The sequence below is a fragment of the Brevibacillus sp. MCWH genome, assembly GCF_013096935.1.
Taxonomy (GTDB): Bacteria; Bacillota; Bacilli; order Brevibacillales; family Brevibacillaceae; genus Brevibacillus; species Brevibacillus aydinogluensis.
The window spans coordinates 1-57671 of record NZ_SDLF01000008.1 but is presented as its reverse complement, the minus strand read 5'-3'; the positions used below and the strand labels follow the sequence as shown (position 1 = coordinate 57671).

At 56.6% G+C, this 57671-nt stretch carries 51 protein-coding genes and 1 pseudogene (1 of these 52 running past the window's edge); 40 read left to right on the top strand and 12 right to left on the bottom strand.

Going from position 1 to position 57671, the window contains the following annotated elements; genetic code table 11:
• The 4 genes from ETC00_RS09500 to ETC00_RS09485 form a co-directional block, all read left to right on the top strand.
• On the top strand, nt 1–397 hold the final stretch of the coding sequence (locus ETC00_RS09500) for an NAD(P)/FAD-dependent oxidoreductase (protein WP_171565758.1). The gene continues 527 nt to the left of window position 1, outside the view; the window shows 397 of its 924 coding nt (coding positions 528–924); the start codon falls outside the window, past its left edge; the stop codon is at nt 395–397.
• A 31-nt stretch (nt 398–428) separates the two neighbouring features.
• On the top strand, nt 429–677 hold the full coding sequence (locus tag ETC00_RS09495) for a glutaredoxin family protein (protein WP_171565757.1): 249 nt from the start codon (nt 429–431) through the stop codon (nt 675–677).
• A gap of 35 nt (nt 678–712) precedes the next feature.
• Nucleotides 713–1276 carry a peroxiredoxin gene (locus ETC00_RS09490; protein WP_171565756.1) on the top strand — a complete coding sequence of 188 codons (564 nt, stop codon included), beginning with the start codon at nt 713–715 and terminating at the stop codon, nt 1274–1276.
• An 88-nt stretch (nt 1277–1364) separates the two neighbouring features.
• On the top strand, nt 1365–1913 hold the full coding sequence (locus ETC00_RS09485) for a hypothetical protein (RefSeq protein WP_171565867.1): 549 nt from the start codon (nt 1365–1367) through the stop codon (nt 1911–1913).
• Between the two features lie 102 nt (nt 1914–2015).
• On the opposite strand, the gene ETC00_RS09480 is transcribed toward ETC00_RS09485, so the two are convergent.
• From ETC00_RS09480 to ETC00_RS09460, 5 genes are all read right to left on the bottom strand, one after another.
• Nucleotides 2016–2780: a hypothetical protein gene (locus ETC00_RS09480; RefSeq protein ID WP_171565755.1), complete on the bottom strand. Its 765-nt coding sequence runs from the start codon at nt 2778–2780 to the stop codon at nt 2016–2018.
• A 160-nt stretch (nt 2781–2940) separates the two neighbouring features.
• Nucleotides 2941–4260 carry a YheC/YheD family endospore coat-associated protein gene (locus tag ETC00_RS09475; RefSeq protein ID WP_171565754.1) on the bottom strand — a complete coding sequence of 440 codons (1320 nt, stop codon included), beginning with the start codon at nt 4258–4260 and terminating at the stop codon, nt 2941–2943.
• 40 nt (nt 4261–4300) lie between these two features.
• Nucleotides 4301–5677 carry a YheC/YheD family endospore coat-associated protein gene (locus ETC00_RS09470; protein WP_171565753.1) on the bottom strand — a complete coding sequence of 459 codons (1377 nt, stop codon included), beginning with the start codon at nt 5675–5677 and terminating at the stop codon, nt 4301–4303.
• 14 nt (nt 5678–5691) lie between these two features.
• Nucleotides 5692–6771, bottom strand: coding sequence for a YheC/YheD family endospore coat-associated protein (locus ETC00_RS09465; RefSeq protein WP_171565752.1), 1080 nt, complete (start codon nt 6769–6771; stop codon nt 5692–5694).
• A 6-nt stretch (nt 6772–6777) separates the two neighbouring features.
• Complete coding sequence (locus ETC00_RS09460) at nt 6778–8187, bottom strand: YheC/YheD family endospore coat-associated protein (protein ID WP_171565751.1); 1410 nt, start codon at nt 8185–8187, stop codon at nt 6778–6780.
• Nucleotides 8188–8281: 94 nt separating this feature from the next.
• Here ETC00_RS09460 and ETC00_RS09455 point away from each other — a divergent pair, with 94 nt between their 5' ends.
• From ETC00_RS09455 to ETC00_RS09445, 3 genes are all read left to right on the top strand, one after another.
• Entirely contained in the window at nt 8282–9439 is a 1158-nt protein-coding gene (locus ETC00_RS09455) for a DUF445 domain-containing protein (protein WP_171565750.1), read from the top strand.
• Between the two features lie 287 nt (nt 9440–9726).
• Nucleotides 9727–11037, top strand: a complete 1311-nt coding sequence (locus tag ETC00_RS09450; RefSeq protein ID WP_171565749.1) for a DRTGG domain-containing protein — start codon at nt 9727–9729, stop codon at nt 11035–11037.
• A 417-nt stretch (nt 11038–11454) separates the two neighbouring features.
• A complete protein-coding gene (locus ETC00_RS09445; RefSeq protein ID WP_171565748.1) occupies nt 11455–12066 on the top strand; it encodes a DUF2087 domain-containing protein in 612 nt (203 codons plus the stop codon).
• A 183-nt stretch (nt 12067–12249) separates the two neighbouring features.
• Here the strand turns inward: ETC00_RS09445 and ETC00_RS09440 are convergent, their stop codons facing one another.
• Nucleotides 12250–12561, bottom strand: coding sequence for a YtpI family protein (locus ETC00_RS09440; RefSeq protein ID WP_171565747.1), 312 nt, complete (start codon nt 12559–12561; stop codon nt 12250–12252).
• 176 nt (nt 12562–12737) lie between these two features.
• On the opposite strand from ETC00_RS09440, the gene ETC00_RS20650 reads away from it, so the two are divergent.
• The 12 genes from ETC00_RS20650 to ETC00_RS09385 all read left to right on the top strand — a co-directional run bounded on the left by ETC00_RS20650 (nt 12738) and on the right by ETC00_RS09385 (nt 27480).
• Nucleotides 12738–12818, top strand: a complete 81-nt coding sequence (locus tag ETC00_RS20650; RefSeq protein WP_256379878.1) for a putative holin-like toxin — start codon at nt 12738–12740, stop codon at nt 12816–12818.
• 275 nt (nt 12819–13093) lie between these two features.
• Entirely contained in the window at nt 13094–16522 is a 3429-nt protein-coding gene (locus ETC00_RS09435; protein WP_171565746.1) for a DNA polymerase III subunit alpha, read from the top strand.
• A gap of 157 nt (nt 16523–16679) precedes the next feature.
• Nucleotides 16680–17924, top strand: coding sequence for an NADP-dependent malic enzyme (gene ystJ, locus ETC00_RS09430; RefSeq protein ID WP_171565745.1), 1245 nt, complete (start codon nt 16680–16682; stop codon nt 17922–17924).
• Between the two features lie 96 nt (nt 17925–18020).
• On the top strand, nt 18021–18692 hold the full coding sequence (locus ETC00_RS09425) for a FadR/GntR family transcriptional regulator (protein WP_171565744.1): 672 nt from the start codon (nt 18021–18023) through the stop codon (nt 18690–18692).
• Nucleotides 18693–18796: 104 nt separating this feature from the next.
• On the top strand, nt 18797–18979 hold the full coding sequence (locus ETC00_RS09420) for a glutamate decarboxylase (protein ID WP_171565743.1): 183 nt from the start codon (nt 18797–18799) through the stop codon (nt 18977–18979).
• Between the two features lie 21 nt (nt 18980–19000).
• Nucleotides 19001–19909, top strand: coding sequence for an acetyl-CoA carboxylase, carboxyltransferase subunit beta (gene accD, locus ETC00_RS09415; RefSeq protein ID WP_171565742.1), 909 nt, complete (start codon nt 19001–19003; stop codon nt 19907–19909).
• A gap of 2 nt (nt 19910–19911) precedes the next feature.
• A complete protein-coding gene (gene accA / locus ETC00_RS09410; RefSeq protein ID WP_171565741.1) occupies nt 19912–20868 on the top strand; it encodes an acetyl-CoA carboxylase carboxyl transferase subunit alpha in 957 nt (318 codons plus the stop codon).
• A 247-nt stretch (nt 20869–21115) separates the two neighbouring features.
• On the top strand, nt 21116–22075 hold the full coding sequence (gene pfkA / locus ETC00_RS09405) for a 6-phosphofructokinase (RefSeq protein ID WP_171565740.1): 960 nt from the start codon (nt 21116–21118) through the stop codon (nt 22073–22075).
• Nucleotides 22076–22117: 42 nt separating this feature from the next.
• The gene (pyk, locus tag ETC00_RS09400; protein WP_171565739.1) at nt 22118–23872 is read left to right on the top strand and encodes a pyruvate kinase; all 1755 of its coding nucleotides are present in this window, start codon (nt 22118–22120) and stop codon (nt 23870–23872) included.
• Nucleotides 23873–24240: 368 nt separating this feature from the next.
• The gene (gene nrdJ / locus ETC00_RS09395) at nt 24241–26496 is read left to right on the top strand and encodes a ribonucleoside-triphosphate reductase, adenosylcobalamin-dependent (RefSeq protein ID WP_171565738.1); all 2256 of its coding nucleotides are present in this window, start codon (nt 24241–24243) and stop codon (nt 26494–26496) included.
• A 152-nt stretch (nt 26497–26648) separates the two neighbouring features.
• Nucleotides 26649–27080: an acyl-CoA thioesterase gene (locus ETC00_RS09390; RefSeq protein WP_171565737.1), complete on the top strand. Its 432-nt coding sequence runs from the start codon at nt 26649–26651 to the stop codon at nt 27078–27080.
• 1 nt (nt 27081) lies between these two features.
• Complete coding sequence (locus tag ETC00_RS09385) at nt 27082–27480, top strand: FxsA family protein (RefSeq protein WP_371808889.1); 399 nt, start codon at nt 27082–27084, stop codon at nt 27478–27480.
• 44 nt (nt 27481–27524) lie between these two features.
• Here the strand turns inward: ETC00_RS09385 and ytvI are convergent, their stop codons facing one another.
• Nucleotides 27525–28649 (bottom strand): sporulation integral membrane protein YtvI, encoded by a 1125-nt coding sequence (ytvI, locus tag ETC00_RS09380; RefSeq protein WP_171565736.1) that lies wholly within the window; start codon nt 28647–28649, stop codon nt 27525–27527.
• A 353-nt stretch (nt 28650–29002) separates the two neighbouring features.
• Between ytvI and citZ the strand changes: the two genes are divergently transcribed.
• From citZ to ETC00_RS09320, 12 genes and pseudogenes are all read left to right on the top strand, one after another.
• Nucleotides 29003–30115 (top strand): citrate synthase, encoded by a 1113-nt coding sequence (citZ, locus tag ETC00_RS09375; RefSeq protein WP_171565735.1) that lies wholly within the window; start codon nt 29003–29005, stop codon nt 30113–30115.
• Nucleotides 30116–30262: 147 nt separating this feature from the next.
• Nucleotides 30263–31546, top strand: a complete 1284-nt coding sequence (gene icd, locus ETC00_RS09370) for an NADP-dependent isocitrate dehydrogenase (protein ID WP_171565734.1) — start codon at nt 30263–30265, stop codon at nt 31544–31546.
• A gap of 71 nt (nt 31547–31617) precedes the next feature.
• Nucleotides 31618–32556, top strand: coding sequence for a malate dehydrogenase (mdh, locus tag ETC00_RS09365; protein ID WP_171565733.1), 939 nt, complete (start codon nt 31618–31620; stop codon nt 32554–32556).
• A gap of 260 nt (nt 32557–32816) precedes the next feature.
• Nucleotides 32817–33512, top strand: a complete 696-nt coding sequence (locus ETC00_RS09360; RefSeq protein WP_171565732.1) for a response regulator transcription factor — start codon at nt 32817–32819, stop codon at nt 33510–33512.
• Nucleotides 33513–33527: 15 nt separating this feature from the next.
• On the top strand, nt 33528–35297 hold the full coding sequence (pnpS, locus tag ETC00_RS09355) for a two-component system histidine kinase PnpS (protein WP_171565731.1): 1770 nt from the start codon (nt 33528–33530) through the stop codon (nt 35295–35297).
• A 145-nt stretch (nt 35298–35442) separates the two neighbouring features.
• A pseudogene (gene phoU, locus ETC00_RS09350) lies at nt 35443–36099 on the top strand (phosphate signaling complex protein PhoU).
• 150 nt (nt 36100–36249) lie between these two features.
• Nucleotides 36250–37341, top strand: coding sequence for a PRK06851 family protein (locus ETC00_RS09345; protein ID WP_171565730.1), 1092 nt, complete (start codon nt 36250–36252; stop codon nt 37339–37341).
• Nucleotides 37342–37413: 72 nt separating this feature from the next.
• Nucleotides 37414–38337, top strand: a complete 924-nt coding sequence (locus ETC00_RS09340; RefSeq protein ID WP_171565729.1) for a VanW family protein — start codon at nt 37414–37416, stop codon at nt 38335–38337.
• A gap of 526 nt (nt 38338–38863) precedes the next feature.
• Nucleotides 38864–39289, top strand: a complete 426-nt coding sequence (locus ETC00_RS09335) for a MarR family winged helix-turn-helix transcriptional regulator (protein WP_171565728.1) — start codon at nt 38864–38866, stop codon at nt 39287–39289.
• A gap of 9 nt (nt 39290–39298) precedes the next feature.
• Nucleotides 39299–39958: an HlyD family secretion protein gene (locus tag ETC00_RS09330; protein ID WP_171565727.1), complete on the top strand. Its 660-nt coding sequence runs from the start codon at nt 39299–39301 to the stop codon at nt 39956–39958.
• Nucleotides 39959–41176, top strand: coding sequence for an efflux RND transporter periplasmic adaptor subunit (locus ETC00_RS09325; RefSeq protein ID WP_171565726.1), 1218 nt, complete (start codon nt 39959–39961; stop codon nt 41174–41176). It abuts the gene before it with no gap.
• Nucleotides 41177–41190: 14 nt separating this feature from the next.
• Entirely contained in the window at nt 41191–42768 is a 1578-nt protein-coding gene (locus tag ETC00_RS09320; protein ID WP_171565725.1) for a DHA2 family efflux MFS transporter permease subunit, read from the top strand.
• 34 nt (nt 42769–42802) lie between these two features.
• On the opposite strand, the gene ETC00_RS09315 is transcribed toward ETC00_RS09320, so the two are convergent.
• The gene (locus tag ETC00_RS09315) at nt 42803–42940 is read right to left on the bottom strand and encodes a hypothetical protein (protein ID WP_171565712.1); all 138 of its coding nucleotides are present in this window, start codon (nt 42938–42940) and stop codon (nt 42803–42805) included.
• Nucleotides 42903–43844: a DMT family transporter gene (locus tag ETC00_RS09310; protein WP_171565724.1), complete on the bottom strand. Its 942-nt coding sequence runs from the start codon at nt 43842–43844 to the stop codon at nt 42903–42905. The genes ETC00_RS09315 and ETC00_RS09310 overlap by 38 nt, the downstream gene beginning before the upstream one ends.
• Before the next feature lie 99 nt (nt 43845–43943).
• On the opposite strand from ETC00_RS09310, the gene ETC00_RS09305 reads away from it, so the two are divergent.
• Nucleotides 43944–44099: a hypothetical protein gene (locus tag ETC00_RS09305; protein WP_171565723.1), complete on the top strand. Its 156-nt coding sequence runs from the start codon at nt 43944–43946 to the stop codon at nt 44097–44099.
• On the opposite strand, the gene ETC00_RS09300 is transcribed toward ETC00_RS09305, so the two are convergent.
• Entirely contained in the window at nt 44089–44874 is a 786-nt protein-coding gene (locus ETC00_RS09300) for a divergent polysaccharide deacetylase family protein (RefSeq protein ID WP_171565722.1), read from the bottom strand. The two genes, ETC00_RS09305 and ETC00_RS09300, sit on opposite strands and share 11 nt — an antisense overlap.
• A 153-nt stretch (nt 44875–45027) precedes the next feature.
• On the opposite strand from ETC00_RS09300, the gene polA reads away from it, so the two are divergent.
• The 4 genes from polA to ETC00_RS09280 are packed head-to-tail and all read left to right on the top strand — an operon-like array spanning nt 45028 to nt 49738.
• The gene (polA, locus tag ETC00_RS09295) at nt 45028–47679 is read left to right on the top strand and encodes a DNA polymerase I (protein ID WP_171565865.1); all 2652 of its coding nucleotides are present in this window, start codon (nt 45028–45030) and stop codon (nt 47677–47679) included.
• 39 nt (nt 47680–47718) lie between these two features.
• Nucleotides 47719–48579: a DNA-formamidopyrimidine glycosylase gene (mutM, locus tag ETC00_RS09290; RefSeq protein WP_171565721.1), complete on the top strand. Its 861-nt coding sequence runs from the start codon at nt 47719–47721 to the stop codon at nt 48577–48579.
• Nucleotides 48576–49178, top strand: a complete 603-nt coding sequence (gene coaE / locus ETC00_RS09285; RefSeq protein WP_171565720.1) for a dephospho-CoA kinase — start codon at nt 48576–48578, stop codon at nt 49176–49178. Before mutM ends, coaE begins: the two co-directional genes overlap by 4 nt.
• Nucleotides 49175–49738 (top strand): lytic transglycosylase domain-containing protein, encoded by a 564-nt coding sequence (locus ETC00_RS09280; RefSeq protein ID WP_171565719.1) that lies wholly within the window; start codon nt 49175–49177, stop codon nt 49736–49738. Before coaE ends, ETC00_RS09280 begins: the two co-directional genes overlap by 4 nt.
• Nucleotides 49739–49779: 41 nt before the next feature.
• Here ETC00_RS09280 and ETC00_RS09275 read toward each other — a convergent pair whose 3' ends face one another.
• Nucleotides 49780–50919 (bottom strand): glycerate kinase, encoded by a 1140-nt coding sequence (locus ETC00_RS09275; RefSeq protein ID WP_171565718.1) that lies wholly within the window; start codon nt 50917–50919, stop codon nt 49780–49782.
• Between the two features lie 153 nt (nt 50920–51072).
• On the opposite strand from ETC00_RS09275, the gene ETC00_RS09270 reads away from it, so the two are divergent.
• Entirely contained in the window at nt 51073–51831 is a 759-nt protein-coding gene (locus ETC00_RS09270) for a GntR family transcriptional regulator (RefSeq protein ID WP_171565717.1), read from the top strand.
• Between the two features lie 81 nt (nt 51832–51912).
• Here the strand turns inward: ETC00_RS09270 and ETC00_RS09265 are convergent, their stop codons facing one another.
• Nucleotides 51913–53010, bottom strand: a complete 1098-nt coding sequence (locus ETC00_RS09265) for a tartrate dehydrogenase (protein ID WP_171565716.1) — start codon at nt 53008–53010, stop codon at nt 51913–51915.
• Nucleotides 53011–53419: 409 nt separating this feature from the next.
• On the opposite strand from ETC00_RS09265, the gene dctA reads away from it, so the two are divergent.
• From dctA to ETC00_RS09250, 3 genes are all read left to right on the top strand, one after another.
• Nucleotides 53420–54691 (top strand): C4-dicarboxylate transporter DctA, encoded by a 1272-nt coding sequence (gene dctA, locus ETC00_RS09260; RefSeq protein WP_171565715.1) that lies wholly within the window; start codon nt 53420–53422, stop codon nt 54689–54691.
• A gap of 529 nt (nt 54692–55220) precedes the next feature.
• Nucleotides 55221–56267 carry a glyceraldehyde-3-phosphate dehydrogenase gene (locus ETC00_RS09255; RefSeq protein WP_171565714.1) on the top strand — a complete coding sequence of 349 codons (1047 nt, stop codon included), beginning with the start codon at nt 55221–55223 and terminating at the stop codon, nt 56265–56267.
• 301 nt (nt 56268–56568) lie between these two features.
• A complete protein-coding gene (locus ETC00_RS09250) occupies nt 56569–57477 on the top strand; it encodes a sigma-E factor regulatory protein RseB domain-containing protein (protein ID WP_171565713.1) in 909 nt (302 codons plus the stop codon).
• The last annotated feature ends 194 nt before the right edge of the window (nt 57478–57671 follow it).

Genomic DNA, 57671 nt, shown 5'->3' with positions numbered 1-57671 from the left:
GCAGGGCGTAGACGAGATGCCGGAGCTGCCCAATACGGAGGTAATGTTCCGCACACGTCCGCTGGAGATCGTCGGCGAACAGAAGGTGGAAGGCATCCGCATCCGACGGCCGGACGGCGCAGAGGAGCTGCTGTCTGTCGACGGCGTGTTCATCTTCCTGTCGGGCAGCAAACCGGGCACCGATTTTCTCGAGGATCAGGTCCCGCTGGATGAAGAAGGGTACATGATTCTCGACGAGTACATGCAGTCTGCCGTACCGGGTGTGTTTGGCGCCGGCGAAGTGCGGAAAACACCGGTCAAGCAGGCGGTCGTTGCAGCCGCTGACGGCGCCATCGCGGCGATGGCTGCCGACAAGTACATCAACAAGCGGTCCAAAATCGTACCACAGTACAAATAAGCATTCCAAAGAGAAGAGGAGCGATCATTTCATGGCACAAGCAATCGTGTATTCCAGCACCAACTGCGGCTTCTGCAAGCAGTTGAAATCCTATCTGGAGGAGCAAAACATCGCGTACGAAGAGCGCAACATTGACGAAAACGAGGCGTATCGCGAGGAGCTGGGACGTCTGGGCGTGATGTCCGTGCCGCTGACGCTGATCGGCGACAAGCAGATTCTCGGATTTAACCCGAACCGCATCAAAAAAGCGCTGGCCAGCCTGGAAGAACAGGCCCAGTAACCCAATACCCATACCCGGAGAGGAGAGACATCATCATGACAACGAACGTGACAGCACCGCAAGTGGAACTGAAAGTAGGCAAACCGGCCCCCGATTTTAACATGCTGACGACGAAAAACCTGGAGACGCTGGAAGAGCGCGTCACCCTGGCCGATTACAAAGGAAAGTGGCTCGTCCTGTTCTTCTGGCCGTTTGACTTTACCTTTGTCTGCCCGACGGAAGTGACCGCGTTCAGCGACCACCTGGACGAATTCCACGACCTGGATTGCGAAGTGTTGGGCGTGTCGACGGACAGCGTCTATACGCACCGCGCCTGGATTCAAACGCCGCGCGACCAAAACGGCATCGGGCCCGTGAAGTTCCCGCTGGCCAGCGACTTTACCAAGGAGACGGCCCGGGCTTACGGCGTGCTTGACGAAGAAACCGGCGCGGCCCATCGCGGTCTGTTCATCATCGACCCGGAAGGTGTGCTGCGCTACCAGGTCGTGACGGACATGAATGTCGGCCGCAGCGTCGACGAAACGCTCCGCGTGCTGCAGGCACTGCAGGCGGGCGGTCTCTGCCCGGCCAACTGGAAGCCCGGCATGAAGACATTGTAAATTGTAATCAGAGGTTTTTGGTGCGCACGATCGCCGGTTCTGCGGTACAATGAAAGCACGAGAAACCACAGGAAGAGGCGACGTGACGATGCGGGATGTCAAACATCGCTACCGGGGACTGCCGCCCCGCACGCCGGAGATGCTGTACAACATCGTGCGCAAGTTTTACCGGGGAGCGGTCAGCCACTACGATCTAATCCAGGAGAAAAAGGCGGACGTCAGGGCAGCCTGGCTGCAAAGAGGGGAGAGCGACAGCGACGCGGCACTGCGGCAGGCGATGACCACGCTGTTTCTGGAGTTTCACTTCTACGTCACCTGCTGGCTGCAAATAGAGATGGCTCTCTATCGGCTGGCGCGGCAGGACGAGCGTCAGGCGGAGGTAATGGAGCGCTTCCGCGATACGTTGGAAAAGCACGTAAAGGTGCGGGAGCTGCTGGATGAGACAGAGGCCTGCGTCCAGGCGCAGTGGCAGCATGACGGCCCTGGTCTGGCGTGCGTCGAGAGGGACGGATACACGTTTGGAGACGTGACGTTTACCGTGGACGAGCAGAGCCTGAAAGACCTGCATGACTTGTATGCGGCGATCATGGCCGCAAGAGAAGCCCAACCCTCCGCTGCGCCGACCGTCTCCGGCTGAGGCAATCTGCCCGGCGCAGGACATGCTTGCAATCAACACGAAAAAACGTGACCGCCCGTTTTGGGACGGTCACGTTTTTCATGTAAGCCGGTTGTGCCGACATCAGAAACTGCTCGGGAAGATGGAGCCAGTTTGCTGCGGAGCGGGCTGGCCTGCATTGAGGGCGCGCACTTCCTGCACATTGGTGCCGGCAAAGCCGGGTTGGAAAATGGCTTGGGCGCCGCCAAACGACGGGCTGATCGACTGTTGCGGCTGAGCCTGCTGCATGTACCCGCCGCCCAGGGATGCGGAATAGCCAACTTGGTTTTGCTGGCGCACTTCCTGCACGTTGGTGCCGGCGAAGCCAGGTTGGAAAATGGCTTGGGCGCCGCCAAACGACGGGCTGATCGACTGCTGCGGCTGAGCCTGCTGCGCGTACCCGCTGCTCAGGGATGCGGAATAGCCGCCTTGGTTCAGTTGGCGCACTTCCTGTACATTGGTGCCGGCAAAGCCGGGTTGAAACACGGCCTGCACACCGCCGCCAAACGACGGGCTGATCGTCTGCTGCGGCTGAGCTTGCTGCGCGTACCCGCCGCCCAGGAATGCGGAATAGCCGCCTTGGTTTTGCTGACGGACTTCCTGTGCGTTAGTCCCGGCGAAACCGGGTTGGAAAATGGCTTGAGCGCTGCCGAACGAATGGCTGATCGGCTGCTGAGGTTGAGCTTGCTGCGCGTACCCGCCGCTCAGGGATGCGGAATAACCGCCTTGGTTCAGTTGGCGCACCTCCTGCACGTTGGTCCCGGCAAAACCAGGTTGAAACATGGCGCTGGCAGGGGCAACGATGGACGGAAACTGCTGATATTGTTGGTTTTGTGTGAAGTGATTCATGTGTGTTTACACCTCCTGCCATTATCATTTCCAAGGATTAGAAGCTCATGCACGCAACGTCAATTCAAGAGAATTCTCATTTGGAAGAAAACGGATGCTCGGTCCTATGCCTACAATTGCACATGGGTAAAAAACATGCCGGCCTCAATCAGCCGGCGATTTAGCTCCTCGATCCCGCCGCCTTTCCCTTGCCGCCGGGAAGGCGGGAGACGTATTGTGCGTAACGGATCAGGTTGGACAGGGAGGAACGGCGGATGGACGGTTCGTCAAACTTTTCCGGCTTGGCATTGGCCTCGAAAAACCAAAGCTGTCCTTCCGCGGTCAGTCCCAGGTCCATCGACATTTCCGCCAAGGCTTTGATCTCTTCGTTCAGGGCGCGGGCGATGGTCAGCGAGGTCTCCTTGATCTTCGTTTCAACAGCCGCAGCATCTTCCTGGAACAGGGCGTTCAGCACGGTGGACAGGGGGTGAATCGAGCCGCCGCGCGGCACATGGGTGGTGATGTTTTGCGATCCGGCGCGACGGATGCCGATTCCGGTGACACACCACTCGCCCTTGCCGTTTTTCTGCACCAGGACGCGCACGTCAAACGGCTTTCCCAGATACAGCGCCCGATGGATTCCCTGCTGCATGATGTACCCCTGTTTCCGCATGTGCAATTTGACGTGTTTCCAGACGGCGTACAGCGAGGAAAAGCGGCGGGAAATCGCGCGTTTTTCCTGCAGTCGCTGCAGGAACCAGCCGTTCTTGTTTAGCTCCACCCGCATGATGCCCTGACCGGCCCTGCCCCGAACGGGCTTCAGGTAGACAAACCGGTGTTTGTTGCAGAAGGTCCGAAAATGGGCAAACGTATCCAGCTTCTTCGTCTCCGGCAAAAAGGGGGCTACCTCTGCGTGGCTGCTGAGCATGCGAAACAGCGTGTGCTTGTCAAAAAAGCAGCGGTTGAAAAGCGTGACGTTCTGCAAGTCCTCGATCTGATCCAGGGCTCGCTTCACGTCCGAGCGTCTTTCCGCCTGGCGCGACGGGACGCGGTTGTAGACGACGTGCGGAAACGGCAGCACGGTTTCCAGCCACTGATTTTGCTGATCGTCGTACAGATAGCCGCGGACGTGTTTCTTTTCCCAGTTGATCCCCTGTGGAGTAAATACGTAGACCAACGCGCCCAACTTTTTGCCGGAGAGGGAGAGGTCCTTGAAATGGTCACGATTGCCGAGAAAGGTCGGTCCGTCCCCGACAGTCAGAATGCCGATCAACGGTCCGATCTTCAAAGTGTTGTCGACGGTCTTGCAGTTGATGCGGGTACGGATGCGGCCCGGCTTCGGCTTTGGATTGCCCAGGTGCAGCCGTTTTTTGCAGTCAAACGGCCCCAGGTGGGCAATCAACTGCCGGGGGTTGTTCGGCGTGAGCGCTTGTCGCGGGACGTGCAAAAACCATCGGCCGCTGGGGAGGATGGTCAGCCACCCGGAGCGCTGTTGGAGCATGGGTGTTTCCTCCTTCCTGTACGGTGGTTCGCCTCGCTGCTTAAAAGTTGGCCAGATAACAACTGTAGTCGACAAGCAGGCGGCTGGATTCCTGGTCCGCCTGTTTCAACCGGGCGTGTTTGAAGATGGACCGCCCCGGCTTGGAATTGGCTTCAAACATCCAGACGTGGCCGTGGGTGTCAATCCCCATGTCCAGCCCCAGTTCTCCCATGTCTGTCCCTCTCGCCTGTTCGAGCGCAGTGGCGATGAGGATGGCGGCTCGGGTGATGCGTTCAACCATCAGGTCTTTCTTTCTGCCGAACAGGTATGTCAGAAGTTCATCGCCTGGAATGACGGTTCCGCCGGTGCGGACGTGGGTGGTGACACTGCCGGAGCCGGCCACTTTGGCTGCCATGCAGGAGACGACCCATTTGTTTTGCTGGTTCTTGTGCAGGTGGACGCGGAAGTCAAACGGCCGGCCGTCAAACGTCATGAGCGAGATGCCCTGTTGAGCCAGATAGGAGCCGACACGGCGGGTGCGAAACACGTGCTGGTACAGCGAGGAGAGCTTGGCAAAGCGCCGCTTGACGATTTTGCTGCCGGAGTGGTAGGTGACGTCAAAGCCGCGGCCCGGATGGCGGACGATCTTGACGATCCCGTACCCCAGACTGCCGTTTTTCGGCTTCAGATAGACGAGCGGGTATTTCCGCAAAAGCGTGCGGAGCGTCTGCAGCGACGGCGAGGAATAGGTTTCCGGGATGTGTTCATTCACTTCGGGATTGGGGTAGAGGATTTGATGCACGGTCCATTTGTCGAAAAACCCCTGGTTAAACATCGGCAGATTTACGTAGTGAGCCAGCCTGAATTTAAATTCCTGAACCGCTTCCTGACGCTCCATCATCCGGGAAGGAATGCGGTCGTAGACGACGTCGGGCAGGGCGGTGTTCATTTTCCGCCAGACGTATCCGCCTCGCTTCGACGGGCGCAAAAACCAGGCGTCCACGCGGTGATCGTTCCAGTTTACGTCGTGCGGAGAGAAGATAAAGTAAAAGACGCCTTTCCCCTCTTGAGCCTGCAGCAGGTTGTAAAAAAACGAGGTGCGCGCTCCGATCGGCTGGCGGGAATTGCTGCGCAGTCCAGTGGTGACAATACCGATGGAGGGGCCGATGCGCAGGGTGTCATCTTCCCATTTGATGTGGATCAGCCCGCCGTGCGGAATGCCCAGATCGGCTTTCAACAGGCTCGTGACCTTGACGATACTGCTGTCCGGATTTCGCCGGTCCTGAAAGACGGTCGTGACCACTTCCCGTTTTCCCAGCGAGACCTTGATCTTTTGGCGGGGACGCAGCTGCAGCTTTTGGAACAGGTGGGACGGCAGGATAATGCCGGAGACATGCGGGTAGGACAGGAAGCGGAGCCGCACTATGATCGATTCCATGCGTTGTGTACCTCCTACATACTTTTCATGAGATAGCGGGCGTAGCGAACCGGATGCGCGATGGAGCGGAGCCGGGCCTTTGGATCGTCAATCAGGCGGAACACGGTCCGTCCCGGTCTGCTGTTTACCTCGATGATCCAGACGTTGCCCGCCGTGTCGATGCCGACGTCAATCCCCAGCTCAACCAGCCGGCCGTGCACCTTCTCGAGATAGGGAGGAAGCTCAGTCGCCAGGCGGTCGATTTCCTGTTCGATGCGGGCTTGCACTTCCGGCTGATAATGCTGGGCGAGAAAAGGACCCAGCGGCACAGCCTTGCCGCCGCCGTGGAGATTGGACGTGATGCTGCGCTTGTCGCCCAGCCGGACGGCTTTTCCGGTGATTTCCCACGTACCGAGGCCGTTCTTTTGCACCAGAACGCGCACGTCAAAAGGCGTTCCGTCCGGTGCGTGCAGCGACAGATACGGCTGGACCAGAAACGTCCGCCCGGCGGTAAAGCTGGCGATGAAGCTCTTCAGCCCTTGCGCTGTGCGAATCATGCGGGAAAACGGCTCGTTTTTCCGATCCCGCCCGACAATCTCGAAGCCGTTGAGAGTGGGAACGATCCGCACCACGCCGGCACCGTGCGTGCCGGCAGACGGTTTGATTACGGCAGCACCGTACGTTACCAGCATCTCCCGCAGCGCGGCAATGGTCAGTATCTCGGTCGGAGGAATCCACGCCGCCAACTCCGGCGACTTGCTCAACATCTGGTGCACCTGCCACTTGCCGGAGAGACCGTGGCCCAAAAACGTAATCTGCGGGTCGTTTTGCAACTTCTTCACGAATGGTTTATAGTGGCGGTATGACGGACCGACAAAACAGCGGTCGTAGATGACGTCCGGCAGCGGAAAGATTCCGCTGCGCCAGGCGCCGTTACGATATTCGAACCCGGCGACGGTACGGGACTCAAAATCAACCTGGCGCGGTGAAAAGACAAAGACGTGAATGCCTGCCTTGCGTCCGATCAGCGTCAGTTTTTTGTAGTACGATTTTTCCTGAAAATGCGGGCCGTGGCATCGGGTCATAATGCCCAGGCTTTTTTGCTTTGCCGTCATGGAGGGTCACCTTCGTCTGATTTTCTTGCCGGTTTGTTTCCGTTTGGCTGTCCGGGGAAACCCGCACAAATAGGCGGCGTAATCCAGCATGCGCAGAACGGATGGACGTACGCGCCGGACAGAGCTGTCTTCCCTGGCCGCCTCAGGTATCGCGCTGGCCGTTTTGGAGGGCTTGCTGTTCACTTCCAGGAGCCAGACCCGGCCGCGAATGTCGACGCCGAGATCCACGCCAAATTCCGCGTACCGGCCGGAGAGCGACTGCTCCAGCAGCCGGGAGAGCTTCAGCGCAACGCTTCGCAGTGTCGCGACGGTCGGACGTGTACCCGTTGCCCAGGGGCCGCAGACGCGCAGAGCCTGGGCGGCACCGATCATCACACCGCCGCGGGAGACGTTGGAGACGATGCTGTTTTGGCCGAGACGGGCGACCATCGACGTGACGGCCCATTCGCCTTTGCGGTTTTTTTGCACCAGTACGCGAAAGTCGGCGGGGCGCTGCTGGATGCCGATCAACGGCAGCCCCTGCTGCAGCAGGTACGGCTTTCCGTTTGTCCGGTTCTGCAGGTATCGATGCAGGCCGGAAATACTGGAAAATGATCGGGTCGCGCTGCCGAGCCGTGCTGTCTGATACCCGCCGGCGGTGCGCCGCAGGCGGATGATGCCGCGGCCCATGCTGCCGTTTGCCGGCTTGGCGTAGACGGTTTTGTGCTGCTCCAGCATCTGTTTCAGATCCGTCAGACCGGAATAGCATACCGTCTGCGGCAGGTGTTCGGCAGCCGCCGGCTCGTTTTCCAGCGCTGTGTGAACGTGCCACTTATTGAGAAATTGTTCATTGAAAAACGGGATGTTGAATTCCTTGCACCGCTCGATCCAATCACCCATGGCCTCGCTTTGCTCCCGCTTTCGGGAAAGCCGGTTGTAGATGCATTGAGGCAACGGCAGCACCGTTTGCCGCCACTTTTCGTTGTGGCGAACCATGCCGTGGACGATCTGTTGTTTCCAGTTGACGTCCTGCATGCGAAATACACAGACGATTCCGCCGCGGCGGAGGCAGACGTCCGCTATCTCGTCGAAGAACGAGGTGAACGGACCAAACGGGGCGGCTGGGGACTGGGGGTTGTAGCGGGAGACCAGAACGCCCAGATAGGGGCCAAAAACAAGACGCTGCTGGCTCGCGTAATAACGTGCCAGCAGGGGAACTCCCATAGGCAGATGCAGCGTGTGGGCCAGTGAGGGGCGAATCAGGGTGAGGCCGCTTCGTTCCATGCCCGTTACGCGGGCGCAAGCAGTCTTGCTGCCAAACTGGACAGTAAGCGTCGACGTGTCCAGCTTCCACTTGCGAAGACACGCTTGGGGCAGATACAAATCGTTGTCCGTCTTGGGATCGTACGATTGCAGAACCGTTGGAACGTAAGACATGGCAATCCCCTTCCCATCAGACATGAAGTTAGTCTATTTTATGAGCAGGCATATACTTTGGTTCCATTGAGGAGAAGAGAGGGCGTTTGGCCAGATGAATGCGTGGTTAGTGTTGCTGATGAACGTGGCGGTCGGTTCCGCCATTGGCGGCATGACAAACGAGCTGGCGATCCGCATGCTGTTTCGCCCGCACAAACCGTGGCAGATCGGCGGCTGGCGGGTGCCGTTTACACCCGGATTGATTCCCCGCCGGCGGGATGAGATCGCCGTCCACATGGGTCGGCTGGTGGAAGAGTACCTGCTGACCGCCGAGGGCATCAAACGGGCGCTGGCTCAAAGCGGAATGGAGAAAACGTTGAACACCTGGCTGACCGGCGTGGTCGACAGATGGTGTGCGGACGGCCGCACCCTGCGCCAGTTTCTGCACGCTGCCGCTCCCGAGCTGTTGGCCGAAGAAGGCGGGATAAGCGAGAGCGTGCGCCGTCCGCTTCAGCAACGGTGGCAGGCGTTTGTCAACGAACTGATTCATCATCATGAACAGAAGCGGCTGCGCGAACTGATCCCCGCAGAGGGCATGGCCCGGATCGACACGGCGCTGGAGGATGCCAGCCGTCTCCTGCTGGAGCGTTTTCGCGCCTATCTGCACTCACCCGACGGTCAGCAGACAGTGCAGCAGATGATGCGCGGAATGCTCGGCGGAGGAGGCATGTTTGGCGGCTTGGTCGGCATGTTTCTGACGGAGGAAAAAATCGTCGGCAAACTGCTTCCCTACCTGGACGACCTGCTGGCCCATCCGGAACTGGTGAATCGGCTGAACCGCTTTTTGCGTCAGGAAGCAGACAGATGGCTGGACAAAACCGTGCGGGACGTGTATGACTGGATCGGAGCGCAGCAGGTGGAAGCGTGGTCGTCTGCCCTGTTTGCCAAGCTGGAGGAGCAGGGCGTCCGGCTTCTGGACAAGCCGCTTTGCCAACTGCTCTCCCCGCTGCGACAGACGGTGGCGGACCAGGTGATTCCCCGGCTGGCGCGCTGGATGGTGGAGACAGTGGAGCACAATGTGGAACGGCTGTTTCACAAACTCTCCGTCCGCGACATCGTCACCAGGCAGGTGGAGGGCTTTCCAATCGAACGGATCGAGGAGATGATCGTGGGGATTTCCGGACGGGAGTTTCGCATGATCACCATTCTCGGGTTTATCCTGGGAGGTGTCATCGGACTGGTGCAGGGGCTGTTGGCCGCCTTGTGGAGATAGCGATGCGGCCTGTTTTTGGGCCATGGTACTCTGAAACGAAACTGTAAAGCCGTTGTAATCTTTCTGTAATATTCCCGGGGTAAGATAAAGACACGATGAAAACCCCCTTAATGATATACTTTCTGCCGGAGTAGCCGCAAAGCTACTCTTTTTTTTTACCCGGCCATCGGGTATAGTGAACCCAGGAGAGTACCTGAACATCCCGGGTTGGCCGGTCCCGGCTGCAGCGCGAGCCGGGGGCAACGATACCGCTGTGGAAGCATAGGATGGAGGGTGGGTACAAGCAGATGGCAACCAAACACGAACAAATTCTACAATATATTGACCGTCTTCCGATCGGTACGAAGATCTCCGTGCGCCAGATCGCCAAGGATCTGGATGTAAGCGAAGGCACCGCCTACCGGGCGATCAAGGAAGCGGAAACGCAGGGCTACGTCAGCACGATCGAGCGCGTCGGAACGGTGAGGATCGAGAAAAAGCAAAAGGAAAACATTGAACGGCTGACGTTCGCCGAAGTGGTCAACATCGTCGACGGTCACGTCGTGGGCGGCCGCGAGGGGCTGCACAAGACATTGAACAAGTTCGTCATCGGCGCCATGCAGTTGGAGGCGATGATGCGCTACATCGACGCGGGCAGCCTGCTGATCGTGGGGAACCGCTATCAGGCGCACAAAATCGCCCTGCAGCAGGGAGCGGCCGTCCTGATTACCGGCGGCTTTGACACCAGTGAAGAGGTAAAGCGGTTGGCCGACCAGCTGGCCTTGCCGATCATCTCGTCCAGCTATGACACGTTTACCGTCGCTTCCATGATCAACCGGGCCATTTACGATCGGCTGATCAAAAAAGAGATCGTCATGGTGGAAGACATCCTCAAACCGCTGGCGGAGACGCCCGTGCTGCTCCCGACGGACACGGTCGCCAAGTGGCACCAGTATACGGAATTGTATCAGGACACCCGTTTTCCCGTCGTCGACGAGCAGATGCGGCTGATTGGGATCGTCACGTCGAAAGACATCATCGGCCACGAGGAGACAGCGACGATCGACAAGGTGATGACGAAAAATCCGATCACCACGTCGCCGCGCGTCTCCGTGGCCTCCTCCGCGCATCTGATGGTGTGGGAGGGGATCGAACTGCTGCCGGTGGTGGACAACTACCGCAAACTGGTCGGCGTGCTCAGCCGCAACGACGTGCTGAAGGCGCTGCAGTATACGGCCAAGCAGCCGCAGATGAGCGAGACGTTCCCCAACCTGATCATGTCCCACTTCCGTGAGGAGCGGCAGGGAGACCAGCTCGTCTACAAGGGGGAAGTGACACCCCAGATGACCAATCACCTGGGGACGATTGCCAGCGGCATCATGACCACCGTCATGGTGGAAGCGGCGTGCAACCTGCTGCGGCTGCAGCGGCGCGGGGACATGGTGCCGGAGAACATCACCGTCTACTTTTTGAAGCCGGTGCAGATGGAGAGCCAGATCGAGGTGCGGCCGCGCCTCATGGACATCAGCCGCCGCTTCGGAAAGGTGGAAGTCTGCGTGTACCACGGCGACCAGCAGGTGGGACAGGCGATGGTAACGGCGCAGATCATCGATCGCTAATCAATCGGGATCACGCAAACGGAATTACACACAAAAAAGGTCGTCCGGACGGCAGTGCCGCGGACGGCCTTTTTGGCTTGCTGACCTGTACAATGTCAATTGGTGAGGTTATCTGTACGAAGACAGAAAAAAGTTGAGCAGTCCGACTGCAACGAAAAAACCGAGCATCCCAATCAGGAAATAACCGATATACAGAATGATTCGGTAGGGGGATTGATCGCGCATGGTTGTCCTCCCTTTTTTCTTTCTTTGCCGATTGAACCTTTCCAGTTCTTACTGGTATATACGTGCTGACCGGCCCGGACGTTTCGCGGTCCGCATTGACAGCGGAGAAAAAGCGGCTTATGTTTATGATTAGACAATCATCTAATGTAATGGGCACGATATACACGATTGAAACGGAAGGAGGGGGTTTCCATGCAGCTGGAAAAGCTGGTCACCTTTTACAAAGCGCTGGGAGACCCGACCCGTCTGCGCATCGTCGCGCTCCTGGCGAACGGTCCGCTGCACGGCCAAGCGCTGGCCGGCAAGCTGGGCGTCACCCCTCCCACCATCACGCACCACATGGCAAAGCTGCGCGAGGCCGGGATCGTCTATGAGCGGCGGGAAAAAAACACGATTTACTTTACCCTGCACGAGACCAATCTGACGCGCAAATCGCAGGCGCTTCTGACCCTGCTGGACAAGGCGAAAGGAACGGAAGGAGCGGCAGAGATGGAGGAAACGGACGAGAAGTGGGCGGCGGAGAAAATGCAGGTGATCCGCCATTTCTTCACGGCGGACGGCAGGCTGAAGCACATCCCGACGCAGCGAAAGAAAAAGCTGATCGTCTTCGAACACATGGTGCGGGGACTGGAGCGGGGACGAAAGTACGAGGAGCGGGAAATCAACGAGTACATCCGCCGCTTCCACGACGATATCGCCACGATCCGGCGCGAATTTGTGATGAACCACTATATGTACCGGGAGAACGGCATCTACGAGTTGAATCCCCCGGAGATGTGGGCCAAGGCGGAAGACCTGCGCTGAAGAGCGGAGCGGCTGCAAAAGCAGCATAAACAAAAAAAGGACAACCGTCGGCACCTGCCGCTTCGGTTGTCTGAAGCAAGAATGTCACACAGGCTCATTATACGCAGGAACAGCGATTTTGGCCAGAAAAAACGAATGGGAACGGAGGAAAAACGTTCCCATGGCAGGCTCGGCCTCTGACGGCTACGAGCCTTTTTTCAGTTCCGCCTGCCACGCAGCGCGGTAGCGGAGAAAGTTGCGTGTGCCGAGAATCAGGTTGACACCGCCGACAAACAGGAGCACCAGGGCGATCACGACGCGGATCACGTCCAGCTGGTCAAACGTCAACTGATTGAGTCCCAGCAGCGTGACCAACACGCCGAGCGACATGTTCATCTTGCCCAGGGTCATGCGCGACGCCAACGGGTGCATCCCACGCTGACGAGCGGTAATGCTGTAGTACACGCTGGCCACCAGGGAAGCCAGCACTCCGGTTACATAGGTCGCAAACCACATGCATGGATTCATCCTCTCCTGCGATCTGGTACTATCCTACCAAAGTTTGCGAAAGCGGGCAATCTGGACAGGGGAATGTTTGTTCTCATATGGTTTTGTGGTATAATTTTCTTGTACAATAGCACATCAGTTCGCAAAGGGGGCACTTCCATCCCTGCAAGAAAGGGGGTGACGCGATGACCGTATACCAAGCGTTGAGTCTGATGCTGGCGTTTGGAAGCCTGGTTGTCATGCTCCTGACGAACAAAAAGAAGTAGGCCGCGCGTGAGTCCGACAGCTCCGCGACCTACTCCTCTTCCCAACGGGCCGTTCCCTTTGCGGAAACGTCTATTGTGCGATGACCGGAGCGCGGCAACGCTTCGGTCTCTTTCATTTGATTCCCGTTCGACGGCCGTTGCTGGCAAGGGAATCCCTATCTTCACTATACCCATGCGGCAAGGGATTGTAAAGCCCACGCCTGCCCTGACAGGGGCGGGATGAAGTATAATGAAAGAAAACGACAACGGGACGGAACAAGAGAGGAAGGAACGCGATGACCCCCTTTGTCCATCTGCATGTGCACACGGAATACAGTTTGCTCGACGGCGCGGCCCGCATCGAGGAACTGGTGCGCCGGGCGGCGGAGCTGGGCATGCCGGCCCTGGCGATGACCGATCACGCCAACCTGTACGGCGCCGTGCCGTTTTACAAGGCCTGCCGGGACGTAGGCATCAAGCCGATTATCGGCATGGAGGCGTACGTCATCGAAGGAAACCTGCAGGATCGCGTGCGCAATGCCCCCGCACCGTACCATCTCGTGCTGCTGGCGGAGAACGATCGCGGCTACCGCAACCTGCTCAAGCTGGCAACGCTGGCCAACACGGAGGGCCACTTCATCCTCCCCCGGCTGAACAAGGAGGCGCTGGCCCACTACAGCGAGGGGCTGATCGCTTTGAGCGCCTGCCGGGAGGGGGAGGTGGCCCGGCTGATGCTCGCCGGCGACAGCGAGGGAGCCCGACAGGCGGCGCTCTGGTATCAGCAGGTGTTCGGCGCTGACCGGTTTTACCTGGAACTGCAGGATCACGGGTTGGAGATCGAGCGCAGGCTGAATCAGCGGCTGCTCCATCTGGGGCGGGAGACGGGCATTCCGCTCGTCGCTACTAACAACGTGCACTACGTCTACCGGGAGCAGCACCGGCAGCATGACATTTTGCTGGCAATTGGCGAGGGCAAGACGGTGGACGAGGAGAACCGATTCCGCTACGAGACCGACGAGTACTACCTGAAAAGCGGCGACGAGATGGCCCGCCTGTTTGCCTATGCGCCGCAAGCGCTGTCCAACACGGCCGCCATCGCCGAACGCTGTCAGTGGGAATTGTCGTTTGGCCAGCACATTTTGCCCAGGTTTCCCCTGCCTGCCGGACAGGAACCGACAACTTTCCTGCGCGAACTGTGCGAACAAGGCTGCCGCGAGCGCTACGGCGAGATCACGCCCGAGGTGCGCGAGCGGTTGGAACACGAACTGGCGATCATTACGCGGACCGGTTTTACCGATTACTTTCTGATCGTCTGGGACTTCATGCGCCACGCCCATGAGCAGGGCATTCCGACCGGGCCGGGACGCGGTTCGGCGGCGGGCAGCCTGGTGGCCTATGCGCTGAAGATCACCAATGTTGATCCGCTTCGCTTCAGCCTGCTGTTTGAACGGTTTCTCAACCCGGAGCGGGTGACGATGCCGGACATCGACATTGATTTTTCCGTTGAGCGGCGGGACGAGGTGATCCGTTACGTGGCCGACAAGTACGGTCATGACCGGGTGGCGCAGATCATCACGTTTGGCACGATGGCGGCACGGGCTGCTGTCCGCGATGCGGGGCGGGCACTGGGGCTGTCGCTTGGCCTGGTGGACCGGGTGGCCAAAATGATCCCGCAGTCTCCCGGCATGACCATCGACAAGGCGTTCCAGCTCAATCCAGAGTTGGGCAAGCTGTGCGAGACGAACGGCCAGGCGAAGCAGTTGATCGAAGCGGCCAGGGGCGTCGAGGGGCTGCCCCGCCACGCTTCCACGCACGCGGCCGGCGTAGTGATCGCACCGGAGCCGCTGACCGAGTACGTGCCGCTGCAGACCGGCAGCGAAGGCTTGGCTTTGACCCAGTATCCGATGGAAGCGCTGGAAGAGATCGGTCTGTTAAAGATGGATTTTCTCGGCCTGCGCAACCTGACGATCATTCAGGAAACGCTGCGCCATCTGCGAGAACAGGGGATCGACCTCGACCTGGAGCGGATTCCCCCCGACGACGCCAAGACCTTCCGGATGCTCAGCCGCGGCGAGACGACGGGGATCTTTCAACTGGAATCGGCGGGGTTCCGCAGCGTGCTGCGCGAGCTGAAGCCGACCAGCCTGGCCGACATTGTCGCCGTGCTCGCCCTTTACCGGCCGGGGCCGATGGAGATTATCCCGCAGTACATCCGGGCCAAGCACGGCGAAACCCAGGCGCACTACGCCCACCCCGATCTGGAGCCGATCCTGAAAGAAACGCACGGCTTCATGATCTACCAGGAGCAGATCATGCAGATCTCTTCCAAGCTGGCCGGGTTCAGCCTGGGCGAGGCGGACATATTGCGGCGGGCGGTGGGCAAGAAGAAACGGGAACTGTTGGCCGAGCAGCGGGAGAAGTTCGTCGCCGGCTGCGTCAGACAGGGCTACGGGGAGCGGCTCGGCAACGAAATCTACGACCTGATCGTCCGCTTCGCCGACTACGGCTTCAACAAGGCGCACTCGGTCGCCTACGCGATCATCGCCTACCAGATGGCCTACCTGAAGGCCAACTATCCGCTCGCCTTCATGGCCGCGCTGCTGTCGCTGTCCATCGGCAGCCAGACGCGCATCGCCGAGTACACCGAAGAGGCGCGGCGGCTGCGGCTGACCGTGCTGCCCCCGGACGTAAACGAGAGTCAGGCCTTTTTTACCGTGGAAAAGGAGGCGATCCGCTTCGGACTGGCGGCGGTCAAAAACGTCGGCTACGGCGCCATCGAGTCGATCGTGCAGGAGCGGGCCAAACGTCCGTACCGCGACCTGTTTGACTTCTGCGCCCGGGTGGACGGCAGGCTGGTCAACCGGCGGGTGGTCGAATCGCTGATTCTGTGCGGCGCGCTGGATTCGCTGCCCGGTCACCGCAGCCAGCTCATGGTGCTGCTGGACGAGGCGATGGGCAAAGCGACGGGCAGGCGGCAGGAGCGGGACGCCGACCAGCTCAACCTGTTTGCCGGCGAAGACGGAGCAGAGCCTGTGCGCCTGCCGTCCGAGTACCCCGATGTGCCACCGTTTTCGCGCAGCCAGCAGTTGAAAGAAGAGCGGGAACTGCTTGGTGTCTACCTGTCCGGACATCCGCTGGACCAGTTCGCCCACCTGCTCAACCGGCCGGAGGTGCACGCCGTCTCTGCGCTGGCGGAGTGCGCCCGGGACCAGACGGTGAAAGTGGTGGGCATGATCGTCGAAGAGCGGCGGATTCAGACCAAGAAAGGGGAACCGATGGCCTTCGTCACGCTGGAGGACAAAACCGCCCAGGTGGAGATGGTCGTCTTTCCAAAGGTGTACGCCAAATACATCGACCTGCTGAAGCGGGAGCGGATCGTCGTCGTGGAAGCGCGGGTGGATCATCAGGACGATGCGGTGAAGCTGCTGGTCTCCCGCATGTGGGATGTTGAAGCACTGCCCAGGCCGTCGACAGAGCCCGTGCTGTTTGTCAAAATTACGCCGGAACAGGAGCGCGATTCGACACTGCACCGGCTGCAGCGCTTGTTTGTCGAAAAAAAAGGAACGATTCCCGTCGTCCTGTACTACGAAGGAAAAAAGCAGACAATCCGCCTGCCGGACGCGATTCGCGTAGAGGTGGATGCTGCCTTTTTGGAGCAAGCGCGAGAAATTGTGGGAAGTGACAGCGTAATTCAAAAAGAATTGCCAGTAAACTGGGGAGGATGAACCAAGTCCTCCCTTTTTCGCCGTTTTCGGCGGCTTTACAGGAGAATGGGTTTTGTTATAATGGGGACATACCCAAAAAAGTGGTCTGACCACTTAGGTTCGATATAGATAAGTGAATCAGAGCGATACCAGATAGACATGAAATGGAGTGGTACTTGTGTCCAATTTGCGAGAGGATGCACTGGAACTTCACCGGAAGCACAGAGGGAAACTGGAAGCGGTTACCAAGGTGCCGGTGCGCAATGCCCGCGACCTGAGCCTGGCGTATTCGCCGGGTGTGGCAGAGCCGTGCAAGGAAATCTTTGACGACGTGTCCAAAGTATACGACTACACGATGAAAGCCAACCTGGTGGCCGTGGTCAGTGACGGTACCGCCGTGCTCGGACTGGGCAACATCGGTCCGGAAGCGGCCATGCCGGTCATGGAAGGCAAAGCCGTTCTGTTCAAGTCGTTTGCCGGCGTCGACGCCTTCCCGATCTGCCTGAACACCACTGACGTCGACAAGATCGTGGAGACGGTGAAACTGCTGGAGCCGACGTTTGGCGGCGTCAACCTGGAGGACATTGCCGCGCCTGCGTGCTTTGAAATTGAGGAGCGCCTGAAAAAGGAAACCAACATCCCGATTTTCCACGACGACCAGCACGGTACGGCTATCGTGACCGCCGCCGGTCTGATCAACGCTCTGCGCGTGGTGAACAAAAAACTGGAGGATGTCCGCGTGGTCACCAACGGGGCGGGAGCGGCAGGCATCGCCATCATCAAACTGCTCCTGTCCATGGGCGTCAAAGACGTGATCATGTGCGACACCAAGGGGATCGTGTACGAAGGCCGCACCTTTGGCATGAACCCGGTCAAGGAAGAAATGGCGAAAATTACGAACCGCAGCAAAAAGCAAGGGGATCTGGCTGAAGCGATGAAGGGCGCCGACGTGTTCATCGGCGTATCCGTGGCCGGTGCCGTTACCCAGGAGATGGTCCGGTCGATGAACCGCGATCCGATCATTTTTGCGATGGCCAACCCGGTTCCGGAAATCATGCCGGACGAAGCAAAAGCGGCGGGTGCTGCCGTGGTGGGCACGGGCCGTTCCGACTTCCCCAACCAGGTGAACAACGTCCTGGCGTTCCCGGGCATCTTCCGCGGTGCGCTGGATACCCGCGCCACCAACATCAACGAAGAGATGAAACGAGCGGCGGTTTACGCCATCGCCAATCTGATCTCGCCGGAAGAGCTGTCTGCTGACAAGGTGATTCCGGCGCCGTTCGACCCGCGCGTCGCTCCCCACGTGGCAGCGGCGGTGGCGAAGGCGGCGATGGAAAGCGGCGTGGCCCGCATTACCGTCGATCCCGAAGAGGTCAAGGAAAGAACGGCAAAACTGGCCGCCATCTCGCTGCAAAAGGCGTAATCCCGGCCGTACGGGAAACAACGAAGAACACCCTCCCAACCGTGTGCGCGGTCAGGAGGGTGCTTCGCCGTAGACAGTCAATGAGGAGGGTGAAAAGTGCTCGGTTCTGCGCAAGAACGAAAAGTGTACGAAGGCATTCTGCTGCAGATCCATGAAATTGTTCGGGAAAAAAACCTGCGCCCCGGCGACAAGCTGCCGTCCGAACGGGAGCTGTCCGAACAACTGGGAGCGGGCCGTTCTTCCGTCCGGGAGGCGCTTCGAGCCCTGGAACTGCTGGGACTGATTGAAACCCGCCGGGGAGAAGGCACCTTTTTGAAGCACTACCGACACAACCGCCTGATTGACATTCTCGGCTACTTTATCCTGCGGGACTACAAGACGAAAAAAGACCTGATCGAAATGCGCCGAATTCTGGAGCTGGAAGCGGTGCGGTTGGCCTGCCGGCGTGCCACAGACAAGCACTTTGACGAGATGGAGCGGATCTTGGCGGCGGCGGAGGAGCGCGTGGAGCGCGGCGAGGTTCCCACCGAGGAAGACTACCAGTTTCACCGCGTGATCTGCCGCTCCAGCCGCAACTCCATTCTGCATCGCATCTGGGCACCGCTCGTCGAGTACAGCGACAGCGTCCGCAGCGAATCGCTGGGACGCGAAGGTCGGGCCCGCACCGCGCTGGCGGAGCACCGTCGGATCATGGAAGCCATTCGCGAGGGAGACGAAGCACTGGCGGTGGAGAGAATGCGCGAGCACCTGGAAAACAGCAAGCTCTAGTCGTGCGTCCCGCCTAGTCCGTTCCCTCTGCTGATTTGCGACGAGCGCTGGCGCTGTGATATGATGAGGCAGACCTGTTTTGGACGCTGAAGGAGGTTGCCAGCATGTGGACGGTCATCTACATCGCTCCTAGCGCAAAAATAGCGGAACGGATACAGCAACGATTGACAGATGAAGGATTCCTGGTCAAGGTACGCGAGGCGAAGGTTTCCAAGCAGTACGAAATTCTCGTGCCCGAAAGCGAAGTTCACGAAGTCCAGGAAATACTCGGCACGATCCTTCACTGACCAGAAAGGTGAGGTGTAACTGTGCTTAAAGACCTGTTCGGGAAGAAGCGAAAGTTCGCGACTGTCCCTGCGGAGACGATTGCGCGCGTTCCCGCCGGCGCGGACGGCGCCACTGTGACGGGACCCAAGGAAAAGGAAGTTCCCGAGGGACTGATGAATAAATGCCCGCACTGCGGGAGCATCCACTACTCCAAGGACCTGGAGAAAAATTTGCGCGTCTGCAAAGGCTGCCAGTACCATTTCCCCATGTCCGCTCCCGAGCGGATCCAGTCGCTCCTGGATGACGGGAAGCTGACCGAGGAGTTCGACGCGGACCTGATCACCGCCAATCCGCTCGGCTTTCCCGGTTATCTGGAGAAGCTGGAACAAGACATGAAAAACACCAATCTCAACGAGGCGGTCATCACCGGCGAGGGCGTGCTGGGAGGCAACCGCATCGTCATCGGCGTGATGGACTCCCGCTTTCGGATGGCCAGCATGGGCTCGGTCGTCGGCGAGAAGATCACCCGGGCGATCGAGCGGGCCGTGGAGCGGCGACTGCCGTTTCTCCTTTTCTCCGCGTCCGGCGGTGCGCGGATGCAGGAGGGCGTGCTCAGCCTGATGCAGATGGCCAAGACGAGCGCGGCGCTGGCCCGGCTGGACCGGGAGCGGCTGTTGTTCATCTCCGTGCTCACCAACCCGACATACGGCGGGGTGACCGCCAGCTTCGCCTCGCTCGGCGACTACAACATCGCCGAACCGGGCGCAATGATCGGGTTTGCCGGCCGCCGCGTGATTGAGCAGACGGTTCGCCAGGAGTTGCCGAAAGATTTTCAGACGGCGGAATTCCTGCTGAAGCACGGACAGCTCGACATGGTGGTGCATCGCAAGGACATGCGGACCACGCTGGCAAAAATCGTCGAGCTGCACACGATTCGGGAGGGAGTGTAGAAATGGCAGGCGAACTTCCCTTTGAGAAGCCGCTGGTGGAACTGCAGGAAAAGATCAAGGAACTGCGCAGGTTTACCGAGGAAAAAGGCATTGATTTTTCCGATGAAGTTGTTCGTTTGGAGAAAAAGGCCAAGGACCTGGCCGAGCAGATTTACGGCAATCTGACGCCTTGGCAGCGCGTGCAGATCGCCCGCCACCCCGAGCGGCCCACGACATTGGACTACATTCATCATATTTTCACAGATTTTCTGGAAGTGCACGGTGACCGCTGTTTTGGCGACGATCTGGCGATTGTCGGCGGCATTGCCAAACTGGACGGCCGTCCGGTCACAGTAGTCGGCCACCAGAAAGGAAAAGACACCAAGGAAAACATCAGCCGCAACTTTGGCATGGCCCATCCCGAAGGCTACCGCAAGGCGCTGCGGATCATGCAGCAGGCGGACAAATTCGGCCGCCCGATCATCTGCTTTATCAACACCTCGGGGGCATATCCCGGCAAAGCGGCTGAGGAGCGCGGCCAGAGTGAAGCGATTGCCCGCAACCTGCGGGAGATGGCCGGCTTCCGCGTACCGATCATCTGCGTCGTGATCGGCGAGGGCGGCAGCGGCGGCGCCTTGGCGATCGGCGTCGGCAACCGCGTCTACATGCTGGAAAACTCCACCTACTCGGTCATTTCGCCAGAAGGGGCGGCGGCCATTCTCTGGAAGGACGCCAGCCTGGCGATGCGCGCGGCGGAAACGATGAAGATTACCGCGCCCGACCTGCTGGAGCTGGGTGTGATCGACGGGATCATCGAGGAGCCGTTTGGTGGGGCACACCGCGATGTGGTCCAGCAGGCCAGCCGGGTCAAGGCGAAGCTGCTGGAAGGACTGGAACAGCTCGACCGGTTGAGTCCGGAACAACTGATACAGGATCGCTACGAGAAGTTTAAACAGATTGGTGCCTACGCCTCCTTCTGATCCAGAGGAGGCGTTTTTTGCTTTTTTCTGCGCGAAAAATCTGCTAAAATCGTATTCGGACGCGGAATTTGTCAGATCATTCAAAAAGTATGGCACATATTCCGCAATGAGTGTAACAGATATAAATCCGGAACTGATACAGCATGTATCAAAGGCTCTTTGGCACATACTGTTTCTGTTTCAAGACATGCTAATGACGATAAGAAGGGTCGTTGGGCCTTTGTTTAGGACAGGAGAGGTGGTTTCCATGCAGAAAATCGCAGTATTGACCAGTGGCGGAGATTCTCCGGGGATGAACGCGGCGATTCGCGCCGCCGTTCGACGTGCCGCCTATCACGGCGTGCAGATGTACGGAGTGTACCACGGGTACGAAGGGCTGATGCGCGGCCATATCCAGGAGATGACGCTGGGGTCAGTCGGGGACATTATCCATCGGGGAGGAACCATCCTCTTTTCGGCCCGCAGTGAAGAGTTTAAAACAGAGGCAGGACAGGAGAAGGCGGTACGCCAACTGCACGAGCACGGCATCGAAGGTTTGATCGTGATCGGTGGCGACGGTTCCTTCCGCGGGGCGCAGAAGCTGACGGAGAAAGGCATTCCCACCATCGGCGTGCCCGGCACCATCGACAACGACATTCCGTGTACCGATTTCACCATCGGATTTGACACCGCGCTCAATACGATTGTGGAAGCGATCGACAAAATCCGCGACACCGCCACTTCGCACGAGCGCACCTACATCATCGAAGTAATGGGGCGCGACGCCGGAGATTTGGCGCTGTGGGCCGGTCTGGCGGCAGGTGCGGAATCAATTATCATTCCGGAAGCAGACCATGACATGAACGACATCATCGAACGGCTGCACGCTGGAAACCGCCGCGGCAAGAAGCACTCGATCATCATCGTGGCGGAAGGCGTCGGCAGCGCTGCCACCTACGCAGAGGAAATCAAGCAGCGGACCGGCTGGGAAACCAGGGTGACCGTGCTCGGCCACATCCAGCGGGGCGGTTCGCCGACTGCGTTTGACCGCATGCTGGCCAGCCGCATGGGGGCGGCGGCCGTTGACCTGCTGTTGGAAGGAAAGCGGGACCGAATGGTCGGCATCCGCAACAACCAGATCGTCGACGTCGATTTCAAGGATGCGTTGGCGCAAAAGCACCAGCTCGACTTGTCCATCTATCAGTTGGCGCGCACGCTGTCCATTTAGTACGGCGTATATTGACAGCTTGTTTCATAGGAGGGACGCACAGTGCTGCGTAAGGCGAAAATCGTATGTACCATCGGACCGGCGAGCGAGTCGGTCGAGACTCTGAAAAAACTGATCCACGCCGGCATGAACGTGGCCCGGCTCAACTTTTCCCACGGTTCCCACGAGGAGCATGCCGCCCGGATCGCCAACATCCGGCAGGCGGCCCGGGAGACGGGCAAGCAGGTGGCCATCCTGCTGGATACCAAGGGACCGGAAATCCGTACCGGCACGCTGGCTGTGGATGCAGTGGAACTGCAGGAGGGCCAGACGATCGTGCTGACCACAGAGGACGTGCCCGGCACGGCGGAACGCATCTCGATCACCTATGCCGATCTGCCGCGCGACGTGAAGAAGGGCGACACGATCCTGATCGACGACGGGCTGATCGGTCTGACCGTGGAAGCGGTAGAGGGGCATGAGATCATCTGCCGCATCAAGAACGGCGGCACGCTGAAAAGCAAAAAGGGCGTCAACGTGCCGGGCGTCAAGATCAACCTGCCGGGGATTACGGAAAAGGATGCACAGGATATCGAATTCGGCATCCGGCAGGGCGTCGATTTTATCGCTGCCTCGTTTGTGCGCAAGGCCGCCGACATCCTGGAGATTCGCGAAATTCTGGAACGCCACGGCGTTCACATTGACATCATCGCCAAGATTGAGAACGAGGAAGGCGTGGACAACGTAGACGAAATTCTCGCCGTTTCCGACGGACTGATGGTGGCCCGCGGCGACCTGGGCGTGGAAATTCCGGCGGAGGAAGTGCCGCTGGTGCAGAAAAAACTGATCAAGAAGTGCAACGAATTAGGCAAACCGGTCATCACCGCGACGCAGATGCTCGACTCGATGCAGCGCAATCCTCGCCCCACCCGGGCGGAGGCAAGCGACGTGGCCAACGCCATCTTTGACGGCACGGACGCGATCATGCTCTCCGGCGAAACGGCAGCCGGCAAATATCCGGTAGAGTCGGTGGAGACGATGAACCGGATTGCGCTCAGAGCGGAGCAGGAACTGAATTACCGGGAGATTTTGTACAACCAGGCTGTGCAAAAGCAGATGACCATTACAGACGCGATCAGCCAGGCCGTGGCCAACGCCGCGCTCGACCTGGATGCGGCGGCCATCATCACGGCGACGGAGAGCGGTCATACCGCGCGCATGGTCTCCAAGTACCGTCCCAAAGCGCCGATCGTCGCAGTTACGCCGCACGCTGAAGTGGTGCGCCGTCTCGCGCTCGTCAACGGGGTCTACCCGGTGCTTGGACCAATGGCCAATACGACTGACGAAATGCTGGAGCTGTCCGTGCAGCAGTCGCTGGAGGCGGGGTATGTCCGCCACGGTGATCTCGTGGTCATCACGGCGGGCGTGCCGGTGCGTGAAGTAGGCACCACCAACCTGATGAAAATTCACGTCATCGGCGACATTGTGGCGAAGGGACAAGGCATCGGGCGCAAGGTGGTGACCGGCCGGGTCGTGGTTGCACGCTCGGCGAAGGAAGCGCTGGAGAAGATGCAGGAAGGCAGCATCCTCGTGACGATTGGAACGGAATCGGACATGATCGGCGCATTTGAAAAGGCGGGCGCGGTCATTACCGAAGAGGGCGGACTCACCTCTCACGCCGCCATTGTCGGGCTCAACCTCAACGTCCCGGTCATCGTCGGCGTCACGCGTGCTACGGAACTGCTGAAAGACGGTCAAATCGTCACAGTCGACTCCGAACGCGGCCACATTTACACTGGACATGCCCGAGTGCTGTAAAGAATTGCTATAAATACCCTGAATCTGGGAGGGGGATGGAACGCGTCCCCCTCGTTTTGTCATGCCGCTTTTTCGATATGCCTCATCGTTCTGCCCTGTCCATACTGCACGGTGGACAGGGCGGTTTTCTTTTCGGGCACGCTAAGTGCAGGAGGGGGGCTGAAAAACGACAAAAAATCTGCTAAAATGAGGACTTCGTGAGCGTGTTTTCTCCCGGCAGGCGAACAGCCTTGTCAAGTCCCTTTTTTCACAAAAACACTACATATTGTGTTGTCGAAAAATATTGCACACAACATATAGAAAAAACTATTGAGTTTTTGCGGGAAAAGGGGTTAACTAGAGATGATAGTATTGAAGGAGGAACCGACATGTTGGCTACAGAGACGAGAACCCGTTTTTTGCGGGATGAATTTCTGGACCGTTACCCCGATTTCCCGCCGCACATGAATGCACTGGGACAATTCGTTTATTATCGGACGTATTCCCGTTTTCTTCCGGAAAAAGGCAGACGGGAGACTTGGAAAGAAACCTGTCGCCGTTCGGTGGATTACAATATCAAGCTGGCCTATCAGCATCTGCAAAAGATCGGGCTAACCCCTGATCTGCAGGAACTGGAGAAGGAAGCGGAAGGACTGTTTGATAACATGTTCAATCTCAGACAGTTCCTGTCCGGCCGCACCCTCTGGGTGGGCGGAGCGGAAAACGGCGTAGCTGATTTGTATCCGCTGGCCAATTTCAACTGTTCATTCCTGAACATCAAATCCTGGGAGGATCTGTGCGACCTGTTCTACCTGCTGTTGGTGGGAACAGGCGTCGGCTTCAAGTGCACGAAGGAGATGGCGGCAGGACTCTCGCCGATCCGCACCAATGTTACCCTGCTTTCCTCGGAGTACAAGCCCCTGCCCAAACACCAGCGGCTGGAGCGCTCCGAACTGAAAGTGCTGGAAAACGGCTTTGCCAAAATCTACGTCGGTGACAGCAAGGAAGGCTGGGTCGAGTCGCTGCGCCTCTACCTGGACATCCTGACGAAAAAGGAATATGAGCACATCCATACTGTGAAAATCTCCTACAACAGCGTCCGCCCCAAAGGGGAGCGGCTGAAGCGCTTCGGCGGTACGGCCAGCGGCCACGAACCGCTTCGCGAAATGTTTGAGGGCATCGACAAGGTGCTGAAAAACAAAATCGATCCGTATCTGGAGCCAATTGAAAGCGACGAGAAGGGCTACGGAAAGGTGCGTCCGATCCACATTCTCGACATCGGCAACTTGATCGGAGCCAACGTCGTGGTGGGGGGCGTACGCCGTACGGCGGAGATCTTCCTGTTTGACCATGACGACTATGAGTGCCTGTTTGCCAAATACGGCATCAACGGATTCTGGACAGAAGAGCAGCTCGCTCATCACCGCATGGTGGGCGAACTGTTGGGCGATCGGAAGCCGTCCTGGTTTGACACGATTCAAAAGGTGGGAGACGGCCGCTTTGGACTGGATCATCGCCGCATGTCCAACAACTCCATTGCCTTCACGAAACAGCCGAGCCGGGAATTTTTGCACCTCGTCTTTACGATGATGCAGATGGAAGGCGAGCCGGGCTTCATCAACCTGGAAGAGGCCAACCGGCGCCGTCCTAACGCGGAGGGGCTCAACCCGTGTGCGGAAATTCTGCTCGACTCCTACGGCGTGTGCAACCTGACCACCGTCAATCTGGTGCAGTTCGTCAAGGAAAGCCCGGATGGCTCCAAATACCTGGATCTGGACGGCCTGTTGGACGCGCAGCGCAGATCGGCCCGCGCCGGACTGCGCATGACGCTGGTGACGCTGGAACTGCCTCACTGGGACAGGGTGCAGCAGCGTGACCGTCTGCTCGGCACGTCGCTGACCGGAGTAAAGGACGCCATCGCTTCGCTCGGATACACCGAGGAGCAGGAGGTGGAACTGCTTCGTCTGCTCGGTAAAGCTGCGCGTGAGGAAGCAAATCGCTACGCATACGAGCTGCGCGTCAACGCGCCGCTGTTGGTGACCACGGTGAAGCCGGAGGGCACGCTCTCCCAGGTGGCCGGCGGTGTATCCAGCGGTCTGCACTGGTCCCACTCGCCGTACTACATCCGCCGCATTCGGATCAACGCCGAAGATCCGCTGGCAAAAGCGGTTCAGGCGTTGGGCTGGAGAGTCCATCCGGAAGTGGGCACGCCGGGCGACACCCACGAGGAGCGCATGGCCAACGCCCGTACGCTGGTGATCGACTTTCCGGTGGCTTCCGGAGCCAAGGAGACCAAGGAACAGGTCAGCGCCAGACGGCAGTTTGAGACCTATTTCCGCTTCCAGAAAGAGTATACGGAGCACAACTCCTCCAACACGATTACGGTTCGGCCGGAAGAGTGGGGCGAGGTGGAAGAGATCGTCTACTCCAACTGGGACAACTTCGTCGGTGTGTCGTTCCTGCAGCTCGACGGGGGCACGTACCAGCTTGCTCCGTACGAAGCCTGCACCAAAGAGGAGTACGAAGCGCTGAAAGCGTCGATGAAGCCGTTTGACCCGGCCATCCTGCAGCAGTTTGAGAACGGCGGCGATTCCGACCTGGTGACGGCGGAATCGTGCGAAGGCGGCGCGTGCCCGATCCGCTAACGCCCCCGTATTACAGCAACCAAAACCGGAGAAGAAACGAACTGCTTCGTTCTTCGCCGGTTTTTTTGTCCGTCCGCAAGGGAAAGGAGGCGGCGGAAAGCAGGTTTTATCGCAGGACTGTGGTACAATAACAGGAGAAAGGGGCGGTTGCATTGAGTGCGGTTGTACATACTCACCGACTGCAGGTGAGGTACGGCGAAACGGATCAGATGGGCGTGGTCTATCACGCCAACTATCTGACCTGGTTTGAAGTGGGGCGGACGGAGTTTCTTCGCCACTCGGGGCTAACCTATCGCGAGTTGGAGGAAAAAGGGGTGCTGCTGCCGGTCGCGGAGGCGACGCTTCGGTACAAGCTGCCGGCGCGGTACGATGACTGGGTGGAAATACGCACGCGGATCGAAGAGCTGACGCCGGTGCGGCTGACATTTGCCTACGAGGTGTACCGCATCCCGGACGAGACGCTGCTGGTGTCCGGCAAAACGATGCACGCCTTCACGACGCCGACGATGAAACCGATTCGTCTCTCCCGTGCGGAACCGGACGTCTATGCCTGGCTCCTGGCTCAGTACGAAGGAGGAGCGTAGCATGCTGTTTCGCATCCTTGTGGTCTTGTTTGTCGTCGTGCCGGCGATTGAGCTGTGGGGTCTGATCGCGGTAGGCAAAGTGATTGGCGGCTGGAACACGGTGGCGCTGGTGATCCTGACCGGACTGGTTGGCGCCTGGCTGGCCAAACGGCAGGGCATGCAGGTGCTTCGGCTGCTGCAGCTCCAGCTCTCGCGCGGCCAGATGCCGACGGAAGCGCTGATCGACGGCGCGCTCATTCTCGCGGGCGGAGTGCTGCTGTTGGCGCCGGGCTTTTTCACCGACCTGTTCGGGCTGTTGTTTCTCATCCCCTACACGCGGTTAATCGTGCGCCATCTCTTGAAGCGCTGGCTCTGGTCGCTCATCTCCAGCGGCCGCGTGCACATCCTTTTCCGCAGGTAAATCGGCGCCAGGACACGAAAAAAAGGAGGAATGGCGCCTCCTTTTTACGTGCCCTTGATGTATCGCCAGATGTCGGAAAAGACGTCCGCCTTCACCAGTGCATTGATCAGCACAAGTGAGACGGGACCGATGATCAGCCCGAGAAAGCCGAACAGTTTCAGGCCCACGAACAGGGCGACCAGCGTCAGCAGCGGGTCGAGACCGACGTTTTCCGCCACCACCTTGGGTTCGATGATCTGACGGAAAATCAACACAATCGCGTAGAGGATCGACAAGCCGATCACCAGGCTGTAGTTGCCTTTGAAAAAGAGATAGACAATCCAGGGGATAAAGACCGTCCCTGTGCCCAGATACGGAAGCAGATCCACCAGACCGGTGATCAGCCCGATGGTGATGGCGTATTCGACGCGCAGGATCAACAGGCCGACAATCACGATCGCGGCGGTGAGCGAAATCAGCGTCAGCTGCGCCTTGCCAAAGCCGAACAGCGCGGCTTTCAGGTCTTTGAAAATCTGATTCAGCCGTTTGTTTACGCCCTTTGGCATAAGGCGGCGGAAGCGCGCTTCCCAGAGGAAGAAGTCCTTGGCAATGAAGAAGGCGCCCAAGATCGAAATCACCAGCACAGTCGCCAGGTTCGGCAGCGAGAGGAGCAGGTTTTTCAGCCCTTCCAGGAACTGCACGATCAGGTGCTGACCGGCCTGGGTGATCGAGGTGATCCCTTTGCCCACGGTGCTGTCGATCTTTTCCTTGTAACTGGGGTCTAGCTGCTCGTAGAACCATTGCACCTGGTTGTACAACCCCATCAGGAAGTCTTGGGAGATCGTCCGCTGCAGGTACGTGCCCAGCTCGTTGGCAAACCCGGGCAGCTGTCTGGCCAGTTCCCCGATCTCGACGACCGTCTCGGTGACGACCAGGGTGACGACGCCGGCGGTAAGCACCATCAGCAGAAGCAGCGCGACGGTCACCGACAGCCAACGGGGAATCCGAGCCTTTTTCGTCAGATAGGTGACCGGTCGGTGGATGATCAGCGCGATGACTAACGAGATGAGAAATGGGTAAAGTAAGGGTAATGCAAATTGGGTCAGCTTGAAGCCCGCGTACACGAGCAGACAGACCCAGATTAATCGAAGCAGTTGAAAGAGGCGTTCCACCCAGTTTTCCCGATTCAAACGCGTTCTCCTTTCTGGCCCCAAGGGGACGGCGAACTTCCATGTACCTATTATGCAGCATGCTTTCCGGGGCTGACAAGTTTTGGCTGGACCTTGCGCTTTCCGGGCAAGTTGTACTTTTTTCATTCACAAAATCGCTATAATCTTTTATAATTGTGTCGAATTACGGTTGGATTCTTTTTATTGCCATGCAGTTGCAAGGCCATCCGGTCTCTCCTCCTCTTTCGGCCCGACGAGAAAGCGAATGATGAACCTCAGCACTTCATTCACAGCGGAGGGGGGTAGTAAAAAGAACCGCCCCTACTTCATCCTGACAACTTCATATAGCTTAGAGTGGAAAAGGAGAGAGTTACATGACAGCTACTCGTGGACTGGAAGGCGTTGTTGCCGCTCAATCTTCGATCTGTTCCATCGTCGACGGTGTGCTCAGCTACGGAGGCATCAACATCGACGAACTCGCTGAAAACGCTACCTTTGAAGAAGTCGTATACCTGCTCTGGCATGGAGCCCTACCGAAGCGCGATCAGCTGGAGGCTTTGAAAAAGCAGTTGGGTGAAAATGCTGCGGTGCCGAAAGAAGTCATCGACAGCATCCGCACTTATCCGAAAGGCGTACACCCCATGGCGGCGTTGCGCACAGCTGTCTCTTCGCTAGCGCTCTACGACCAAGAGGCGCAGGACATGTCTCCGGAGGCCAACTACCGCAAGTCGATTCGACTGGTGGCACAAACTCCTACCCTGGTGGCAGCGTTTGCGCGAATCCGCAAGGGAATGGAGCCGGTTGCCCCCAATCCGTCTTACAGCATCGCGAAAAACTTCCTGTACATGTTGACGGGGGAAGAACCGTCGGAGACGGCCGTGAAGGCATTTGACGTTGCGCTGATTCTGCACGCAGATCACGAGTTCAACGCGTCTACGTTCTCCGCGCGCGTCACTGTCGCAACTCTGACTGACATCTACTCCGGCATCGTCTCTGCCATCGGCACGCTGAAAGGGCCGCTCCACGGCGGCGCAAACGAAGCGGTGGCAGCCATGCTGGCGGAAATTGGCACCATCGACAACGTGGAATCCTACATCCGCAAAAAACTGGACAACAAGGAAAAGATCATGGGCTTCGGACACCGCGTGTACAAGGACGGCGACCCGCGTGCCAAGTGGCTGAAACAAATGTCCAAAGAGCTGACGGCACAAGTGGGCCGTTCCGACCTCTACGAGATGTCCGTCAAAATCGAAGAAATGGTAACCGGCGAAAAAGGCCTGAAGCCGAACGTCGATTTCTACTCCGCGTCTGTTTACACCTCGCTCGGACTGGAAAGCGACCTGTTCACGCCGATCTTTGCCATCAGCCGCATGTCCGGTTGGACCGCGCACATCATGGAGCAGTATGAAAACAACCGCCTGATCCGTCCGCGCGCTGACTACACCGGACCGGTCAACCGGCATTACGTGCCGATCGACCAGCGCTAAGACCTTTGCTTTTCCGAGCGTGGAGGAGGCGGCCGCCAAAGCGGTGCGACACTCCTGAGCGCAAGCTTGAGAACTACCACGTCGCGTGGTAGTTCTCCTACGTCTGGAAATATTCTTTCACTACTTTTTCACACTGGAGGGATTCTTGTGTTTAAAACCCTGTCGCAGCCTGCTGCCGGTGAAAAAATCACGGTAGACAACGGAAAACTGGTGGTTCCCAACAACCCGATCATCCCGTTCATCGAAGGTGACGGTACCGGTCCCGACATCTGGAAAGCGGCTGTCCGCGTACTGGATGCGGCCGTGGAAAAGGCGTACAAAGGCGAAAAGAAAATCGCCTGGTTTGAGGTATATGCAGGAGAAAAAGCGTTCAACCAATTCGGCGAGTGGTTGCCGGAGGATACCCTGACTGCTGTTCGCGAATACCTGATCGCAATCAAGGGTCCGCTCACCACGCCGGTCGGCGGCGGCATCCGCTCCATCAACGTGGCACTGCGCCAGGAGCTGGACCTGTACGCGTGCGTGCGTCCGGTTCGCTACTTCCAAGGCGTTCCGTCTCCGGTGAAACATCCTGAATTGACTGATATGGTCATTTTCCGCGAAAACACCGAGGATATCTATGCCGGTGTCGAGTGGGCGGAAGGCACCCCGGAAGTGAAAAAGGTTATCGAATTCCTGCAAAAGGAAATGGGCGTGAAAAAAATCCGCTTCCCGGAAACCTCCGGTATCGGCATCAAGCCGGTTTCCAAAGAGGGGACCGAACGTCTGGTGCGCGCGGCAATCAACTACGCGCTGGCCAACAAGCGCAAATCCGTCACGCTGGTGCACAAAGGCAACATCATGAAGTTCACCGAAGGCGCGTTCAAAAACTGGGGCTACGAACTGGCTGAGCGCGAATTTGGCGACAAAGTGTTCACCTGGGCACAATACGACCGCATCAAAGCGGAAGGCGGCGACGCTGACAAGGCGCAAAAAGAAGCAGAAGCAGCAGGCAAAATCATCGTAAAAGACGTGATTGCCGACGCGTTCCTGCAGCAAATCCTGACCCGTCCGGCTGAGTACGATGTCGTGGCTACACTCAACCTGAACGGCGACTACATCTCCGACGCACTGGCAGCGCAAGTGGGCGGCATCGGTATCGCACCTGGCGCCAACATCAACTACCTGACCGGCCATGCCGTATTTGAGGCAACCCACGGTACTGCTCCGAAATACGCTGGTCTGGACAAGGTAAACCCGTCTTCCGTCATCCTGTCCGGCGAAATGATGCTGCGTCACCTGGGCTGGAACGAAGCGGCAGACCTGATCATTTCCTCCATGGAAAAAACCATCTCCGCGAAGACCGTAACCTACGACTTCGCTCGTCTGATGGAAGGCGCAACTGAGCTGAAATGCTCCGAGTTTGCCGATGCCCTGATCAAAAACATGTAATCAATCCAACAGAGATGTAAGCGAGACGATCACCGGCTTTTGCACTTCAAAATAATTGGAGGCGAACCAATATGGCATTCCAACGCAAAAAAATCGCTGTCATCGGCAGCGGCTTTACCGGTGCTACCACGGCATTCATCCTGGCGCAAAAAGAACTGGGAGACATCGTGCTGGTTGACATTCCGCAACTGGAAAACCCGACCAAGGGGAAAGCGCTGGACATGATGGAATCCTCGCCGGTGCTGGGCTTTGACGCCAACATCACCGGTACGGCCAACTACGCTGACATCAAAGATGCCGACCTCGTGATCATCACTGCAGGCATTGCGCGTAAACCGGGCATGTCCCGCGACGACCTGGTGAACACCAACGCGGGCATCATGCGCTCCGTGGCTGAACAGGTGAAAACCTATGCGCCCAACTCCATCGTGATCGTGCTGTCCAACCCGGTAGACGCGATGACCTACACCTTCTTCAAAACGTCCGGGTTCCCGAAGGAGCGGGTCATCGGCCAATCCGGAGTGCTGGACACCGCCCGTTTCCGCACTTTCGTGGCGATGGAACTGAACGTCTCCGTAGAAGACGTAACCGGATTTGTGCTGGGCGGTCACGGGGATGACATGGTGCCGCTGGTGCGCTACTCCTACGCAGGCGGCATACCGTTGGAAAAACTGATCCCGAAAGATCGTCTGGATGCCATCGTGGAACGCACCCGCAAAGGCGGCGGCGAGATCGTCAATCTGCTGGGTAATGGCTCCGCTTACTATGCGCCGGCCGCTTCCCTGGTGCAAATGGCGGAAGCGATCCTGAAAGACAAGAAGCGCATTCTGCCGGCGATCGCCTACCTGGAAGGCGAATACGGATACAGCGACCTCTATCTGGGCGTACCGACCCTGCTGGGCGGAAACGGCCTGGAAAAAGTGATCGAGCTGGATCTGACGCCGGAAGAAAAAGCGGCGCTCGACAAATCTGTCCAATCGGTTCGCAACGTGATGAACGTGCTCAACTAACTAAGTGAGCAGTACGTCCGGCAAACCGGTATTCCCCTGTCAAGTGACAGAAGGTAAAAAGCCCTGAATCAAGATGCCTGAGCTCGGTATTGTACCGGGCTCAGGTTATTTTTTGCAGACAAACTCCAGGCGGTTATTCTTTACTGAAAATTAACTTGTAAAGCTGTTTGGGCATCTGGCAGACTAAAATTGAGTTTTTTCGTTGTTTTGGTAAAGCTAGCTAGCGAGAGAAGGACGCAAAACCTGGGGGGTACTGGCTTGTGACCAAAATTTTGGTTGTAGACGACGAAGTGTCGATTGTGAAGCTGCTGCAGTTTAATCTGGAAAAAGCGGGGTTTCAGGTAGTGACCGCGTACGACGGCAAACAGGCGTTGGACGTGATCAGAAGTGAACAGCCCGATTTTATCATACTGGACTTGATGCTGCCGAAAATGGACGGCATGGATGTGTGCAAGACGCTTAGGCAGGAGCGGAACAACACGCCGATTCTGATGCTGACCGCCAAGGACGACGAACTGGACAAAATTCTCGGCCTGGAACTGGGAGCGGACGATTACCTGACCAAGCCGTTCAGCCCGCGGGAAGTGATCGCCCGCGTCAAGGCGATCATGCGACGCGTCCAGACGGGGAACGAATCGGCGGCGGCGCTGGACGAAGTGATGCTGCAGTTTGGCGAGATCCGCATCTATCCAGAAAAATTCGAGGTGTACCGGCGGGACGACAAGGTGGAGTTGACGCCCAAGGAGTTTGAACTGCTCCACTACCTGGCCAGCCATCCCGGCCGCGTGCTGACCCGCGATCAACTGCTGAACGCGGTCTGGAACTACGATTTCATCGGGGACTCGCGCATTGTCGACGTCCATGTCAGCCATCTGCGCGAGAAGTTGGAGGACGACACGAAAAATCCCCGCTACATCAAAACGGTGCGCGGGTTGGGTTACAAACTGGAAGGATGACGGGAGGCCATTTCCTTGACGCGCTTTCGCATCAAACTGACCATGACCATTCTCGGACTCATCTCGCTGGTCCTTGTGCTGATGGGAACCTATTTTGCGAAGGTGTTGGAGCAATCCTACCTGCAGACGCTGCATGAACTGCTTTCCCGGGAGTCCAAACTGGTGGCCCAGGTAGTTCGCTCTCCCGAGGTCTTTTCCGACGTGAAGATGCTGGCTGACCGTGTGAGCCAGGTAGCCCCGGAAGAGGTGCGCCTTACGATTATCGACCGGACGGGGAGGGTGCTCTATGACAACAGCACACATAAGGAGGAGATGGAAAATCACGCCGACCGGCCGGAATATGTCGCGGCGCTGAACGGGGACATTGGCATTTCCCGCCGCTACAGCGAAACGATGGGCTACGACATGATGTACGTGGCCGTGCCTGTCAAAGAGGGAGACAAGACCATCGGGGCCGTCCGTTCCTCCATGTCGATGAAAGACATCACCGACACCGTCCACAACATGTGGTACAGCCTGCTTACGGGACTACTGGTGACGCTGGTAGTCGGGGCGATTGTCGTCTCGCGCATCTCCTACAGCATCATTCGCCCGATTGAGGAAATTACCCGGGTGGCCCGCAATATTACCCAGCGCCACTACGAAAGCCGGGTGCGGATCAAGTCCAATGACGAGATCGGCCAATTGGCGGGTGCCATCAACTTCATGGCCTCCAGCCTGGAACAGCAGATGTACGAAATCTCCGAAAATCAGCAACGCCTCACCGGCGTGCTTACCAACATGACCAGCGGGGTGATCTTCATCTCCGAAGAGCGGCGGATCATGCTGGTCAATCCGGCCGTTGAGAAGCTGCTCGGCACGTCCGGACACGATCTCGTCGGCCGGCTGCACATTGAGGCGAGCAAAAGTTTTGGGCTTAGCCAGTACATCGACCGCTGCCTGGACACGGGGGAAAAGTTCCGCCAGGAGGTGCACATCTACTACCCGCAGGAACGCATCCTGGACGTGAGCTTTGCGCCGTACATCAACTTCAAGGGAGAGGCAAAAGGTGTGGTTGTCGTCCTGCACGACATCACCGAGATTCGCCGCCTGGAGAAGATGCGCAGTGAATTTGTCGCCAATGTCTCGCACGAGCTCAGGACGCCGATCACGTCCATCAAGGGGTTTACCGAGACGCTCCTGGATGGCGCGATGCAGGATAAGGAAACCTGCCGCAATTTCCTGCAAATCATCTACGACGAAAGTGAGCGGCTGTACCGCATGATCCGCGATGTTCTCGACCTCTCCAAGATCGAGCAGAAGCGCATCCAACTGCAGATGACCCCGGTCCATGTGCAGGAGCTGATCGCCTCGACGGCCGCAATCGTGCAGGAGCAGGTGAACCGCAAGCGGTTGTCGCTCACCCTGCCGGACCCGGAGCCGGCGGTCTGGCTGACGACGGACAAGGACTGCCTGCAGCAGATCGTGCTCAACCTCATGTCCAACGCCTTGGCCTATACTCCGGAAGGCGGCTCTATCACGCTGCGCGTCAAACAGCTGGGGGCGCAGGTGCAGATTCAGGTGGAGGACACCGGCATCGGCATCCCGGAGCAGGACATCCCGCGCATCTTTGAACGGTTTTATCGCGTGGACAAGGCGCGCAGCCGGGATTCCGGCGGCACCGGCCTGGGGCTTGCCATCGTCAAGCACCTGGTGGAAAACCTGCATGGCCAGATCAGCGTGGAAAGCGTGGAAGGAAAGGGAACCACGTTTACGGTGACGCTGCCGTCAGAAGGATCAACGTAACGCGAGAGTCGAAGGGCTCTCGCTTTTTCTTTTGGCCGCCATGCTGTTTGCTGATATTTTACAACTTTACACTACGCTAACAATCTCTTCACTCCCTGTATACAATCCCCTTGTAGCATTGGGTGTACAGAATGGAGGGGAAGGTATGGCACGGCACGCATTTGAGGAACAACTGGATGTCCTGCACCGCAGCCTGATGTCCATGGGCACGCTGGTGGAGGAAGCCATCCACAAGGCGATCAAAAGTCTGGTCGAACGGGACGCGGATTTGGCCCAACAGGTTATTGAGCATGACACGATGATCAACGAACTGGAGCATCAGATCGAAATCGGCTGCTTTCGCCTGATCGCGCTATAGCAGCCGGTGGGCAGCGACCTGCGCCGTTTGGGCACGATGCTGAAGCTGGTGACCGATTTGGAGCGGATGGGCGACCACGCTGTTGCCATCGCCAGGACGACGCGCCGGCTGATGGTGGAGCCGTACGTCAAGCCGCTGATCGACATTCCGCTGATGGCAGACCACGTCAAGGCCATGGTGCGAGACTGCCTGAACGCCTACATCACCCGCGACAAGGAAGCGGCCAGAGAAGTTGCCCTTCGCGACGACGCCGTCGACAAGCTGTTTTCGACGATTTTCCGCGATCTGATCGACGTGATGAGCAGCAACAAGCAGTCCATCAACCAGGGCACTCACCTGCTGTTTGTGGCCCAGTACCTGGAGCGGATCGCCGACCACGTCACCAACATCTGCGAGTGGATCTTTTACCTCAACACCGGCAAGATGACCGATCTGAACAAGTAACGCCCATCATACCGGGCAGTCCGCGGGCTGTCCGGTTTTTTTACGGCTGCAAGGCGCACATTTTCTTGCCGTGGGCAGAAGCCTATCGGTTCATGATCGCATAGGATAAACCGATCCGACATGACACACAACATCCAGGAGGGGTTGTCAATGAATACAAAGGAGCGACATATATTCGCGGGCGGCAATACGGCCAGAGGATACCGTTGTTTTTTTGATTCCGTCCTGGCGGAGATGGACTGCCTGTTTGTCCTGACTGGCGGAGTGGAAGGCCTGGCTTCAACATTGATCAAACAGATTGGTGACGAACTTGCCCCCCGCGCCGGCAGCGTGGAGTGGATTCATTCCCCGTTTGTCAACGGCGCCTTTGACGGAGTGATTTTTTCTGATCTGCGGGCCGCCGTGGTGGATGGGAGCTATCCGCGTGTGCTTCAGCCGAGGGCGCCGGGGCTGATTGAGTCCTATGTCAACTTGCAGGCTGTGATTGACACAAATCGCCTGGCTCCCCGCAGGAATCTGATTGCGACCTGGTTCGAAGCGCTGTACCAAAAGACGCAGGAAGCGTACGAAGCCTTTGCCCAGGCGCTTGCCATCCACGACGAGTGGGAGGAAATCTACATCTCTCGCCTGAATCGGGAAAAAGCCAACCGCGTCGCAGAAGAAGTGACGGAGCTGTTTTTTGGAGAGGAAACCCTGCCAAAGAACGCCCGCATCCGGCACATGTATCTGGGCGCAGCCACACCGTCCGGACCGGTTGATCACATCGCCAATCTGACCGCCGACATCGGCAAACGCTACTTTATCAAAGGGCGACCCGGTTCCGGCAAGTCGACGATGCTGAACAAACTGGTGGCGGAAGCAAAGCGGCGCGGTTTCGACGCCGAAGTGTACCACTGCGGACTGGACCCGAACAGCCTGGACATGGTGATCCTGCCCGAAAAAAGCATCGCCATTTTTGACAGCACGGCGCCGCATGAGTACTTCCCCGACCGAAGCAGTGACGAAGTGATCGACATGTACGCCCGGGCCATCGAGCCGGGCACTGACGAGGTGTTTGCCGACAAACTTGCCGAGATCAGGGGGCGCTACGCCGCCGCGATGAAAAAGGGAACCGCCAGCCTGGCCGAAGCGCAGATATGCCGCCATCGCCTGGCTGACATCTACGGACAGGCGGCCGACCGTGATAAAGTGGAGGCTGTTCATCAGTCCATTGTGCGTGAACTGACCGCGCGGCTGGCCTGACGTTCGGCTGCCGCCCGTGCGCATGAAACCCGTTCGGCTGCTCATACTATGCGGAGGAGGTGAGCAGTCCGGATGGGTTTCCCTGTTGTGTTGGCACTGCTCTTGATGGCCAATCCGCTGGATGCGACTGATTTTTTGCGGGTCGAATGGGGAGAAGAGACGATTGCCATACTCGACCGCGCCGACTATACGCTGCCGTTTTCAGGAGTTCCCCTGGTGGACGAAGCAAAGCTGGAGAGGGTTATCAAAAGCGTGGCGGAACAGGTGTACCAGGCACCGGTGAACGCCACGATTGACGGAGCAGGCAGGATCGTTCCCGAGAAGCGGGGACGGGCGCTGCATGAAAAAGCGTTTACCGAACAGGTCTACGACTACTTTTACGGAAGCGGTTCGAAAAGCATCACGCCCGCCATTCGCGAGGTGATGCCCAAGGTGGACCGCGAACTGCTGAACCAGGTGCGGCAAAAGTTCATCGGAGGCTACTCCACCTATTACAATCCCCGGAACAAAAACCGTTCTCATAACATCATGCTGGCTGCCAAGGCGATTAACAATTACGTCGTCCTGCCCGGAGAAATCTTTTCCTTTAACAAGGTGGTTGGCCCACGCACTCGGCAAAAGGGGTATCTGGAAGCGCCAATTATTGTCAGGGGAGAACTGTCCGAGGGGATCGGCGGGGGTATCTGTCAGGTATCGTCTACCCTGTACAACGCTGTCGATCGCGCCGGCATGCACATTTTGCAGCGATACTCCCACAGCCGCCACGTCGCGTACGTCCCGCCCGGGCGGGACGCCACAGTGAGCTGGAACGGGCCTGATTTTGTGTTTCAGAACAAGTACGCGTATCCCATCCTGATTCGCGCCTATTCCGGAAACGGACAGATCACGGTTACCATCCATTCATTCCCGGAAATCGAATACGAACCCAGGCATGTGCCCAGTGTGCGCAATCACATGCCGGAAGAAACGCCGGCAGATCCGCAGCTTCCGGACTAGACAGCACCCGTTGCGAGGTGCTGTCAGCGTGTAGACAAAGTCCGTGGCGCATGGGTGATCGGGCCCGCTCGCTCTCTTGGCGACCAGCAGAGAAGTTGGCAGCGTCCGCTTCAAAACGCGACGCGGGCAGGGGGCAAACATCTGGGTAGTTCGAGGAAGTGAGACTTGTGCCCCCTGTATCCCCCACGTCTTTCGTTTTTCCGCTGGGCAGGTCGTCAAAGGAGCTCACTTGGCCCATCACTCCATGCCATGTCCTTTTTCTGCACCTTCGGTTGATCAATGTGCAGGCCTTCCGGCCTGGAAACGATGGAGGAGCGTTTCCTCGCGGAACTTCAACGATTGGCTTCAGTCCGGACAGCACCCGTTGCGAGGTGCTGTTTTTGTTTGGGCCGCTGCGCCCGAGGCGGCTTGTCGGATGTGCTGTGCGCACGAAAAACGTATTGTCAAGGATTTGAAAAAGGCGTAATATATATTTCGTGTTTAAAATTTCGGGTACGAAATAATTCTGAACGAAAGGAGGCGCATGATGAGCAAGCCGATCTTGGTGAGAGATCTGTTAAAGCGGCTTAACAAAACGCTGACTACTATCGCGACCAAAGAATTGGCGAAATTCGGATTGACTGTGCCGCAATTGATGGTGCTCAAGCAAATCCAATGCGAGCCCAAGACGATCGGTCAGATCAGCAAGGCGGTCGACCTGTCCTACAGCACGGTCTCGGGCATTATCGACCGGCTGGAGCGGGAACAAATGGTTGAACGCGTCCGCGACAAAAAGGACCGGCGGGTAGTCTGGATTCGCGGCACGGGCAAGGTGAAGGAAAAGGTCGAGCAGATCCCGATCTTTTCCGAAGAGTATTTCAACAAGTTGTTCAAAGACATTTCCGATGAGGAGATGGATCAAATCGTCCATGTACTCGAGACGCTGATCGAAAAACTGGAAAGAGAAAGTTGAGGAGAAACCATGAAGCGAAAACTTGTCTTGTACATCATCCTGCTCCTGATGGTAGCAGGAGGGGGCGGCATCGGTTACTACTACTGGTATCAGGGGAGCCACTACGTCACCACACAGGACGCCCGCGTCGCCGGTGACATTTACCGCGTGATGCCGCGGATTTCCGGCAAGCTGACGTCGCTGAAGGTTCACGAGGGGGATGTCGTCGTGGCGGATCAGATCGTCGGACAGCAGGATACGACCAATCTGACGACCAACCTGTTGGAAAACGCGGTGCTGCGGGCACCCATTACCGGCACGGTGATCAAGACGCTGGCAAAGGAAGGAGAGGTTGTCTCTCCCGGTCAGGCAGTAGCCATGGTGGTGGACGAGAATAACCTGTACATTTCCGCCAATGTGGAAGAGACGGAGCTTGGCCGCCTCAAGCTGGGGCAGAAAGTGGACATCACGCTGGACGCTTACCCGGGCAAACAGCTGACCGGTCACCTGTCCGAAATCGGCCAAGCCACCAACTCCACCTTTGCGCTGCTGCCGTCCGTTAACACCAGCGGCAACTTTACCAAAGTGACGCAGCGGATTCCGATAAAGGTGGCGATTGACAATGCCGCCGGAATCCAACTGACCCCTGGTCTGAATGCGGAAATCAAAGTGCACGTAAAGGGGATGTAAGTGATGAAGACAATGAAATGGAAACAAGTGGGGATTATTGTGGCGGCCTGTTCGCTGCTCGCCGCAGGTTGCAGTGAAACGACAGCCGGGCCGGAAGAAAGCCAGCCGGTCGTGAAAGTGTGGAAGCTGGAATCGAATCAGGCCGGCTCGATCGCAAGCGGAAAGATCGCACCGGCAGAAGAAATTCAGGTGGTCTCCAAACTGGCGGGGAAAGTGGAGCAGGTGCACGTGAAGGAAGGCTCGGTCGTGAAGAAGGGCGACGTGCTCGTCTCGTTGGAAGCGAACGATTACCTGGAGCAAATCAGACAGGCGGAAGCCGCCATCGCCAGCGCCCAGGCGCGTCTGCTCGACACCCAGGCCGGCGCGCGCAGCCAGGAGCTGCAGCGTCTGGAGAGCGGCGTGGAGCAGGCAAAAGCGGCGCTGGAGGTAGCCGAGAGCAGCTACAATCGGATGAAGGCGTTGTACGATTCCGGCGCGATCTCCCAGGCCGATCTGGAAAAGGTGACGCTGGAGCTGGAAAAAGCGCGGACGGGGTACGATCAGGCCAAGGCTCAATACGATTTGGCCAAGGCGGGACCGACAGCCAATTCCGTGGCCGCGCTGGAGGCAGAAGTGAAACGTCTGCAATCCGGTTTGCAACTGGCCAAAAGCACTTATGAAAATACCAAGATTGTCGCCCCGATCTCCGGCATCGTGGCTCGCCGCAGCATCGATCCCGGCGAGATGGCCCAGCCGGGCGTTCCGCTGCTGGTGCTGGTCCAGATGGATCAGGTCAAAGTAGAGGCCAGCGTGCCCCAGGAGCAGATCAACCAGGTGAAAGTCGGTTCGGCAGTTGACGTGAAAGTGGACAATCGTACGCTCAAGGGTACGGTGGAGTTCGTCAGCCCGATCTCCGATACCAACAGCAGCTCTTTCCCGATCAAGGTGCGTTTGGACAACAAGGATGGCGCGCTGCGGGCAGGGATGCTGGCGGAGGTGTACCTGCCAAACCAGGCGTCCGACAGCGAAGTGAAAATCCCCTCCTCGGCCGTCGTGACCAAGGAGAACAAGCAATTCGTGTACAAAGTGGACCGCGACATCGTGCATCAGGTAGAGGTGACTGTCGGGGAAATCAAGGGCGATTGGGTTGCAGTGACCAAAGGGGTAGCCGCTGGCGACCAGCTCGTGCTGAATCCTGGTGACGATTTGGCCGAGGGCAGCAAAGTGATCGTCAACTGACGGGAGGGAGAATCATGGCGGAAGCAGCGGCACAGCGCCATGGGAACAGCGGAAGCGAGATGTGGATTTCGCTTTTGGCCATTCTCATGGGCACCTTCGTCGCCATTTTGAACAACAGTTTGATCAACGTCGCCCTGCCTACGCTGGTAAACGTGTTTGGCTCCACGACGGACACGATCCAATGGGTGTTGACCGGTTACATGCTGGCCAACGCCGTCATGATCCCGATGAGCGGCCTGCTGGGCGACAAATACGGGTACAAGCGGATCTTTTTGCTCTCACTGATCGCATTTACAGCTTCGTCCGTCCTCTGCGCGCTGGCATGGAACGACACCAGCCTGATCGCCTTCCGCGTCATCCAGGGTTTGAGCGGCGGGATGATTATGCCGATCGGAATGTCGATGATCTACATGATTGTCCCGCGGGAGAAGATGGGACTGGCTCTGGGGCTGTTTGGCATCGCCGCGATGGTGGCGCCGGCGGTCGGGCCGACGCTGGGCGGGTACATTGTCGAATACCTCAACTGGCAGTTCCTGTTCCTGCTGGGCGTTCCGTTTGGCGTGTTCGCCGTGGTGATGAGCAGCGCCCTGTTGAAGGAAACGCCGAAAAAGCCGGAGTTGAAGTTTGACTTTCCGGGAGCGATTCTTTCCATCATCGGCTTCGGGACGCTGCTGCTCGCGCTGAGCAAGGGCCAGTCGGAAGGATGGGACTCATTTTTCATCGTCAGTTTGCTGTTTGTCGCAATTAGCAGCCTGGTGCTGTTCGTTTGGGTGGAGACGGGCAGGGAGTCTCCCCTGCTAGACTTCAGCCTGCTGAAAATCCCTGTGTTTACGTTAAGCGTCATCAGCTCCAGTTTTGTCATGATGGGGATGATGGGCGGGATATTCCTGATGCCGATATTTCTGCAAAACATTCAGGGCATGTCGGCGGTGGACTCCGGGCTTCTGCTGATGCCGCAGTCGATTGCCATGGCGTTGATGATGCCGATCAGCGGCAAGCTGTTTGACAAGTACGGGATCGGTCCCGTCGGCCTGGTGGGCATGCTGGTCATGGGGGTGACCACTTATGAATTGCACACCTTGACCGCCGACACGCCGCACGGTTGGTTGAATACGGTGCTGACGATTCGCGGGATCGGCATCGGGCTGTGCATGCAGACGCTGTCCACGGCGGGGATGAACGCCATTCCCCGCGCCAGCGTCGGGAAGGCATCCTCCCTGTCCAACGTGATCCGGCAGGTGATGAGCTCGTTTGGCATTGCCATCCTGACGACGATCATGAGCTCGCGCCAGTCCTTTCACGCCGCGGCGATTTCGGACAGCGTGTCTGTGACGTCCACCACGGCGAGCGAGGCGCTCCAGGGTCTGACCGGGCTGTTCATGCAGGCGGGGGTGGACGCCGCGACCGCCCAGGGAGGAGCCGCATCCGTTTTGGCCGGGATGATTGCCAAGGAGGCAGTCGTTCGGGGGATTGCCGACGCCCTGCTCGTGTCGGCCATTCCAATCTTTTTGTCCATCCCGTTTATTTTCTTTATGCACAAAAAGCCGCCCAAGAAAGAGGCGGCACAAGAGCAGCAAAAAGCAGCAGCCTGAGCGGCTGCTGTTTTTGCTGGATTTTCGACGCACTTTAGAACAGTTTGCTGAGCCAGTAGATGATCCGGCCGACGATGTAGCCGAGCAGGATGGTCCAGCCGATTTTGGCCCAGATGCCAAGACCGCTCACGAATTCACGCAAGCTTTTCCGACGATGCGGCGGTTGCTTCATCAGACTCCACTCCTTTGGCTGTATTGCAGCGGATGAACAGGTAGATGCCGGTGAGAATGATCAGGCCGCCGACCCATTGCGAAAGGGTAACCCCTTCCCCCAGGATGAGGTACGCCAGAATCGCCGTTCCGACCGGTTCCCCCAAAATCCCCATGGAGATCGTCGTGGTGTTTAGCCATTTGATCACCCAGTTGAAAATCGAGTGGCCGAGCAGCGTCGGAAACAAGGCGAGGCAGAAAAACCAGCCCCAGTCCTCGGCCCGGTAACCGGCCAGCGGGTACCCCAGCACCAGATCGTACGCCACCAGCAGCACGCTGGTGATCGTGTAGACGACGAGTGTGTAGGAAAACGAGGACAGGTGCTGCCGCACGTACTGGCCAACCAGCCAGTAGCCGGTGACGGTGGCGGCGCCCATCAGCGCCAGAAAGTCTCCCCACAGCGCCATGCCGCCGACGCGAAAGTCTCCCCAGCCGATGACGAAGCTGCCGGCGATGGCCAGCAACCCTCCCGTCAGGGCCAGGGGGCGGATTCGCTCGCCAAAGAAGAAATACCCGCCGACGAAGGCAAACAGCGGCTGCAACGTGACCAGCACGGTAGAGCTGGCGACGGACGTAAAGTTGAGCGATTCAAACCAGAGCAGGAAGTGGCTGGCCAAAAAGGCCCCCGACAGGAGACAGAGCAGCCACTGCCTTCTCGGCATCCGCACCATTTCGCCGATGGCACCGCGGTTCCAGAACAGCAGCGGCAGCGTCAGCAGCACGGAAAATACCAGCCGGTACGTGGCGATTACAGGTGCCGGCGCACTGGACAGCTTGACAAAGATGGCCGAGGTGGAGACGGCCGCCACGCCGAAAAAGAGGGCGAGATAGGGCGGTATCCAGGGTTTTTCGTTTGGAGTGTTCATGCCTACACCTTCTTGTCCTAAGGAGATCGCATGCTCTCTATTTTACAGGTCTATCGAAACATTCACAATCGCTAGACATTGGGAGGCCACGAACAAAGCGTGGGGCCTGCCGATCGCCTGGCCGCTCCAACAAACTCCTGGGAGAACGCCGGAAGCGATGAAGACCGTCCGCTCACCGGCGAGGTGCAAGGCGATGAGCGGAGGCCAACAGCCGCAAGCGACGAGATCAGCCGGTTGGAAACGGCTAAGGCGTAACGCTGTTCAACAGCGCAGAGACGGTGACAATCACCGCCTCCTGTTGTATGCGCGGAATGTACTGGCGCAGAACAGAGGCCGTTTTCTTGCCGGGCGGCCCGACATGGCCGATGGCGATATTGACGGGGCGGTCTTTCATGCGCTGGCACAGCGTTTCCATTTGGCGGGTAATGTGCGAGACGGTGTAGACGGAGTCCAGAAACAGTTCGTTTTCCAAAAACGGCACGCCCAGCTCCTTGGCAATTTTGGCTGCGACACTGCGATGGGTCGTTTTGCTGTCCAGGTAGATCATGCCGCGTTCCTTGCACACGCTCAGCACCGCCCGCATGACGCGCTCGTCGGCTGTTGCCTTGGAGCCCATGTGGTTGTTCAAACCGATCGCGTGCGGAACATCGTCAATCGCCTTGCGGACGCGGTCGCGAATCTCCTCGTCGCTCAGGTCAGTGGTGATCGCTCCGGGTCCCAGCCAGGAACGCTTTCCGTTTACCGGCTCCATCGGCAGGTGGACAAACACGTCGTGTCCCTTTCGATGGGCCAGCTCCGCGTCCCGTTTGGTGCTGGGCAAAAACGGCATCACCGCGACCGTCAGGGGAACGGGCAGGTTGAGAATGTCGTCCGTGCCCGCCATGTTGTTTCCCAAGTCGTCAATGACTACTGCCACTTTCTTGGCGGCCGTTTTCGCCGGGGTAGCACCGGGAGCGAGGGCGTGCGCCCCTGCCGTGCAGGAGAACAGACAAGCGGCGAGCAGGGCTGCCCCCCAGGTTCGTTTGCGCATGTGATCGCCTTCTTTCCGCTGTTTTTTCCTAGTTTGTTCAAGCAGAGGAATGCTTACCCGCAGGCCCTGCCGCTGATGGAGACTTGTTTTGCCAGGGGTGTGCCCCTGTGGTAAACTGAAGGAATAGTGATGGAACGAGAGGAGTCGTACGAGTTGAGCCACTTTGTGTTGATTGACGGGAACAGCATCGCCAACCGGGCGTTTTACGCGCTCCCGCTGCTGTCCACGTCGGCGGGACTGCATACCAACGCGGTGCTTGGCTTCACCACCATGCTGCTCAAGGTGCTGGAAGAGATGCAGCCGACGCACATGCTGGTCGCGTTTGACGCGGGCAAAGTCGTGTTTCGCCACAGCGAGTTTGCCGAATACAAGGGCGGCAGGGCCAAGACGCCGCCGGAGCTGTCGGAGCAGTTTCCGCTGATTCGCGAGCTGCTGGACGCATTTTCCATCCAGCGCTTTGAACTGGAAGGATACGAAGCGGATGACATCATCGGGACGCTCACCCGGCGGGCGGACGAATCGGGCTGGAAGACGACGGTGATTACCGGGGACAAGGACATGCTCCAGCTGGTCTCCGACAATGTATCCGTAGCGTTGACGCGCAAGGGCGTAAGTGAGATGGAGCTGTATACGCCCAAGGAGATCGCGGACAAGTACGGGTTGCAGCCGCTTCAGATCATCGACCTGAAGGGGCTGATGGGCGATGCCTCGGACAACATCCCGGGCGTGCCCGGCGTGGGGGAAAAGACTGCGCTGAAGCTTTTGCGCGAATACGGATCGGTGGAAGCGGTGCTGGAGAACATCGACCGGATCTCCGGCAAAAAGCTGCAGGAAAACCTGCGTGAAAACGTGGAGCAGGCCAGGATGAGCAAGGCGCTGGCGACCATCATGCGGGACGCCCCCGTCGATCTGGACGTGGAACAGACGGTGTATTCCGGCTACGATGCGGCGGCTGTCACCGAGTTTTTCAAAAAAATGGAGTTCAAGTCGCTGCTGTCCAAAGTAAAGACGGCCGCCCCGAAAGATGGGGGCCAGTCGGGACAAGAGCGCGCGCCGTTTTCCTTCGAGGTAGTGGAGGGCGGCAGAACAGACAGCTATGCCGAAAAACTGACGTCGCCCATGGCGCTGTACGTGGAGATGGACGGAGACAACTACCACCATGCGCCGATCCTCGGCTTCGGTCTGGCCGCAGACGGCATCTCGTTCTACGTGCCGTACGACGTGGCCGTGGAGTGGCAGGCATTTCGCGAATGGCTGGCCGACGACACCAAGGAAAAATGGGTGTTTGACGGCAAGCGGGACACGGTGGGACTGTCCTGGCACGGCATGGAGGCAGCCGGCATCGGCTTTGACGTCTACCTGGCCTCCTACCTGCTGAATGCGACGGAGAGCAATCCCACCCTCGACGGTGTCGCGGCCCAGTACGCCGAGGTAGGCGTGCTGCCGGACGATGAGGTGTTTGGCAAAGGAGCCAAGCGGCAGGTGCCGGAGACGAGCGTCCTCAGCGAACACGTGGCGCGCAAAGCGGCTGCGATCTGGCAGAGCGTGCCAAAACTGCGGGATGAGCTGGCGCAGCACAAGCTGAACGAACTGCTCACCGATCTGGAAGCGCCGCTCAGTCTGGTCCTGGCCGCGATGGAAAAGCAGGGAGTCAAAATCAACCGCGAGCGGCTGTTGGAGATGGGCGAAGAGCTGGACAGCCAGTTGGAGACGTTGACGGCAAAGATTCACGAGCTGGCCGGGACGCCGTTCAACATCAATTCGCCAAAGCAGTTGGGGGAGATCCTGTACGACAAACTGGATCTGCCGGTGCTGAAGAAGACGAAGACCGGCCCGTCCACCAGTGCCGACGTATTGGAAAAGCTGGCGCCGTACCATCCGATCATCGGGGAAATTCTCCACTTCCGCCAGTTGGGCAAGCTGCGCTCCACGTACATCGAGGGGCTGACCAAGGAGATTCACGCCAAGACGGGCAAGATTCACACGCGGTTCAACCAGGCCACCACGGCGACCGGCCGCCTGTCCAGCACCGAGCCCAACCTGCAAAACATTCCCATCCGCCTGGAGGAAGGCCGGAAAATCCGCGAGGCGTTCATTCCTTCCGAAGCAGGCTGGTACATGCTGGCTGCCGACTACTCGCAGATCGAACTGCGCGTTCTCGCCCACATCTCCGGGGATGAAAACCTGATTGACGCCTTCCGCAAGGGGATGGACATTCACACGCGGACGGCGATGGACGTGTTTGGGGTGAGCGAGGCGGAGGTCACGCCGCTGATGCGCCGTCAGGCCAAGGCGGTCAACTTCGGCATCGTCTACGGGATCAGTGACTACGGCTTGTCGCAAAACCTGAACATCACGCGCAAGGAAGCAGCGGATTTCATCGAACGCTACTTCGCCGTCTTTTCCGGCGTGAAACGGTACATGGAAGAAATCGTGAAGCAAGCGAAGCAGGACGGCTACGTCACCACGCTCCTGCACCGACGCCGCTACCTGCCCGACATCAAGAGCAGCAATTTCAATTTGCGCTCGTTTGCGGAGCGGACGGCCATGAACACCCCGATCCAGGGAACGGCCGCCGACATCATCAAACTGGCGATGATCCGGATGCAAGAGAGCATCCGTGAAAAAGGCCTGAAGAGCCGGATGCTTCTGCAGGTGCACGACGAACTGGTCTTCGAAGTGCCGGAAGCGGAATTGGCCGTCATGCAGAAGCTGGTGCCGGACGTGATGGAAAACGCGCTCAAGTTGGACGTGCCGCTGAAAGTGGACGTGCATTACGGACGCACCTGGTACGACGCGAAGTAACCGGAACAGCATCAAGAGAGAAACGAGAGGAGGAGACCCATGCCGGAACTGCCAGAGGTGGAAACGGTCGTCCGCACCCTGCGCACCCTCGTGTTGGGCAAGACGATCGAACGCGTCAGCGTGACGCTGCCGCGGATTGTGCGCCGCCCGGACGACGTGGAAGCGTTCAAGGCGCAGCTGGCCGGCCAGACCATTCGTGAGATCAAGCGGCGGGCCAAGTTCATCCAGTTTTTTCTGGACAAGGACGTGCTTGTCTCCCATCTGCGCATGGAGGGGCGCTACGGCCTGTACCAGGCTGAGGACCCGGTGGAGAAGCACACGCACGTGATTTTCCATTTTACCGACGGCACCGAACTGCGCTACCGGGATGTTCGCCAGTTCGGGACGATGGATCTGTTTCCGATTGGGATGGAAACGAGTGAAGGGCCGCTGGCCAAACTGGGCGTCGAACCGCTGGAGGACAGCTTTACGCCGGACGTGCTGGGCCGTCTGCTCAAGGGGCGGACGACCAAGATCAAGCCGCTGCTGTTGAATCAGGAATGTATTGTCGGGTTGGGGAATATTTATGTGGACGAATCCCTCTTTCGGGCAGGCATCCACCCGGAACTGCCGGCAGGCAGCCTGACCGCCAAACAGGTGGCCAAGCTGCACGAAAGCATCGTTACCACGCTGAAAGAGGCGGTGGCACAGGGCGGCAGTTCGATCAAGTCGTACGTCAACGGCCAGGGCGAGATGGGCATGTTTCAGCAGTCGCTGTTGGTATACGGACGCAAAGGGCAGCCGTGTACCCGCTGTGGAACGGAGATCGTCCGGTTCGTGGTCGGCGGCAGGGGGACGCACATCTGTCCCGCCTGTCAAAAAGTTGGCAAGCCCATCAGACGAGGAGGAAAACGGGCATGATTCTAGGGTTGACAGGAGGCATCGCCACGGGAAAAAGTACGGTGACGGCCATGCTGCGGGAGCGCGGCATTCCTGTCATTGACGCTGACCAGATCGCCCGCGAAGTTGTGGAGAAAGGCAAACCTGCCTACGAGGCGATCGTTCGTCACTTCGGCAGGGACATCCTGCTGGCTGACGGCCAGATCAACCGCAAGAAGCTGGGGGAAATCGTCTTTTCCGACGAAGCGGAGCGGCAGAAGCTGAACGCCATCGTCCACCCGGAAGTCCGCCGGGTGATGCGGGAAGAGGCGGAAGCAGCGGAACGGAACGGCGCTGACATCGTGTTTATGGATATTCCCTTGTTGTTTGAGAGCAAGTTGCAGCATCTGGTGGATAAAATTGTCGTGGTGTACGCGCCGGCCTCTGTACAGTTGGCGCGGATGTTGGAGCGTGACGAGCTGGATGAGGAACAGGCGCACAAGCGGCTGAGGGCGCAGTGGCCCATTGAGCAGAAAAAACAGCTCGCCGATTTTCTGATCGACAACACCGGGACGCGGGAAGAGACGGAACGGCAGGTGGAGCGCCTGCTGGCAGAATTGAAGACGGAGCTGTCGGGATGAAGCGAGGCAGGCGAGCCGCAGGCGTCCTGATCGTGCTGATGGGCGTCTTTTTGCTGATCAACTCCCCCTTGGTCTGGAAGTGGATGTATCCGATCAAGTATCAGAGCGAGATCCTGGAAGCGTCCCGCCGTTATCAGGTAGACCCTTACCTGATTTTGGCCATCATCCGTTCGGAGAGCGGCTTCCAGCCGGACAACGTCTCGAAAAAGGGGGCGGTCGGGCTGATGCAGATCATGCCCGACACGGCAGAATGGATTGTGGAGCAGGCGGGCTTTCAGCCGAAGCGAAAGGATTACCTGTACGATCCGGAGATGAACATCAACATCGGGACCTGGTACTTGTCGTTTTTGCAGCAAAGGTTTCAGGGCGACGTGGTCAAAACCATTGCCGCGTACAACGCCGGGCCCGGCAAGGTAAACGGATGGCTGACGCGCGAGCAGTGGAACGGAGAGCGAGACACCCTCGAGGACATCCCGTTCGGCGAGACTCGTCTATACGTCCAGCGGGTGCTGTACTACCACGACCGATATCGGACAATTTACAACGACGATTTGCGGTAACCCGACCCTCCCCTCCAAAAGATGGAGGGGAGGCATCTCTTTCACCGGATCGCCCGAATCAATCGAAACAACTGGTATGAGGTAAAGCGCAGATTGTCAAAAGTAACATGATAGTCCATCGCTTCTTCAAGTGACATTGGTTTGTTCACAATAGAAAAGCAAGAAGTGATGCCAGATGCGTGTAAAGGTGATGTCTCATTTGTAATACCACCCGCAAGTGCTATAACCGGGATACGATGTTTATATGCCAATTGAGCTACTCCGATTGGAGCCTTTCCCATCGATGTTTGTCCATCCAACAGTCCTTCACCTGTAATGACAAAATCGACACCTTTTATTTTTTCTTCCATTTGAATGATGTCTAAAACGACCTGGATTCCAGATCGAAGGTGTGCATGTAAGAAGCCTGCAAACGCAGCTCCAAGTCCGCCGGCTGCCCCTCCACCGACGATATTATGAATATCGACGTCCAACTCATTAAGGACAACTTGTGCAAAGTGTTTAAGGCCTTCATCGAGTTCGCGCACCATTTCTGCTGTCGCCCCTTTCTGGGGAGCAAAAACATACGCAGCTCCGGTTGGTCCGTAGAGAGGATTTTGTACATCACAAGCTATTTCGAATGTACAATCCTTCAACACTGGATTTACATGGGTCACATCAATTTTACAAATATCTTGGAGTACTTGCCCTCCTAATCCTACCTCTTGACCGTTTTTATCTAAGAAGCGAAATCCCAATGCTTGAAGCATTCCGACACCCGCATCATTGGTGGAACTACCGCCAAGCCCAATGACAAATTTATGACATCCTTTTTCGATGGCATCAGAAATGAGTTCGCCAACGCCATACGTGGTTGTAATGAAAGGATTACGTTGATCAGAAGGAACAAGCGGTAAGCCACATGCTGCTGCTACTTCAATAACCGCAGTTTCTCCTTCTCCCAAAATACCGTAAACTGCTTTTACTTTCTCTTTTAATGGTCCTGTTACTTCTTTTGTAATGAATTGTCCATTTGTCGCTTGAACCAACGCTTCAACCGTGCCCTCGCCACCGTCTGCTACAGGTACAGCTACAATTTCTGCATCGGGATACACATCCTTTATTCCCAAAGAAATGGCTTTACTACCTTCTGCAGAAGAAATACTCCCTTTAAAAGAATCGATTGCAATCAAGACCTTCATCTTGGGACCTCCTCTACTTCTTGTTTGTCTGCTTCCGAAGAACCAGCTTCGCCGAACAAGACATCTTTTGTCTCGCTGGATTGAGGTAATCATGGTTTTTTGATATGATTTTCATGGCAAAGTAGAAATTTCTGGGGATGAGTGATCTCTAGGATGAATAATCAAAAGACATCCCAAACACTTGTTTTTCATCGTGAAAGGCTTGATCAATCTGCTCTTTCACAGAACGTACGTGCATTTTTAGCCACATTAGATATGAATGAGGAGTCACGCTTGCCGCAACGTGCTTATCTAGCGATTCGGCATGCGATTCGCCATCTTCAACTGCAACCTGGACAGACTGTGTTAGAGAGGGAGATGGCCGAAATTCTAGGTATGAGCAGAACTCCTGTGCGTGAAGCACTTGTCCGCTTAGAGATGGAGGGATGGGTGCGTCTCATCCCACGTCGTGGTTTTGTGGTAGCACCACTTGTAGCGGATGACCTTCAACACATTTATGAAGTAGTGGAAGCCCTGGAAGGTATTGCGGGCAGGCTTGCTACCGGTCGTGCTACTTGTGAAGAATTCAACCAACTTGAACGTTTGATCGAGGATCAGGAAAAGGCACTGGAAAGGAACGATCTGCTGGCATGGACAGACCTTGATGATCAATTTCATAATCTCATTGTCGATTTGGCTCAAAATCCACGCCTTAGAGGAATTATCGATAGTCAATCTGATCAACTCTATCGTGCACGATTATATACGATTGAGTTCAGACCAATACCAACACGTTCAGTCATAGAACATCGGGCAATATTAGCAGTCATGCGAGCGGGTGAACCCGAAGCTGCACGAACCATGCTGCAAGCCCATCGTTACAGAGCCCGTAACGAAATTCTGGAGGTCCTTCGATCTATGCCTCATACGTAGAAGCGATGGATTCAATGATTATAGAAAGGCTGTAGAGATTTTTTAAAAAATCAGCTACAGCCTTTTTTCATGGATGTGTGGTTATACCTTCGCACTTACTTTTGCTAAATTGGCTAAAATCGCGTCAGTTACCTCACGAGTCGAACAAGTTCCTCCCACATCCGGTGTAAGCTTGCCTTCACGTGTTGTTGCCTCAATTGCCTGATGTACCAGTTTGGCCTCATCATGAAGACCTAGATGTTCCAACATTAAAGCAGCACTGCCGATTGCCCCGATTGGATTCGCGATCCCTTGTCCGGCAATATCTGGAGCTGACCCATGCACCGGTTCAAACATACTCGGATAACGGCGTTCGGGGTTGAGATTTGCGCTGGCAGCAAGCCCTAGACTTCCAGCAAGTGCGCTGCCCAAATCAGAAAGAATGTCTGCAAGCAGATTTGATGCTACGACTACTTCCAACGTTTCAGGTTTCAGTACAAACCGGGCTGCCATAGCGTCAACAAGCCATTGTTCTGTTTCAACATCAGGATATTCCTGGCTTACACGGGCAAAAACTTCATCCCAAAGCACCATTCCATACTGTTGCGCGTTGCTCTTGGTTACACTGGTCACTTTCTTTCTTTTGCGGGTACGGGCAATTTCAAATGCATAGCGAATAATCCGCTCACAACCTTCTTCGGTAAAGATGGATGATTGAATAGCAACCTCTTTTCCTTTCCCGCGACCTGAGAAATTACGTCCACCAATTCCTGAATATTCTCCTTCAGAGTTTTCACGGATTAAAATCCAATCCAGGGATTCTGCATTTGGATGACGTAGTCGGCTTTCGACACCTGGTAAGAAGCGTACAGGGCGGATATTCGCCCATTGATCGAATCCTTGGCAGATCGCCAGCCGTAATCCCCACAAACTTACATGGTCGGGTACTCCTGGCCAACCAACAGCTCCAAAATAAATGGCATCATAATGCTGGAGTTTTTCCAAGCCATCGGCAGCCATCATACGACCAGTCTCTAAGTAATATTGACACCCCCAAGGAAAGAAATCAAATTCAAAAAGAAACGTCCCGTTTGATGCTTGAGCCAAGTACTCCAAAACACGTATCCCTTCTTGAACGACCTCTCGTCCAATTCCATCACCAGGGATAACTGCGATATGCAACGTACGTTTTTCACTCATCGACTGACCTCCTACCTTGTTTTCTGAATTTTTCAGTAGTTAATTATCTATCAATGTATACATTAATGTCAATAGTGTTTATTTATTATTTCGTTCACGCAAGACAATTCCGATATATCATTCAGAAAAAACCTTAGAAAACAAGCGTTTTTAGGCGAACCTAAATAGACTTTTGCTTGTGATAAAACTGAATATTTCAAATAATATTTGACTTTAACGTATACGTTAATATATAATTTCAGCGGTAAATATATGGATGATGTTCCTCACAAGAATCCATGATACCCACATGCGTACACATGCGTACGAGCAAAAAAAGAAAGGAGTTGATTATTTTGTAAACGCTTGCGAAGTGTTTTTGCAGATCATGGCTCCAATCGCTCGCAAATACGGAGAAAGAGGGATCTGTATGAAAAAGTATCTCAAAAATTTAACTTTACAGGTTGTTATTGCCATTGTTACCGGAATCTTGATTGGACACCTTTTTCCATCTTTTGGGGTTGAATTAAAGATTTTTGCTGATCTCTTTATCAAATTGATAAAGATGCTAATCGGTCCCATTATCTTCCTAACCATTGTTATCGGTTTTGCCAATATGGGAGATATGAAAAAAATCGGAAAGCTTGGTACAAAGTCATTAATCTACTTTGAAATTATTAGTACGATTGCCTTGCTCATCGGGATCGTGGTCATGTATCTAATCAAACCGGGAATAGGTATGGATACCAGTCATGTGAGTGAGAGTGCTGCTGATGTTGCGAAATATTCCCAGCAGGCATCAGAAACGAGTCATGGATTCAAGGATTTTCTTCTGGGGATCATCCCTGATAGTGCCGTTGGTGCTCTTGCAAAAGGTGAAATGCTTCCTATATTGCTCTTCGCTCTATTATTTGCCATTGCCCTTGCTGCCTTAGGGGAAAAAGGAAAGCTGGTAACTACTTTCTTTGAAAAAATGAATGATGTATTTTTCAGGATTGTTGGGATGATTATGAAAATTTCCCCTTTTGCTGCAGGGGGTGCCATGGCTTACACAATTGGGAAGTTTGGAATCGGTTCTCTTTTTTCCCTTGGTAAAATGTTGGCTTCCGTCTATATTACCATGTTTTTGTTTGTCGTAATCGTATTGGGTGCGGTGGCTAAGTTCTACGGATTCAGTGTTTTTCATTTGATTACACACATAAAAGAGGAAATCTTACTTGTCCTTGGAACGTCTTCTTCTGAGTCCGCTTTGCCAAGTTTGATGAAAAAATTAGAACAATTTGGTTGTTCGAAGCCTGTTGTTGGTTTTGTTGTGCCTACAGGTTACGCTTTTAATCCGGATGGACAGTGCATCTACTATACCATGGCATCATTGTTTATCGCCCAGGCTTATGGAATTAATCTCACCTTTTGGCAAGTACTTACATTGTTTGGGGTACTCATGCTTACATCGAAAGGGTCTGCAGGTGTAACCGGCTCTGCAATTATTACCTTGACTGCAACACTAGCCTCCCTGCCGGGCAACGCAATACCTGTGGAAGGAATCGCCTTATTGCTGGGTGTTGACCGTTTTATGTCAGAGGCGCGTGCGATAACAAATGTCATTGGTAATGCAGTTGCAACAGTGGTCATTGCGAAAAGCGAAAAACAGTTTAATCAAGGGAAGGACCGAGCCGAAGAAAACCTGTCTATGTCAAGCTGATGTCCACCCCTTAGGGTAGACAAAGGCTTCCTGCTGCGTACCTGAGCATCGACGTTGACAAAGGGGAACAAGGTTTTTAGGGTTCAGTCGAACTTGCGCTTGTAACATTTGGTTCAATACGAATTCTAGTAGTGTGGCCACTCCCGCATCCTGAGATTGGTTAAGAAAAAGCTGATGAAAAGCTATGGTGATCTGGTATTGAGCCATTTCAAAATTCCCTCACGTTGGTATGTGATTGGCTGGCTATTCCAACTGGGGGGTTTTGAAAATGGCTCTCTTGTTTTGGGCTTGTAGACATTTGATATACCGAGGGCTGGTGAAATGACTGCGCAGGTCGTTGTGGCCAGTTGAGGACAAGGATCGGCACCCACCGTCCGGACGAGTGTCAGCTGAAGCCGGGCGTTTGGTGATTTTTACCGCAAATCGTCCAAATATTTATTTTTCAGTAAAACACATTGATAATTGTGTCATACTTATTATAATGAAAGTAAGGAATAGTGTAACTCAATAGAGGAAGGGGTTTCTAATTATGACAATCAAAATCGGTATTAATGGTTTCGGACGAATCGGACGCATGGTTTTTCGCCGCGCCGTTCAGGACCCCAACATCGAGATCGTCGCCATCAATGCCAGCTATCCCCCTGAAACACTCGCTCATCTGTTGAAATACGATACCATTCACGGGCGTTTTCCCCATAAAGTGGACGTGCAGGACAACCAGATCATCGTAAACGGCAAGCCGACTGTCGTGCTGTCCGACCGCGATCCGCTCAATCTGCCGTGGGGCGAACTGGGCGTGGAGATCGTCGTGGAGGCCACCGGCAAGTTCAAGGACCGCGAAGGCGCCGGCAAGCACCTGAAAAGCGGCGCGAAAAAGGTGGTCATCACTGCACCGGCGAAGGAAGAAGATGTGACCATTGTCATGGGCGTCAACGAAGACATTTACGACCACGAGAAGCATCACATCATCTCCAACGCCTCCTGCACCACCAACTGCCTGGCGCCGGTGGCCAAGGTGCTGCATGAAGCGTTTGGCATCGAACAGGGCCTGATGACGACGGTTCACTCCATCACCAACGACCAGGTAAACATCGACAACCCGCACAAGGACCTGCGCCGCGCACGCGCTGCTGGTGAGTCGATCATTCCGACCACGACCGGTGCCGCCCGTGCCGTGGGCAAGGTGCTGCCGGAGCTGAACGGCAAGTTGAACGGTTTCGCCCTGCGCGTCCCGACGCCGAACGTCTCCGTCGTCGACCTGGTCATCAACACCAAGAAGCCGGTAACCGTGGAAGAGGTAAACCGCGTGCTGCGTGAAGCGAGCGAGGGCAGCATGAAGGGCTACATCGAATTTTGCGATGAACCGCTGGTCTCCAGCGACTTCAATGGCAACGATCACTCGTCCATCATCGACGGCCTCTCCACGATGGTAATGGGCACCAACCAGGTAAAAGTGATCGCCTGGTACGACAACGAGTGGGGCTACTCCTGCCGCGTGGTCGATCTGGTGCGTCACGTGTCCGAGGATGCCAACCGCGCCCGGACAAAAGAGGCGGCAGCCGTAGCCGCAAACTAACCTACCCGTAAACAGACAACAACCCCCCTGGGACCCTTGCGGTGGTCCAGGGGGTTTTTTGCGATTTCGCGTGCCGCGCATATCGGCCAACCAGCAAGCATTCGCAGGCCGGATGCAAACCGCCGCTGGTGAACAACAAATGGGAACTGACATCCTGTGTGTAAGAAATTTTTGCCATAATAAGCAAAAATTATGGATGAAAGTGAAGCGCTGCGGCTCCATACACGTCTGAATATGTGGAGACTGTCAATCAATACACCGCGAGTGAAAGGTGGAAGGTATGGGACAAGGAGGGCAGATCATGTCAAAAAAAATGATGATAGCAGGCTGCACAGGTATTTGTTTACTCCTCACGTCAGTCGCCCATGGCGCTGGTGGAGATGCAGGAAAGGTTTTGCCGCAGACTTCAAATGAAGCGGCAGTTCAGCAACATGCAGAAATGCAATCGGCACGCCAACAGATCACTGCTGAAGCGATTCGGGATAAAATGCTCAATGCCATTGATTATTACACGACCATTCAAGGGACGTACCGGATCATGCAAAAGCCGCTTGGCGTCGATGATGTGGTGGAATTTGACGTATCTGTGGGCGATACACCTGGAAGCTATGTAAAGGTAAAAAGCAACGTGACAGGGAAGCAAAGTGAGCACATCTCAAACGGCGAGACCATGATCCATTTATACGAACAGGAAAAGGCATTTGTCAAACAGCAGAAAATAAAAACGGTGACGAAGGAAAGCAAAATCCAGAAAGGCCCCCGTTACTATATCGATGAAGAGGGAATCCCTGTCTATGAATACAGAAAAGATCCCTCCTATGCACATGAGGCTCACGATGTCATTTTTCCGCAGGCTTACGGCTTTTGGCTTTATCGGCATCCGCACAAAGTGGTGGGAACGGAACCTTATCTGGATCGAACGGCAGTCGTCCTGGTAGGTACGTTATCCGGTATACTGGCCGAAAAACACCAGGCCAGCAGATTCAAGATGTGGGTTGATCAGGAAACGGGCGTGTTGTTGAAACTGCTTGAGACCGATGATAAAGGTACCGTCTCAAATCAGATCGAAGTGCTTCGGCTGGCCATTGACAAAGAGATTGACACTTCCAAGTTTCAGATCATTGAGCCGAAGGGATGGAAGGATATCAGTCCTGATTTGAGCAAGAAGAGGGAGGTACGAGCGGATTCGAGTGACAAGGAAGCCAAGTAGCGTGAAACGCCCTGTCTTTCGAAGTCGGAAGAAAGAAGAAGACCCCGCCCGGCGCAGTGTCAGGCACTGGTCAAGACCCCATTTTGTAGACACTTAAAAAACCCCCGGCCGTTAGGCCGCATGCTGACGCCTGTACTCGACTGGCGTCAGCTTATTTAATTTGATTTGCAAACGCTCCTCATTGTAAAAACGAA

Coding starts and splice junctions, on each gene's coding strand:
- ETC00_RS09495 (WP_171565757.1), top strand. CDS start 429: ATGGCACAAGCAATCGTGTATTCCAGCACCAACTGCGGCTTCTGCAAG.
- ETC00_RS09490 (WP_171565756.1), top strand. CDS start 713: ATGACAACGAACGTGACAGCACCGCAAGTGGAACTGAAAGTAGGCAAA.
- ETC00_RS09485 (WP_171565867.1), top strand. CDS start 1,365: ATGCGGGATGTCAAACATCGCTACCGGGGACTGCCGCCCCGCACGCCG.
- ETC00_RS09480 (WP_171565755.1), bottom strand. CDS start 2,780: ATGAATCACTTCACACAAAACCAACAATATCAGCAGTTTCCGTCCATC.
- ETC00_RS09475 (WP_171565754.1), bottom strand. CDS start 4,260: ATGCTCCAACAGCGCTCCGGGTGGCTGACCATCCTCCCCAGCGGCCGA.
- ETC00_RS09470 (WP_171565753.1), bottom strand. CDS start 5,677: ATGGAATCGATCATAGTGCGGCTCCGCTTCCTGTCCTACCCGCATGTC.
- ETC00_RS09465 (WP_171565752.1), bottom strand. CDS start 6,771: ATGACGGCAAAGCAAAAAAGCCTGGGCATTATGACCCGATGCCACGGC.
- ETC00_RS09460 (WP_171565751.1), bottom strand. CDS start 8,187: ATGTCTTACGTTCCAACGGTTCTGCAATCGTACGATCCCAAGACGGAC.
- ETC00_RS09455 (WP_171565750.1), top strand. CDS start 8,282: ATGAATGCGTGGTTAGTGTTGCTGATGAACGTGGCGGTCGGTTCCGCC.
- ETC00_RS09450 (WP_171565749.1), top strand. CDS start 9,727: ATGGCAACCAAACACGAACAAATTCTACAATATATTGACCGTCTTCCG.
- ETC00_RS09445 (WP_171565748.1), top strand. CDS start 11,455: ATGCAGCTGGAAAAGCTGGTCACCTTTTACAAAGCGCTGGGAGACCCG.
- ETC00_RS09440 (WP_171565747.1), bottom strand. CDS start 12,561: ATGTGGTTTGCGACCTATGTAACCGGAGTGCTGGCTTCCCTGGTGGCC.
- ETC00_RS20650 (WP_256379878.1), top strand. CDS start 12,738: ATGACCGTATACCAAGCGTTGAGTCTGATGCTGGCGTTTGGAAGCCTG.
- ETC00_RS09435 (WP_171565746.1), top strand. CDS start 13,094: ATGACCCCCTTTGTCCATCTGCATGTGCACACGGAATACAGTTTGCTC.
- ETC00_RS09420 (WP_171565743.1), top strand. CDS start 18,797: ATGTGGACGGTCATCTACATCGCTCCTAGCGCAAAAATAGCGGAACGG.
- accA (WP_171565741.1), top strand. CDS start 19,912: ATGGCAGGCGAACTTCCCTTTGAGAAGCCGCTGGTGGAACTGCAGGAA.
- pfkA (WP_171565740.1), top strand. CDS start 21,116: ATGCAGAAAATCGCAGTATTGACCAGTGGCGGAGATTCTCCGGGGATG.
- nrdJ (WP_171565738.1), top strand. CDS start 24,241: ATGTTGGCTACAGAGACGAGAACCCGTTTTTTGCGGGATGAATTTCTG.
- ETC00_RS09385 (WP_371808889.1), top strand. CDS start 27,082: ATGCTGTTTCGCATCCTTGTGGTCTTGTTTGTCGTCGTGCCGGCGATT.
- citZ (WP_171565735.1), top strand. CDS start 29,003: ATGACAGCTACTCGTGGACTGGAAGGCGTTGTTGCCGCTCAATCTTCG.
- mdh (WP_171565733.1), top strand. CDS start 31,618: ATGGCATTCCAACGCAAAAAAATCGCTGTCATCGGCAGCGGCTTTACC.
- ETC00_RS09345 (WP_171565730.1), top strand. CDS start 36,250: ATGAATACAAAGGAGCGACATATATTCGCGGGCGGCAATACGGCCAGA.
- ETC00_RS09340 (WP_171565729.1), top strand. CDS start 37,414: ATGGGTTTCCCTGTTGTGTTGGCACTGCTCTTGATGGCCAATCCGCTG.
- ETC00_RS09335 (WP_171565728.1), top strand. CDS start 38,864: ATGAGCAAGCCGATCTTGGTGAGAGATCTGTTAAAGCGGCTTAACAAA.
- ETC00_RS09330 (WP_171565727.1), top strand. CDS start 39,299: ATGAAGCGAAAACTTGTCTTGTACATCATCCTGCTCCTGATGGTAGCA.
- ETC00_RS09320 (WP_171565725.1), top strand. CDS start 41,191: ATGGCGGAAGCAGCGGCACAGCGCCATGGGAACAGCGGAAGCGAGATG.
- ETC00_RS09315 (WP_171565712.1), bottom strand. CDS start 42,940: ATGAAGCAACCGCCGCATCGTCGGAAAAGCTTGCGTGAATTCGTGAGC.
- ETC00_RS09310 (WP_171565724.1), bottom strand. CDS start 43,844: ATGAACACTCCAAACGAAAAACCCTGGATACCGCCCTATCTCGCCCTC.
- ETC00_RS09300 (WP_171565722.1), bottom strand. CDS start 44,874: ATGCGCAAACGAACCTGGGGGGCAGCCCTGCTCGCCGCTTGTCTGTTC.
- mutM (WP_171565721.1), top strand. CDS start 47,719: ATGCCGGAACTGCCAGAGGTGGAAACGGTCGTCCGCACCCTGCGCACC.
- coaE (WP_171565720.1), top strand. CDS start 48,576: ATGATTCTAGGGTTGACAGGAGGCATCGCCACGGGAAAAAGTACGGTG.
- ETC00_RS09280 (WP_171565719.1), top strand. CDS start 49,175: ATGAAGCGAGGCAGGCGAGCCGCAGGCGTCCTGATCGTGCTGATGGGC.
- ETC00_RS09275 (WP_171565718.1), bottom strand. CDS start 50,919: ATGAAGGTCTTGATTGCAATCGATTCTTTTAAAGGGAGTATTTCTTCT.
- ETC00_RS09270 (WP_171565717.1), top strand. CDS start 51,073: ATGAATAATCAAAAGACATCCCAAACACTTGTTTTTCATCGTGAAAGG.
- ETC00_RS09265 (WP_171565716.1), bottom strand. CDS start 53,010: ATGAGTGAAAAACGTACGTTGCATATCGCAGTTATCCCTGGTGATGGA.
- dctA (WP_171565715.1), top strand. CDS start 53,420: ATGAAAAAGTATCTCAAAAATTTAACTTTACAGGTTGTTATTGCCATT.
- ETC00_RS09255 (WP_171565714.1), top strand. CDS start 55,221: ATGACAATCAAAATCGGTATTAATGGTTTCGGACGAATCGGACGCATG.
- ETC00_RS09250 (WP_171565713.1), top strand. CDS start 56,569: ATGTCAAAAAAAATGATGATAGCAGGCTGCACAGGTATTTGTTTACTC.